The sequence below is a fragment of the Bradyrhizobium sp. AUGA SZCCT0105 genome (assembly GCF_018129565.1).
Taxonomy (GTDB): Bacteria; Pseudomonadota; Alphaproteobacteria; order Rhizobiales; family Xanthobacteraceae; genus Bradyrhizobium.
The window spans coordinates 1,537,342-1,594,426 of sequence record NZ_JAFCMK010000001.1; the positions used below are offsets into that span (position 1 = coordinate 1,537,342).

General features: G+C 64.7%; 49 protein-coding genes (2 of these 49 running past the window's edge). 21 read left to right on the forward strand and 28 right to left on the reverse strand.

The features are described from left to right. Positions 1-580: the 3' portion of a class II aldolase/adducin family protein gene (locus tag JQ573_RS06970; RefSeq protein WP_212311113.1), read on the forward strand. Its footprint begins 263 nt before the window's first position; only the last 580 of its 843 coding nucleotides appear in the window; the start codon falls outside the window, past its left edge; the stop codon is at positions 578-580. Next, the gene (locus tag JQ573_RS06975; protein ID WP_249131243.1) at positions 526-1,473 is read left to right on the forward strand and encodes a Rossmann-like and DUF2520 domain-containing protein; all 948 of its coding nucleotides are present in this window, start codon (positions 526-528) and stop codon (positions 1,471-1,473) included. Before JQ573_RS06970 ends, JQ573_RS06975 begins: the two co-directional genes overlap by 55 nt. Positions 1,474-1,544: 71 nt before the next feature. Here JQ573_RS06975 and hpnH read toward each other — a convergent pair whose 3' ends face one another. Then, positions 1,545-2,705 (reverse strand): adenosyl-hopene transferase HpnH, encoded by a 1,161-nt coding sequence (gene hpnH / locus JQ573_RS06980; RefSeq protein ID WP_212311112.1) that lies wholly within the window; start codon positions 2,703-2,705, stop codon positions 1,545-1,547. A gap of 45 nt (positions 2,706-2,750) precedes the next feature. Then, positions 2,751-3,677, reverse strand: a complete 927-nt coding sequence (ispH, locus tag JQ573_RS06985) for a 4-hydroxy-3-methylbut-2-enyl diphosphate reductase (RefSeq protein WP_212311111.1) — start codon at positions 3,675-3,677, stop codon at positions 2,751-2,753. 455 nt (positions 3,678-4,132) lie between these two features. Here ispH and JQ573_RS06990 point away from each other — a divergent pair, with 455 nt between their 5' ends. After that, on the forward strand, positions 4,133-6,748 hold the full coding sequence (locus JQ573_RS06990; protein WP_212311110.1) for an MMPL family transporter: 2,616 nt from the start codon (positions 4,133-4,135) through the stop codon (positions 6,746-6,748). 119 nt (positions 6,749-6,867) lie between these two features. Here JQ573_RS06990 and JQ573_RS06995 read toward each other — a convergent pair whose 3' ends face one another. Next, a complete protein-coding gene (locus JQ573_RS06995; RefSeq protein ID WP_212311109.1) occupies positions 6,868-7,524 on the reverse strand; it encodes a DUF2147 domain-containing protein in 657 nt (218 codons plus the stop codon). A 102-nt stretch (positions 7,525-7,626) separates the two neighbouring features. On the opposite strand from JQ573_RS06995, the gene hpnO reads away from it, so the two are divergent. Then, a complete protein-coding gene (hpnO, locus tag JQ573_RS07000) occupies positions 7,627-9,018 on the forward strand; it encodes an aspartate aminotransferase family protein (RefSeq protein ID WP_212311108.1) in 1,392 nt (463 codons plus the stop codon). Positions 9,019-9,119: 101 nt separating this feature from the next. On the opposite strand, the gene JQ573_RS07005 is transcribed toward hpnO, so the two are convergent. From JQ573_RS07005 to JQ573_RS07020, 4 genes are all read right to left on the reverse strand, one after another. Next, on the reverse strand, positions 9,120-9,884 hold the full coding sequence (locus JQ573_RS07005) for an anti-sigma factor (protein ID WP_212311107.1): 765 nt from the start codon (positions 9,882-9,884) through the stop codon (positions 9,120-9,122). Then, positions 9,881-10,438 (reverse strand): sigma-70 family RNA polymerase sigma factor, encoded by a 558-nt coding sequence (locus tag JQ573_RS07010; protein ID WP_212311681.1) that lies wholly within the window; start codon positions 10,436-10,438, stop codon positions 9,881-9,883. The genes JQ573_RS07005 and JQ573_RS07010 overlap by 4 nt, the downstream gene beginning before the upstream one ends. A 94-nt stretch (positions 10,439-10,532) precedes the next feature. Next, on the reverse strand, positions 10,533-10,856 hold the full coding sequence (locus tag JQ573_RS07015; RefSeq protein ID WP_024579453.1) for a cupredoxin family copper-binding protein: 324 nt from the start codon (positions 10,854-10,856) through the stop codon (positions 10,533-10,535). A gap of 12 nt (positions 10,857-10,868) precedes the next feature. Next, entirely contained in the window at positions 10,869-11,822 is a 954-nt protein-coding gene (locus tag JQ573_RS07020) for a metallophosphoesterase (protein ID WP_176532574.1), read from the reverse strand. Positions 11,823-12,072: 250 nt separating this feature from the next. Between JQ573_RS07020 and JQ573_RS07025 the strand changes: the two genes are divergently transcribed. Further along, positions 12,073-12,480 (forward strand): GFA family protein, encoded by a 408-nt coding sequence (locus tag JQ573_RS07025; RefSeq protein ID WP_212311106.1) that lies wholly within the window; start codon positions 12,073-12,075, stop codon positions 12,478-12,480. A gap of 108 nt (positions 12,481-12,588) precedes the next feature. Here JQ573_RS07025 and JQ573_RS07030 read toward each other — a convergent pair whose 3' ends face one another. The 3 genes from JQ573_RS07030 to JQ573_RS07040 form a co-directional block, all read right to left on the reverse strand. After that, positions 12,589-12,846 carry a hypothetical protein gene (locus JQ573_RS07030; protein ID WP_212311105.1) on the reverse strand — a complete coding sequence of 86 codons (258 nt, stop codon included), beginning with the start codon at positions 12,844-12,846 and terminating at the stop codon, positions 12,589-12,591. Between the two features lie 122 nt (positions 12,847-12,968). Further along, complete coding sequence (locus JQ573_RS07035; protein ID WP_212311104.1) at positions 12,969-13,397, reverse strand: universal stress protein; 429 nt, start codon at positions 13,395-13,397, stop codon at positions 12,969-12,971. Positions 13,398-13,582: 185 nt separating this feature from the next. Next, complete coding sequence (locus JQ573_RS07040) at positions 13,583-13,957, reverse strand: Spy/CpxP family protein refolding chaperone (protein ID WP_249131244.1); 375 nt, start codon at positions 13,955-13,957, stop codon at positions 13,583-13,585. Between the two features lie 397 nt (positions 13,958-14,354). Between JQ573_RS07040 and cax the strand changes: the two genes are divergently transcribed. Further along, the gene (gene cax, locus JQ573_RS07045; protein ID WP_212311103.1) at positions 14,355-15,458 is read left to right on the forward strand and encodes a calcium/proton exchanger; all 1,104 of its coding nucleotides are present in this window, start codon (positions 14,355-14,357) and stop codon (positions 15,456-15,458) included. Positions 15,459-15,486: 28 nt separating this feature from the next. On the opposite strand, the gene JQ573_RS07050 is transcribed toward cax, so the two are convergent. Continuing rightward, on the reverse strand, positions 15,487-15,990 hold the full coding sequence (locus tag JQ573_RS07050; protein ID WP_212311102.1) for a hypothetical protein: 504 nt from the start codon (positions 15,988-15,990) through the stop codon (positions 15,487-15,489). Positions 15,991-16,401: 411 nt separating this feature from the next. Here JQ573_RS07050 and JQ573_RS07055 point away from each other — a divergent pair, with 411 nt between their 5' ends. After that, positions 16,402-16,707 carry a hypothetical protein gene (locus JQ573_RS07055; RefSeq protein WP_249131245.1) on the forward strand — a complete coding sequence of 102 codons (306 nt, stop codon included), beginning with the start codon at positions 16,402-16,404 and terminating at the stop codon, positions 16,705-16,707. A 68-nt stretch (positions 16,708-16,775) separates the two neighbouring features. Here JQ573_RS07055 and JQ573_RS07060 read toward each other — a convergent pair whose 3' ends face one another. From JQ573_RS07060 to JQ573_RS07080, 5 genes are all read right to left on the reverse strand, one after another. Next, positions 16,776-17,696 (reverse strand): alpha/beta fold hydrolase, encoded by a 921-nt coding sequence (locus JQ573_RS07060; RefSeq protein WP_249131246.1) that lies wholly within the window; start codon positions 17,694-17,696, stop codon positions 16,776-16,778. Next, positions 17,686-19,305: a GMC family oxidoreductase gene (locus JQ573_RS07065; RefSeq protein WP_212311101.1), complete on the reverse strand. Its 1,620-nt coding sequence runs from the start codon at positions 19,303-19,305 to the stop codon at positions 17,686-17,688. The genes JQ573_RS07060 and JQ573_RS07065 overlap by 11 nt, the downstream gene beginning before the upstream one ends. 197 nt (positions 19,306-19,502) lie before the next feature. Continuing rightward, the gene (locus tag JQ573_RS07070; protein WP_212311100.1) at positions 19,503-20,810 is read right to left on the reverse strand and encodes an MFS transporter; all 1,308 of its coding nucleotides are present in this window, start codon (positions 20,808-20,810) and stop codon (positions 19,503-19,505) included. A gap of 254 nt (positions 20,811-21,064) precedes the next feature. Further along, the gene (locus JQ573_RS07075; RefSeq protein ID WP_212311099.1) at positions 21,065-21,514 is read right to left on the reverse strand and encodes a MaoC family dehydratase; all 450 of its coding nucleotides are present in this window, start codon (positions 21,512-21,514) and stop codon (positions 21,065-21,067) included. Positions 21,515-21,525: 11 nt separating this feature from the next. Continuing rightward, a complete protein-coding gene (locus tag JQ573_RS07080) occupies positions 21,526-22,017 on the reverse strand; it encodes a MaoC family dehydratase (protein WP_212311098.1) in 492 nt (163 codons plus the stop codon). 169 nt (positions 22,018-22,186) lie between these two features. On the opposite strand from JQ573_RS07080, the gene JQ573_RS07085 reads away from it, so the two are divergent. The 3 genes from JQ573_RS07085 to JQ573_RS07095 all read left to right on the forward strand — a co-directional run bounded on the left by JQ573_RS07085 (position 22,187) and on the right by JQ573_RS07095 (position 25,145). Further along, positions 22,187-22,957, forward strand: a complete 771-nt coding sequence (locus JQ573_RS07085) for an IclR family transcriptional regulator C-terminal domain-containing protein (protein ID WP_212311097.1) — start codon at positions 22,187-22,189, stop codon at positions 22,955-22,957. A 118-nt stretch (positions 22,958-23,075) separates the two neighbouring features. Then, complete coding sequence (locus JQ573_RS07090; protein ID WP_212311096.1) at positions 23,076-24,413, forward strand: amidohydrolase; 1,338 nt, start codon at positions 23,076-23,078, stop codon at positions 24,411-24,413. A 105-nt stretch (positions 24,414-24,518) separates the two neighbouring features. Continuing rightward, on the forward strand, positions 24,519-25,145 hold the full coding sequence (locus JQ573_RS07095) for a pyridoxamine 5'-phosphate oxidase family protein (RefSeq protein WP_212311095.1): 627 nt from the start codon (positions 24,519-24,521) through the stop codon (positions 25,143-25,145). Positions 25,146-25,266: 121 nt separating this feature from the next. Here the strand turns inward: JQ573_RS07095 and JQ573_RS07100 are convergent, their stop codons facing one another. Further along, positions 25,267-25,692, reverse strand: coding sequence for a hypothetical protein (locus tag JQ573_RS07100; protein ID WP_212311094.1), 426 nt, complete (start codon positions 25,690-25,692; stop codon positions 25,267-25,269). Between the two features lie 280 nt (positions 25,693-25,972). On the opposite strand from JQ573_RS07100, the gene JQ573_RS07105 reads away from it, so the two are divergent. Beyond that, positions 25,973-27,145 carry a M20 aminoacylase family protein gene (locus JQ573_RS07105; RefSeq protein WP_092125137.1) on the forward strand — a complete coding sequence of 391 codons (1,173 nt, stop codon included), beginning with the start codon at positions 25,973-25,975 and terminating at the stop codon, positions 27,143-27,145. 327 nt (positions 27,146-27,472) lie between these two features. Here JQ573_RS07105 and dapD read toward each other — a convergent pair whose 3' ends face one another. Both dapD and JQ573_RS07115 read right to left on the reverse strand, forming a co-directional pair. Continuing rightward, positions 27,473-28,480, reverse strand: coding sequence for a 2,3,4,5-tetrahydropyridine-2,6-dicarboxylate N-succinyltransferase (dapD, locus tag JQ573_RS07110; protein WP_249778723.1), 1,008 nt, complete (start codon positions 28,478-28,480; stop codon positions 27,473-27,475). A gap of 171 nt (positions 28,481-28,651) precedes the next feature. Continuing rightward, positions 28,652-29,833 (reverse strand): cytochrome P450, encoded by a 1,182-nt coding sequence (locus JQ573_RS07115; protein WP_212311093.1) that lies wholly within the window; start codon positions 29,831-29,833, stop codon positions 28,652-28,654. 138 nt (positions 29,834-29,971) lie between these two features. On the opposite strand from JQ573_RS07115, the gene JQ573_RS07120 reads away from it, so the two are divergent. Beyond that, positions 29,972-30,880 (forward strand): LysR family transcriptional regulator, encoded by a 909-nt coding sequence (locus JQ573_RS07120; protein ID WP_212311092.1) that lies wholly within the window; start codon positions 29,972-29,974, stop codon positions 30,878-30,880. A gap of 87 nt (positions 30,881-30,967) precedes the next feature. Here JQ573_RS07120 and JQ573_RS07125 read toward each other — a convergent pair whose 3' ends face one another. Both JQ573_RS07125 and JQ573_RS07130 read right to left on the reverse strand, forming a co-directional pair. Next, a complete protein-coding gene (locus JQ573_RS07125) occupies positions 30,968-32,590 on the reverse strand; it encodes an inorganic phosphate transporter (protein WP_212311091.1) in 1,623 nt (540 codons plus the stop codon). Between the two features lie 593 nt (positions 32,591-33,183). Continuing rightward, complete coding sequence (locus JQ573_RS07130) at positions 33,184-34,617, reverse strand: UdgX family uracil-DNA binding protein (protein ID WP_212311090.1); 1,434 nt, start codon at positions 34,615-34,617, stop codon at positions 33,184-33,186. A 255-nt stretch (positions 34,618-34,872) separates the two neighbouring features. On the opposite strand from JQ573_RS07130, the gene JQ573_RS07135 reads away from it, so the two are divergent. From JQ573_RS07135 to JQ573_RS07145, 3 genes are all read left to right on the forward strand, one after another. Beyond that, entirely contained in the window at positions 34,873-35,667 is a 795-nt protein-coding gene (locus JQ573_RS07135) for an ImuA family protein (protein WP_212311089.1), read from the forward strand. Further along, positions 35,558-37,345 (forward strand): Y-family DNA polymerase, encoded by a 1,788-nt coding sequence (locus JQ573_RS07140; protein WP_409334637.1) that lies wholly within the window; start codon positions 35,558-35,560, stop codon positions 37,343-37,345. The genes JQ573_RS07135 and JQ573_RS07140 overlap by 110 nt, the downstream gene beginning before the upstream one ends. A 70-nt stretch (positions 37,346-37,415) precedes the next feature. Beyond that, positions 37,416-40,898: an error-prone DNA polymerase gene (locus tag JQ573_RS07145; RefSeq protein WP_212311675.1), complete on the forward strand. Its 3,483-nt coding sequence runs from the start codon at positions 37,416-37,418 to the stop codon at positions 40,896-40,898. A gap of 181 nt (positions 40,899-41,079) precedes the next feature. Here JQ573_RS07145 and JQ573_RS07150 read toward each other — a convergent pair whose 3' ends face one another. Then, on the reverse strand, positions 41,080-41,850 hold the full coding sequence (locus tag JQ573_RS07150; protein WP_212311088.1) for an SDR family NAD(P)-dependent oxidoreductase: 771 nt from the start codon (positions 41,848-41,850) through the stop codon (positions 41,080-41,082). Positions 41,851-42,802: 952 nt separating this feature from the next. Further along, positions 42,803-43,090, reverse strand: a complete 288-nt coding sequence (locus JQ573_RS07160) for a hypothetical protein (RefSeq protein ID WP_050626238.1) — start codon at positions 43,088-43,090, stop codon at positions 42,803-42,805. 143 nt (positions 43,091-43,233) lie between these two features. Here JQ573_RS07160 and JQ573_RS07165 point away from each other — a divergent pair, with 143 nt between their 5' ends. The 3 genes from JQ573_RS07165 (at position 43,234) to JQ573_RS07175 (ending at position 49,303) form a co-directional block, all read left to right on the forward strand. Beyond that, complete coding sequence (locus JQ573_RS07165) at positions 43,234-44,655, forward strand: CoA transferase (protein WP_212311087.1); 1,422 nt, start codon at positions 43,234-43,236, stop codon at positions 44,653-44,655. A 151-nt stretch (positions 44,656-44,806) separates the two neighbouring features. Beyond that, the gene (locus tag JQ573_RS07170) at positions 44,807-46,054 is read left to right on the forward strand and encodes an efflux RND transporter periplasmic adaptor subunit (RefSeq protein WP_212311086.1); all 1,248 of its coding nucleotides are present in this window, start codon (positions 44,807-44,809) and stop codon (positions 46,052-46,054) included. Positions 46,055-46,168: 114 nt separating this feature from the next. Further along, a complete protein-coding gene (locus tag JQ573_RS07175; RefSeq protein ID WP_212311085.1) occupies positions 46,169-49,303 on the forward strand; it encodes an efflux RND transporter permease subunit in 3,135 nt (1,044 codons plus the stop codon). On the opposite strand, the gene JQ573_RS07180 is transcribed toward JQ573_RS07175, so the two are convergent. Then, positions 49,296-50,264, reverse strand: a complete 969-nt coding sequence (locus tag JQ573_RS07180) for an amidohydrolase family protein (RefSeq protein ID WP_212311084.1) — start codon at positions 50,262-50,264, stop codon at positions 49,296-49,298. The two genes, JQ573_RS07175 and JQ573_RS07180, sit on opposite strands and share 8 nt — an antisense overlap. Positions 50,265-50,401: 137 nt before the next feature. Further along, complete coding sequence (locus JQ573_RS07185; RefSeq protein WP_212311083.1) at positions 50,402-51,820, reverse strand: TolC family outer membrane protein; 1,419 nt, start codon at positions 51,818-51,820, stop codon at positions 50,402-50,404. 241 nt (positions 51,821-52,061) lie between these two features. Between JQ573_RS07185 and JQ573_RS07190 the strand changes: the two genes are divergently transcribed. Beyond that, positions 52,062-53,924: an acetyl-CoA hydrolase/transferase C-terminal domain-containing protein gene (locus tag JQ573_RS07190; RefSeq protein WP_212311082.1), complete on the forward strand. Its 1,863-nt coding sequence runs from the start codon at positions 52,062-52,064 to the stop codon at positions 53,922-53,924. On the opposite strand, the gene JQ573_RS07195 is transcribed toward JQ573_RS07190, so the two are convergent. Together JQ573_RS07195 and JQ573_RS07200 are read right to left on the reverse strand one after the other, a co-directional pair. After that, positions 53,921-54,700, reverse strand: a complete 780-nt coding sequence (locus tag JQ573_RS07195; RefSeq protein WP_212311081.1) for an enoyl-CoA hydratase — start codon at positions 54,698-54,700, stop codon at positions 53,921-53,923. The genes JQ573_RS07190 and JQ573_RS07195 overlap by 4 nt on opposite strands. Positions 54,701-54,824: 124 nt before the next feature. Then, complete coding sequence (locus tag JQ573_RS07200) at positions 54,825-55,505, reverse strand: hypothetical protein (RefSeq protein WP_249131247.1); 681 nt, start codon at positions 55,503-55,505, stop codon at positions 54,825-54,827. Between the two features lie 327 nt (positions 55,506-55,832). Here JQ573_RS07200 and JQ573_RS07205 point away from each other — a divergent pair, with 327 nt between their 5' ends. After that, the gene (locus JQ573_RS07205) at positions 55,833-56,378 is read left to right on the forward strand and encodes a sigma-70 family RNA polymerase sigma factor (protein WP_212311080.1); all 546 of its coding nucleotides are present in this window, start codon (positions 55,833-55,835) and stop codon (positions 56,376-56,378) included. Positions 56,379-56,380: 2 nt separating this feature from the next. Continuing rightward, positions 56,381-57,019, forward strand: coding sequence for an NrsF family protein (locus JQ573_RS07210; protein ID WP_212311079.1), 639 nt, complete (start codon positions 56,381-56,383; stop codon positions 57,017-57,019). On the opposite strand, the gene JQ573_RS07215 is transcribed toward JQ573_RS07210, so the two are convergent. Beyond that, positions 57,016-57,085, reverse strand: the 3' end of a protein-coding gene (locus tag JQ573_RS07215; protein WP_092125155.1) for a DUF2336 domain-containing protein. Its footprint extends 1,037 nt past the window's final position; 70 of the gene's 1,107 nt are visible here — the last part of the coding sequence; the start codon falls outside the window, past its right edge; its stop codon occupies positions 57,016-57,018. The genes JQ573_RS07210 and JQ573_RS07215 overlap by 4 nt on opposite strands.

The following is a 57,085-nucleotide window of genomic DNA, read 5'->3' on the forward strand; positions in this document are numbered from 1 at the left end:
CGACCACGGCTACAACGTCAACGTGGCCGGCTTCTATCTGCATGCCCCGATCCATCGCGCACGGCCCGACGTGAAATGCGTTCTGCATACCCACACCCGGGCCGGCACCGCGGTCAGCACGCTTGCCGAAGGGCTGCTGCCGCTGTCGCAGACGGCAATGCGGTTTCACGGGCGGATCGGCTATCACGACTTCGAGGGACCGGCGATCGATCGCGACGAATGCGACCGGGTCGTCGCCGATCTCGGCCGCAACAACGTGCTGGTGTTGCGCAATCATGGCCTTCTGGTCTGCGGCAACACCATTCCGCAGGCGTTCAATGCGATCTACTGGCTGGAGCAGGCTTGCCGGATCCAGGTCGATGCGCTCGGCTGCGGCCGGCCGCTGCATGCGCCGAGCGAACTGGCGATCGGCAACACGGTGACCTGCTTTGCCGGCACCGAGATCACGCTGGACAATGAGCGCGACACCAATCCGGTGCTGAATGAAGCGGCGCAAAATCTGCAAGCCGGCTACGGGCTGCTGGAATGGCCGGCGCTGCGGCGCAGGCTCGACCGCATCGACAGGAGCTATGCGCAATGAGCGCGTCGCGGGCGTTACGGATCGGCTTCATCGGCGCCGGCCGCGTGGCGCAGACGCTCGCGCCGGCGTTCGCCCGCGCGGGTCTGAACGTCGCAGCCTTCTACAACCGCGGTCCCGATGCCGCGCAGCGTCTCGGATCCCGCATCCCGTCGGCACGGCCGATGATCGACGCGCAGCAGGTCGTTGACTTCTGCGACATGGTTTTCCTCACCGTGAGCGACGACGCGATTCTGCCGGTCTGCAGCGATCTGCACTGGGAGCCGCGTCACCGCGTCGTCCATTGTAGCGGCGCGACCGAACTGGCCGCGCTCGACCATGCGCGGTCGGCGGGCGCCGCAACCGGCGGATTTCACCCGATGCAGATGTTTGCAAATCCTGACGTCGCGCTCGAGGGGCTGCGCGGATGCACTGTCGGCATCGAAGCTGAAGGCGACTTCCGGCGCGACCTCGAGCGGCTCGCCACCAGCATCGGCTGCGAGCCGCTGGCGCTGCCGGCCGGTGTGCGGGCGATCTATCATGCCTCGGCCTACTACGTCGGCCCGTTCCTGATCTCGCTGCTCAAGGAAGGCGTCGAGCTCTGGAAGAGCTTTGGCGCCAGCGAGGCCGACGCGCTGCGCGCCATGATGCCGCTGCTGCGGGGCACCGTCGCGGCCGTTCTCGACGGTGGCCTCGCCAACGGCATGGGTGGCTGCGTGGCGCGCGGCGACGTCGGAACGATCGTCAAGCACCTGCGGGCCCTGGACGAGCGCTTTCCCGCCTCGGGCGCGTTGTATCGCGAACTGGCGCTGCGCAATGTCCCGCTCGGGATCGAGCGTGGCACACTCAGCGCTCCGCGCGCAGCCGAGATCGAACAGCTGCTGTTGCGAGCCCGGCGAGAGCAGGCGGCATCCTGATCCAGGAAAAAAGGGCCCCGGTTCGCTGAACCGAGGCCCTTGTTCGTTCTGCAGTCCGCTCACATGGACCTTTACGCGGCGCTGGAAGCCTTCTGCTGCTGCTTGGCGGCGGCAGCCGCAGCCTCGTCGCGGCGGATATCCGAGAGCTTCTTCTCGACCTGCTCGGCGAAGATGTACTGTGCCGGACGCTGCTTCGACATGTCGATCTCCGGCGCCATCGGGCCAGTGGTCTTGATGCCGCGCAGCGCGACCCACATCGCCTTCAGCGGATTGTTGATCGCAGCGGTCGCCGCGGTGGGCTCGTAACCGCAATGGGCCATACAGTCGGCGCACTTCTCGTACTTGCCGGTGCCGTAGGTCTCCCAATCGGTGGTGTCCATCAGCTCCTTGAAGGTCTTGGCGTAGCCTTCACCGAGCAGATAGCAGGGCTTCTGCCAGCCGAAGATGTTGCGCGCCGGCATGCCCCAGGGCGTGCACTCGTATTCCTGGTTGCCGGCCAGGAAGTCGAGGAACAGGCCGGAATGCATGAAATTCCATTTCTTGCCCTTGCCGAGCGCAAAGACGTCGCGGAACAGCTTCTTGGTCTTGGTGCGGTTGAGGAAGTGCTCCTGGTCCGGCGCACGCTCATAGGCGTAACCCGGCGACATCGAGACGCCGACGCCGAGCTCGGTGGTGAAGTCGAGGAATTTGGCGATCTCCTCGGCCGGATGGCCGTCGAAGATCGTGGCGTTGACGTTGACCGTGAAGCCGCGCGCCTTCGCCGCCTTGATCGCGGAGACGGCGCGATCGAACACGCCCTTCTGCGACACCGCCTTGTCGTGATGGTCCTTCAGGCCGTCGAGATGCACCGAGAAGAACAAATAGGGCGACGGCTCGAACAGATCGAGCTTCTTCTCGAGCAACAGCGCATTGGTACACAGCGAGACGAACTTCTTGCGCGCCACGAGGCCGCGCACGATCTCGCCGATCTCCTTGTGGATCAGCGGCTCGCCGCCCGGGATCGCCACCATCGGTGCGCCGCATTCATCGGCCGCGTCCCAGCATTCCTGTGCGGTCATGCGGCGATTGAGGATCGCATCGGGATAATCGATCTTGCCGCAGCCAACGCAGGCAAGGTTGCAACGGAACAGGGGTTCCAGCATCAGCACGAGCGGATAGCGTTTGCGGCCAAGCAGCTTCTGCTTGATCAGATAACCGCCGATACGCATTTCCTTGAAGAACGGTATAGCCATTAGAGGATTTTCTTTCTGCACTTATCAAAGGGAAGTGGGTTCAGATCAGCCCGCAGTCAGTTCGGCCGGCAGCCGGAATTCGATATTCTCTTCGCGGCCCGGAACGACCGAGACCGACACCGGTCCGATGCGCCGCAGGGCCTCGATGACATCGTCGACCAAAACCTCAGGTGCCGATGCACCCGCCGTAATGCCGACGGCCTTCGCATCCTTCAGCCAATCCGGGTTGAGCTCGCTCCCATCGGCAATGAGATAACTCGCGACACCAACCTCGGTGCCGATCTCACGAAGCCTGTTCGAGTTGGAACTATTGGCGGCCCCCACCACCAAAATGACGTCCACCAGCTTACTCAGGTCCCTTACCGCAGATTGGCGGTTCTGTGTCGCATAGCAGATATCCCTGATGTCCGGGCCTTGAATATCTGTAAATTTTGCCTGAAGGGCCGCGATGATGTCCCTGGTGTCGTCCACCGACAGGGTGGTCTGGGTGATATAGGCGACCGGGGCGTCGGTCGGCAGCCGCAATTCCGACACATCCTGAACGCTCTGGACCAGCAGGACCGGCCCCGGAACCTGCCCCATGGTTCCCTCGACCTCGGGATGGCCGGCATGCCCGATCAGGATCAGGGCGCGGCCCCTCGAGATATAGCGCTTACCCTGGTTGTGGACCTTCGTGACGAGCGGGCAGGTGGCATTGAGCACGGGCAGGTCGCGGGCCTCCGCCTCCTCCTCGACGCTCCTGGCGACGCCATGGGCACTGAAGACGGTCACCGCCTTGGCCGGCACTTCCGACAGGTCCTCGACGAAGATCGCGCCCTTCTTCTTCAGGCTTTCGACCACGTATTTGTTGTGAACGATCTCGTGGCGGACATAGACCGGCGGGCCATACTTCTGCAGCGCGCGTTCGACGATTTCGATCGCGCGCACAACGCCCGCGCAAAAGCCGCGCGGCTGAGCAAGAAACACTTCCATAGGTCGTCCGTTACGCAAATTGCACCAATCTCATTCCATGCCCTGCGGCCATTTCGACAACGCACTCCGCCCGGTCGGACGCCGCAACTTCAGTTGCAATGTCCGCACCATCTCAGGTCCTGCACGCGTGATCCGCGCCCTCAAGGGCATGGAAATACAGGGATTTGTGGCAAAAAGGTAGCGCTTCGAGCGGATGAGTAGCCAGCCAAGTGGAAGGCTTGAGGTAATATAGTGTGGATTTTGGGTCCTGCGACCGTCCGTCTCCCTCACTTGTTCGTCACTTTATCGCCCACTCCTGCGGTCTATACCGGCGACTCGTGGCCGTTCCTGTGGTTTGGAACCTCCTCGCCATCTCGTCGGGGAAGATAACCAAAACAACATTAGATCGGTCCCGGGAACTCCGCTACAGAGCGGGCGTTTTCGGCCATGCTTCCCCGAGCTTAGAAAGAAACGAAGTGCTGACAAATATTGTCGTCTCCGTTGTTAGGACCTGTACGCGTTTTGCCCTTCCGGTTGTCATTCTCTCGGTGCTGCTGTCGATCGGCGCCGGCTTCTATACGGCTCGCAACTTCTCGATCAACACCGACATCAACAAGCTGATCTCGCCGGATCTGGATTGGCGCAAGCGCGACAACCAGTTCGAGGAAGCCTTTGACCGCGAGCGGCTGATCCTGGCTGTCGTCGAGGCCGCGACGCCCGAGCTGACCAGCTCGGCCGCGAAGGCGCTCACCGCGAAGCTGCAAGCCGACAAGAAGAACTTCGAGGCGATCACCGCGCTCGGCTCCGGCGAATTCTTCGAGAAGAACGGCTTGCTGTTCCTGCCGACCGAAGAGGTCGGCAAGGTCACGGGCCAGCTCGAATCGGCGGCGCCGCTGATCGAGATCATGGCCGGCGATCCTTCAATTCGCGGACTGACCGGTGCGCTCGAGACCGGCCTTGCCGGCGTCAAGCGCGGACAGGTCAAGCTCGACAACGCCGCTCCGCCCTTCAACCTGATCTCCGAGACCGTCGAGACCGTCCTCGCCAAGGGCAATGCGACCTTCTCCTGGCGTGAGCTCACCAGCGACAAGCCGCTGACCGATTCGGACAAGCGTGCCTTCATCGAGATCAAGCCGATCATCGACTATTCGGCGCTGGAGCCGGGCAAGGACGCAACCGATGCGATCCGGCAGGCGGCGGCCGACCTGAAATTCCCGACCGAGTATCACGCGCGCGTCCGCCTGACCGGACCCGTGCCGATCGCCAACGAGGAATACGCCACCGTGCAGGACGGCGCGATCCGCAACGGCATCGGCACCGTGGTGATCGTGCTGATCATCCTCTGGCTGGCGCTGCATTCCGGCAAGATCATCTTCGCGGTGTTCGTGAACCTGTTCATCGGTCTTGCCCTCACCACGGCGGTCGGTCTGATGATGGTCGGATCGCTGAACCTGCTTTCGATCGCCTTCGCGGTGCTGTTCGTTGGTCTCGGCGTCGACTTCGGCATCCAGTTCAGCGTCCGCTACCGCTCCGAGCGCTACAAGAACGACAATCTGACGCTGGCGCTGGAAAACGCCGCGCGCCGCTCGGCGGTGCCGCTGTCGCTCGCGGCGATGGCGACCGCCGCCGGCTTCCTGTGCTTCCTGCCGACCGACTACAAGGGCATCTCCGAACTCGGCAAGATCGCCGGCGCCGGCATGCTGGTGGCCTTCATCACCAGCATCACGGTGCTGCCGGCGCTGCTCGACCTGCTCAATCCGCCTGGAGAGAAGGAGCCGGTCGGCTACGCCTTCCTGGCGCCGCTCGATCACTTCCTCGAAAAGCATCGCGTCCCGATCATCGTCGGCACGATCCTGGTCACGGTCGCGGGCCTGCCGCTGCTGCACTACATGAAGTTCGATTTCAACCCGATCAATCTGCGCAACAAGCACGCGGAATCGATCGCGACCTTCCTCGACCTGAGAAACGATCCGAACACCGGCGCCAACGCCATCAACGTGATGACGCGCTCGGAGGCCGACGCCAAGAAGATCGAGGCCAAGCTCGAGAAGCTGCCGCAGGTGTCGCGCGTGATGTCGCTCGACAGCTTCGTGCCTGATGATCAGCCGGCCAAGCTGAAGCTGATCGCACAGGCCGCCAAGACGCTCGGCCCCGCGCTCAACCCCGACTCGGTCGATCCGGCGCCGTCGGATCAGGAGAATGTCGAGTCGCTGAAGAGCTCGGTCGACAACCTGCGCAGGACCGCGGGCGACGGCAAGGGGGCGGGCGCGGTTGCCGCGCGCCGGCTCGCCGACGCCCTGCAGAAGCTGGCCGATTCGAACCAGTCGATCCGCGACAAGGCACAGGACGTCTTCGTCGCGCCGATGAAGATCGTGTTCGATCAGCTCCGCAACACGCTGCAGGCCCAGACCGTCACGCTGCAGAACCTGCCGCCGGAACTGGTCGAGAGCTGGAGGACCAAGGACGGCCTGATGCGTGTCGAGGTCGAGCCGAAGGGCGATCCGAACGACAACGACAATCTGCGCCGCTTTGCCGACGCCGTGCTCGCCGCCGAGCCGACCGCGATCGGCGGGCCGGTCTCGATCCTGAAGTCGGGCGATGTCATCGTGAATGCGTTCATCCACGCCGGCATTCTGGCGCTGGTCACGATCGGCCTGTTGCTGTGGCTGACGCTGCGCCGCGTCGTCGACGTGCTGATGACGCTGGTGCCGCTCCTGGTCGCCGGCATCGTCACGCTGGAGATTTGCGTGCTGATCGGGCTGCCGCTCAACTTCGCCAACATCGTCGCGCTGCCGCTGCTGCTCGGCGTCGGCGTCGCGTTCAAGATCTACTATGTCACGGCATGGCGGCAGGGCAGGACGAACCTGCTGCAGTCGAGCCTGACGCGTGCGATCTTTTTCAGCGCGCTGACCACGGCGACCGCGTTCGGCAGCCTGTGGCTGTCCAGCCATCCCGGCACTGCGAGCATGGGCAAGCTGCTTGCGCTCTCGCTCGTCACCACGCTCGCGGCGGTGTTGCTGTTCCAGCCGGCGCTGATGGGCAAGCCGCGCGAGGCCCTCAAGGAAGAGGATATCGCCAACGACGTCACCTGACGCGTGGGCGATCAGGCTTGGCGGCGAGGTGCCGCCGAGCCCTAAATTCAGGCACGCATCAATGTCACGAACCAGCCGGCATGCGCGCGACCGCGTGCGGCGTCGCCAGCTGGCCTTTGTCAATGCGTCGGTCGCGCGATGTCTGGCAGCAGGCAAATATCACCCACGACGTCAGCAGACGCATTGGCGTTGCCTGGGGCAGTGGTTGCCTGCTTTTGCCCCGGCTTGGTGGCAGGCGCCACGACGCCGGTGGTCTTCTGCGGCGCTGCCGATTTGGGCAGGGCACCCTTCGCTGCCGGGCTGCCCGCGGCAGGCGGGTTGCCGGCGGCGCTGACGGGGATCGGCGGACCGACGCGGGTCCAGGTCTCGCCGCCACAGAGGAAGCCGAGCACGCAGCCCTGGATCTCGAGCTGATCGGTGCCGACGGGCTTGATGGTCGAGCTGTAGAGCTGGCCGTCCTTCGCGTTGTAGACTTGGCCTTCCCACGCGTCGGCGCCGGCCTTCTTCTTCATGTCGATCAGGATCGGCATGCCGAGCGTCGGCCTGCTTTGCTTCGCCGGATCAGGATTGTTCTTATCCTTGCCGCCGGGGGTTTTTTCCCAGGACACCGCACCCCACATGTTGCCATTACACTGGGCGACGCGGATGGTGGCGACACCATCTGCGACCTTCCAGTCGCCGGTCGGGTCCGCTGCAAGTGCCGGTGATAATACGGTGGCCAAAAATAAACCTGAAAAGGCTATTGTACGCGCGAAAGTTCTTGGGCAGTGCAACATGGTCCAAACCTGTGCTTAACTAGACGATCCGAGCGGGGGTCAAAACGCCGCTAGCGAGCGTTTTAAGTTGACGAGATGGCCATCAACCGACGTATGTAACGAATGGTAAGTTCCAATTTAGACGTTTCCGAGATTTTTGTGGAGCGCGAGGGGCAGCGCGGTGCCATGCACACGCGTCACCTCAACGAGCAGCTCGTTCGCGTCCTCAAGACCATCGGCTATGACGTCGGCTTCCAGAAGGGGCAAGGCCAATACCTCTTCGATCGTCAGGGGGCTCGTTACCTCGATCTATTGAGTGGATTTGGCGTTTTTGCGATTGGTCGCAATCATCCGGACCTGCGCAAGGCGCTGAAGAGCGTGCTCGACGCCGATCTGCCCAATCTGGTGCAGCTCGACGTCTCGACGCTCGCCGGCGTGCTCGCGGAACGGCTTCTGGAATATGTCCCATATCTGGACAAGGTGTTTTTCGCCAATTCCGGTGCCGAAACCGTCGAAGCGGCGATCAAGTTCGCGCGCGGCGCGACCGGTCGCCCCGGCATCGTCTATTGCGGGCATTCGTTCCACGGCCTGTCCTACGGCGCGCTGTCGCTGACCGATGATACGAATTTCCGCAGCGGCTTCGAGCCGCTGCTGCCGGGTTGCACCGCGATCCCCTTCAACGACCTCGAGGCGCTCGAAAAAGCGCTGTCGTCGCGCCAGGTCGGCGCCTTCATCGTCGAGCCGATCCAGGGCAAGGGCGTCAATATGCCCACCGACGAGTTCCTGCCCGGCGCGCTGGCGCTGTGCCGCAAATACGGCACGCTGTTCATCGCCGACGAGATCCAGACCGGCATCGGCCGCACCGGCAAGTTCCTCGCGATCGAGCACTGGGGCATCGAGCCCGACATGGTGCTGCTGGCGAAGGCGCTGTCCGGCGGCCACGTGCCGATCGGCGCGCTGCTGACGCGCAAGAGCATCTTCGACAAGATCTTCAACCAGATGGATCGCGCCGTCGTGCATGGCTCGACCTTCGCCAAGAACGATCTGGCGATGGCCGCCGGCATCGCCACGCTCGATGTCATCAAGGCAGAGAAGCTCGTCGAGAACGCCGCCAAGCGCGGCGCCGAGCTCCGCCTTGCGCTGACGCGCATGGTGCCCGGCTATGAGCTGATGAAGGAAGTCCGCGGCAAGGGCTTGATGATCGGCGTCGAGTTCGGTCCGCCGAAATCGCTGCGGCTCAAGGCGTCGTGGAATCTACTGGAGACCGCCAATAAGGGCCTGTTCTGTCAGCTGATCACGGTGCCGCTGTTCAAGGATCACAAGATCCTGACCCAGGTCGCCGGCCACGGCCTCCACACCATCAAGCTGTTGCCGCCGCTCGTGATCACCGAAGAGGATTGCAGCTGGATCGAGAAGTCGTTTGACGAGGTGATCGCCGGCAGCCACAAGGTGCCCGGCGCGATCTGGTCGCTCGGCAAGACGCTGGTCGACAATGCGGTGCGCAAGTCGGCGTAGGCCCGAACCTGTAGCCCGGATGCAGCGAAGCGAAATCCGGGGTTCTCGACACTTGCAAGACTGACCCGGATTGCGCTTCGCTGCATCCGGGCTACGAGTCCTCACCCCTCCTTGTTCGCACGCATCGCGCCCTCGAATTTGTCGCCGAACTCCGTCAGCTCATCGGCGCCGAGATCGCTGACCGCCCAGTAATTCAGGCCGCGGTCGCTCCAGCGCCGGATGTTGAAGCCCTGCAAGGTCGAGATCTGCGCCGACTTCCGTTCGGTGCTCGCGGTCTGCGCCACGAACAGGTTGATGACGTGCTGGCGGCGCTTGTAGACCACGGCGCCGATCTCGCGGGCGTTGACGTAGTCGAGCCGGCCGCCGATCAGGGTAAAGCCCTGCGCGGTGAGATCGATCACCGGCGGCGAGACGTCGAGCTTGCCGTTGAACCAGGGCTTGACCGTATGCTGATCGGTCGAGACCACGTCGATGAGGTGGCCGGCCTGCAGCGAGCGCAGATGCGCCGACACCACCTCGTTCTCGATGCGCTGCTCGTCGTCATTGCGCAGCACGATCGCGACGAGGCCGGTCGCGGCCATCGCCGACACCGCAGAGCCCATCGCGAAGCCGCGCAGCACCGAGCGCCGGGTCGGCGCCGCCTGCGGTTGCGGCAACGCCTTCTCGATCTTGCGGCGCAGCTCGAGTGGTGCCTTGTAGCGCACGTCGCTCTCGGCGATCGCCTGGCGGATCTCCTGATACTCCTTCATCAGGGCGGCGCAATGCGCGCAACCCTCGATATGGGCTTCCACTTCGCGCGCATGGCCGGCATCGAGTTCGCCGTCGATCAGCGCGTGGACCAGCACTTCGGCTTCCTCGCAATTCATTTCACTTGCTCCTGTTCCGCGAGCCAGGCCGATCGCAGCATGGCGCGGGCGCGTGCGAGGCGGGACATCACGGTGCCGACAGGCACGGCGGCGACATCGGCGATCTCGCGGTAAGAAAGATTCTGGATTTCCCTGAGCACAAAGGTCTCGCGGAACGGCTCGGCGAGCGCCGCGACCAGCTTGCGCACGGTGTCGCCGTCGAAGCGACGCAGCAGCTGCTTTTCCGGTGTCTCCGGGGCCTCGTTCCACAGCGGGGTCTGATCGCCGCCTTCGGGCAGCTCCTCGACCGCGGTGGGGGCGGTCTTGCGGCGTGCATATTCGGCGCGGCAGACATTGCGCAGGATCGCAAACAGCCACGGCTTCATCGCAGGTCCACGGTAGCTGTCGAAATGCTTGTAGGCGCGCAGATAGCATTCCTGCACCGCATCCTCGGCGTCGGCGGCATCGCGCAGCAGGTAGCGTGCCAGGGTAAAGGCGTCGTCAAGGTATGGCAGCGCGGCTTCGCGGAAGCGCCGCGCCTTTTCGGGATCGTCTTGCGACGCTTTGACAACCATCGTGTCCTGCCCGGCATCTCGAGAGACGGCTTGTGCCCGGCCGGGGGCGGAGGGCCACCGGCCGGGCATCGCTGTGATTGTATGGGTGGTCACGTTACCCAACCTTGATACTGCCTGTCATGTGCGGATGCAGCGAGCAGAAATACTTGTACTCGCCGGGCTCCGTGAAGGTGAACGAGAAGGTGCCGTCGGTATCCATGGTCTTGGAGCGGAATTTTCCCGCACACACCACGGTGTGCGGGATGTCGTCGCGGTTGGTCCAGGTCACGGTGGTGCCGACCTTCACGTCGAGCGGGTTCGGCGCGAACGAGAAGTTGTCGATGTGGACCGCGACGTCTTCGGCGCGGGCCGCCGTGACAGGAAGCAGCATGGTCGCGACCACGGCTATACCGAAGTCGCGTCGATTGATCGAACTCATCGGTCTCGTCCCTCAGCCCTGCAGCGGCGTGTCGATGATCGCCAGCGGCTGGCTGTTCTGCTTGAAGTTGATGCTGGCGACGCCGAGCATGCTGCGCAGCTTGGCATCCTCAACCTTCATCGGGCCGGGGGAGGGGGCGGCACCGGGCGCCGGCTGCGGGAAGGCCGTCGAACGCGCGGTGTGGAAGGTGACGTTGCCCTCGACCTTCTGCATCACCTGGTGGATGTGGCCGTTGAGCACGGTGACCGAGCCGAAGCCCTTGACGTATTCCAGCGCGCGGGCGCCGTCCTCGGTGCCCCAGCCCCATTGCGGATAGACCGTCCACAGCGGGATGTGGGCGAACAGCACGATCGGCGTCGACTTCGAGCGGCCCTTGAGGTCGTTCTCGAGCCATTCCAGCTGCTCGTTGCCGAGATTGCCGAGGCCGCCGCCCTTGAGGTCGACGACGTTGACGAGGCCGACGAAATGCACGCCGCCGGCGTCGAAGGAGTAGTAGCCTGGACCCTTGGTGCCCTTGCCGTAGCGTTCCTTGTAGAGCTTGACCTCCTCGTCGATGAAGTCGTGCTCGCCCGGCACGTAATGCACGTCGAGCTTGGCCTGCGAGATGATGCGATCGGCGTCATCGAATTCGGACGCCTTCGACAGATGCGTGATGTCGCCGGTGTGGATCATGAACGACGGCTTGACCTGCATCGCCCGGACCTTGTTGATGGCCTCCTCAAGTGTGCCGATGGCGTTCGGGTTGGCCGGCTTGTCGAAGCCGACATGGCTGTCGCTGATCTGCATGAAGGTCATGCCGGTGGTCGCTTCGGCTGCGGCCGCCGAGCCGACGATGCCGAGCGAATGCGGCACGCCGCCGGTAACCGTCCAGAGTACGCCGGTGCCGGCCCAGGTCATGCATTCCAGCACCTTGCGTCGGCTGACGCCCTTCTCTTCATCGTGGTGGTCGTGATCGTGTCCGCTCATAGCAAGTCTCCCGTTGGGCCCAGGGATTGGGTTTCCGGGAAGGTGATCGGCGGGCCTAAGGGTTTATTCCCGGGGCTTTGGAGGGGTTGAGGGCCGGGATGACGATTTCGTGAGAGCCGGAAAGCCGGCCGCGACATCAGCAGGCATACGGCCGGCGCGACAGGTGGACGCAAGGGCAAGATGCGCCATTGAAAGTTTGAGGTCTGCAACGCTATCGACCCGGCAAACCACTGATCGGTCGGAGGAAAACATGGCTGGCGTCACCGGCGGCTGTCACTGCGGCGAGATTCGTTACGAGGTAACCGGGGAACCGGTCGTCCATGCGCTGTGTCACTGCACCGATTGCCGGCGCCATGCCGGCGCGCCGATGGTCGGCTGGGTGATGGTCGCTGAAGGCATGGTCAAGGTGACCAAGGGGCAGCCCAGCATCTACCGGTCCTCCGAGCATGGCCGGCGGCACTTTTGCGCGAACTGCGGCACCGGGCTTTTCTACACCAATGGCAACATGTTGCCCGGCTTGATCGACATTCAGAGCGGCACCTATGACGATCCCGATGCGGTGCCGGCCACGATGCATATCCAGGTCGCGGAGCGGTTGCGCTGGATGGAAGCGGCGCATGAGCTGCCGACCGTCGAGCGCTTTCCATCGCCGGAATGACGGGCGGCCGACTGATGCAGCGGCGCTGATGCGCGCCGCAACATGGCGATGCCCCGCAACATAGATGAACAACCGCAACAAAGCTGTCTTGCAGCCGTCAGCAGAATGTCAGCGCTCCTGCATAAGAATGGCGGACTTCACTCGCCACACCGGGAGATCTTCATGAGCGACCACGCAGGCGTTGAGCATCACCACAAGGCCGCCGAGCATCACGAACACGCGGCGCGTCATCACCGCGAAGCCGCCAAGCACCACGAAGCCGGCGATCATCACAAGGCGGCGCATCACGCGCACAGCGCCCATGGTCACGCCAGCCATGCCCAGCATCACCACACCGAGGCGAGCCGGCATCACGCCGAGCACCACGGCAACAACTAATAATAGCTTCAGTACTGCGTGAGTGGCTTCCGCCGTCCCCGCAAGGGGACGGCGTTTTCTTTTGGCTGGCGCTGCGCGCTGACGCTCTCATTCGTCGAGCGTCCGATCATTCACGGACAAACCAGCACGGGGGTTTTCGCCTGCGCCAGCACCTTGTTTGTCACACTGCCGATCAGAAGCACGGAGAGTCCACTGCGTCCATGCGACGACATGACGATGAGATCGCAACCCCTGTCCGCGGTCGCCGCGATGATCGCTTGATGGGGTTGCCCGTTCTCCGCCAGCAGGGTCTCGCAGGGAACGCCGGCTTGCCTGGCCGCCTTCGCCGCCTCGTTCAACGTGTTGGTGGCCTGCTCTTTCCGCATCTCAGCATAGTTGGCGACCGTATCGCGGAAATGGCCCGTCAGTTCTGAAAAAGGCTCCACGACGAAAATCACGGATACCTTCGCTCCGAGGGATTTCGCGAGCGCCATCCCTTGGGCGATACCATGCTTCGCTAGTTCCGACCCATCCGTCGGAATGAGAATATGCCGGTACATGCTTCAACTCCCGTGGTGCTTCAGGAATTCGCAAGCGAAGAGCGACACAGGACGGAGGACGGATTTTGAAGGTCGTCTGAACGAGGCAGCAAGAACGTCACGTCGTGGCCGGAACGCTTGAGAAACCTCGGCAAGGCAGACCCGGGCTGCAGAATGTCGTCCGGATAGCGCCGCACCATCCAGCCCTATTCGTCCTCGTCTTCCGGTTCGCCGTGATGCTCGATCGCATTTCGCATGCCGCGCATGACGGCGAACGACACGAAGGCCATCCTTCGTTTCTGATCATCACTCAATGTCTTGTACAGCGGCTCCCAGGCATCGGAGAGCTTCTTGAGGTCGGTCCCACGCTGAATCAGCCGGTCCGCTCTGCGTTGCATCATCTCGACCGGATTGCCGTCATGAAGGCCGTCCATCGGGCCGTTCTCGTGCATTTCGGCAAGCCGCGCCAACCGAGCCTGCCGGTTCTGCGCTCTCGTGCGGATCGCCTCCTCGATGGCCGGCCAGTATTTCTCCTGATCGGGCGTTAGCTGCAAGGCGGCCTTGACGATGCCGACACGCATGTCGGTCAGGCTCTTGAGGTCGGCGGCGCTGGGGGACGCGGCGCCGACAGTCGGGGATGTCTCCGCTGCGAAGGCAAGAGACGAGGTTGTCATCAAAAGTGCAATCGCTACGGCGGCTGCGTTCCTCGTCATTGCGAACTCCTGAGCTGCTGTCGTGGATGTCCGCGAGAAGAAACACACGGACTGATCTGGCGCGAGTTGATCTAGGTCAAAGCGGCGAGGAGCCGGAGATAGGGACGCGATTCTGACCGTTCCGAAGACAGCCCGGGGACTTCGGGCAGGCCGCCATGGTGCAAGCAGGCCTGCGAGACGGTGGAGAGGGATTGAGCTAGATCAAGATCGAGCAGCCCATGGTGATCAGAAATTGCTGCCCAACTCGTTTCGGCCGGGCGGTACCATGCACCTTCTGCTCAAGGAAATTCGACATAATCCGCTGCTTTGGATGCTGATCTTCGTGCCGATCGTGCTCGTGGTCGAGACGGCAGCTCCGTCCGCCCACACAGCCCTGTTCGTGCTCGCTGTCCTGGCCATCGTGCCATTGGCTGCCCTTCTCAGTCACGCGACGGAGAGCGTCGCGGAGAAAACGGGCGATGCGGTCGGAGGCTTGCTCAACGCAACCTTGGGAAATCTGACCGAGCTGATCATCGCGATCGCAGCGTTACATGCCGGAGAATACATGCTGGTCAAGGCATCGATCGCTGGTGCCATTGTCACCAACTCGCTCTTCATGCTTGGCGCATCATTCCTGCTCGGTGGGCTCCGCCATCACGTTCAGGAGTACAATCGGGCCGGCGGGAGGATGTACGCGGCGTTGCTGCTGATGGCCACGATTGCGCTGCTTGCCCCCTCTGCCGTCGCCGATCTTGATCCAGCACGTGGCGAAGCCATGGCGCTGACACTCAGCACGGGCCTCGCTGTGCTGCTGATCTGCGCCTATGGCCTCGGCTTGCTGTTCTCGCTCAAGACACACAAGGAGTTGTTCGCAAGCGAGGAGCATGGCGAGGCCGGTGGCGCCGGCTGGCCGATCGGGCTTGCGTTGGGCACACTTCTCGCCGTCACCGTGCTGGTTGCGTTGGTCAGCGAAATATTCGTGAGTTCGGTGCAGAAAGCAGGCGAGACGCTGGGACTGAGCCCGGCGTTCGTCGGTTTCATCATCGTCGCGCTGGTCGGTGCCGCAGCGGAAATGGCGGTGGCATTCTCCGCTGCGCGCAAGAACCGGCTCGACATGAGCGTCAGCATCGCGCTCGGAAGCGCTTCGCAGATCGCCCTGTTCGTCGCGCCGGCGCTGGTTCTTCTAAGTTACGTCATCGGTCCGAAGCCGATGGACTTGCAGTTCTGGCCTGGCGCCGTGACGATGGTCATGATCGCTTCCGTGACGTCCTGCTTCATCACCAACAGCGGACGGTCGGCATGGTTCATTGGCGCCTTGCTCGTCCTGATCTATGCGATTTTTGCCATGACGCTGTACATGGTGCCGCCGGGATCGCACGCCCCGGTTTGACCATCCGTCCAACGACTGCCCAGCCGGATCAGTATTGATACTGCTGTTGGGGGCAGATCATTTGACCGTATTGATTGTAATAGCAGCCTTGGTTGCCGTAGTAGCCATAGCTGCCATAGTACGCGCCAGCCGCGGCCGCGGCGCCGGCCGCCGCAGCGCCATAGCCCCAACCGGGTCGATAGTAGCCTCCGCCATAACCGGGATAGCCGGCGACCGGACGGCCAGGCCGTCCTGCAATCGGTCGGCCGGGATAGCCCGGGCGCCCGGCGATCGGACGGCCCGGACGACCCGCGATCGGGTGTGAGGGACGCGGGCGGCCGGCAGCGCGATATCCTCCGCCATGAATCCTTCCGGCATGCATCCTTCCGGCGCCGGCATGCATGCCGCCGCCACGCATCCCGCCGCCATGAAAGCCGCCACCGCCGCCGCGGAAGCCGCCGCCTCCTCCGCGGCGGGCATAGGCGTCATCAGGAACCAGGCAGACAGCACCGAGAAGCAAAACTGCCACAGCGGTGAGGATACAACGAAGCATGGCGTGTCCCTCCCTAGCGGACGATGTTGCGAACCCTGAAACTGCGTCGCTCGGGGGGCGCAGGGTTGATGTAGATCAACGGAACGCAATCGCGTTCAAGATGCCGGGTTCCGCGGGCGCTTTCGCGTAAGTGCGACAGGCGCCTGCTTTCAAATCTCCTCAGGCACAATCTGCACTTTGCTGTCGAAGCGGCCCTGCCTAGAATGCGGGACGTGGGAGGTTCCGCGACTTGTCGTGTCACCTCTCAGTCAGGCGACAGCCCCATCCATTGCCGAGCTTCACCAACGTTTTTTCGCCTGCTGCCGTGCGCAGCCGGAATTATTGAACCAACCTTGATCCGAGGGGTTCTGCAGCGGCAGAACCCTGCAATTGGCAGCGGCGATGATGAGGACGGGTTCGGAGACATCAGCCTTGCAGGCGACATTCTGCCGGGCTCTCTCCAATCTCCATCGCCTTGGCCGTGTTCATGCACAGTTGGCATCGCGTCAGGGAGAGAAAGACGTGCGGAAAGCGGATGTAACGTGCGCGTGCTGTGGCGCGGGTTTCCGGCGGTTGGAGCTATGGTCCGAACCCGGCGCCAAGGGTGAGTATCACTGTCCGGTCTGCGACTATTTGCTTGAAGCATTTGATGGCACCAACCTGATCGTCTATCGGCTGACGATCCAGCCGGTGCGCGCACCGGTTTACTCGGTGAGGCAATTCGACGACCGACGATGACGTGACGATCGGTTGCCATCGGCGCGCTCGAGGCAAAGCGGACCCAAACTTGCCGATGAGCAGGCGTTCTAAGCCGCGCGCTTGGCGAACGTTCGGAGCGCCGCGACCATCAACTCCGGCGCCTCCTGCGCGACGCAGTGCCCGACATTGTCGAACGTCCACCGGCTGGCGTGCGGGATCAGGGCCGCGGCGCGGCCGGCCATCTCCTTGTAGATCGGCCATGACTGTTCGGCCGTGGCGATGCAGACCGGGCAGGCGATCTCGGAGAACCACGGGAATGGATTGCCGCGGGCATCGCCGGTATAGATCTGCTCCATGGCCTGGAAGATCGGCCCAAGCAGCGCCGACTCGATCTCGGGCGTGCAGCGCAGCAGCATGCGGCCGTCGTCGAGCCGCGCAAAGCCGTGATGGACGTAGGCCCACAGCGACGGCTCGGTCCACGGCGCGAACGCCGGAGCCTCGCGCAGCCGCCGGAACAGATCGTCGGCATTGTCGAATTCGGCGCGGCGGCGCAGCACGCCCTGCACCGATCCGCGCGCGATGTCGCTCAGGCCGCCGGTTCGCGGCGCGTGCGGATCCATCGCGGTCGGCTCCGTCACGAACAGCCGCGCGAAACGATCCGGCATCAGTTTCGTGGCGAGCATCAGGTCGGTCGCGCCGGCGCTGTGGCCGATGCCGTAGATATCATGGAGATCGAGGCGTTCGACCACCATGCAGATATCGTCGGCGAAATCCAGGAACTGATAGCGATCGGCCGCCGGCTTGTGGCTCAGGCCATGGCCGCGGCGGTCGAGCGCATAGACGGTGTAGTCGGCGGCGAGCGCTTCGGCGACCTCAGTCCACACTTCGGCGACAAAGCCGGTGCCGTGCAGCAGCAGCGCCGGCGGCTTGCCGGAGGCCGGCTCGCCCCATCGTGCCAGCGCGATCTGCGCGCCGGCATCGCCAACGAGAATGCGCTTGCCGGAGTTCATCGTCGCTCTATCGCGCATCCTGCAGGATCATCGCCGCGGCCTTCTCGGCGATCATCGCGGTCGGCGTGTTGGTGTTGCCCGACGTGATGGTCGGCATCACGGAGGCATCCGCGATCCGCAGGCCGTGGAGGCCGTAGAAGCGCAGGCGTTCGTCGACGACAGCCATCGGATCGTTGGCCGTTCCCATCTTCGCGGTGCCGACGGGGTGGAAGATCGTGGTGCCGATGTCGCCGGCGGCCTTGGCGAGCGGGGCGTCGTCATCGCCGACCGAGGGGCCGGGCAGGAACTCCTCGGGACGATATTTCTCCAGCGCCTTCTGCTTCATCAGTCTGCGCGTGGTGCGGATCGCGTCGGCCGCGACCTGGCGGTCGTCCTCGGTCGACAGGTAATTCGGCGCGATCGACGGCTTGTCGTCGGGCGCGGTCGAGCGGATCCGCACCGTGCCACGCGAGGTCGGCTGCAGATTGCAGGCGCTCACCGTGATCGCGGGGAAGCGATGCAGCGGGTCGCCGAACTTGTCGAGCGACAGCGGCTGCACATGGAACTGGATGTTGGCGCGCGAGCGCGTCGCATCCGAGCGCGTGAAGATGCCGAGCTGCGACGGCGCCATGGTCAGCGGCCCGCGGCGGCGGAACGCGTAGTCGAGGCCCATCAGGCCGCGGCGCACCAGGTTGTAGTAGGTCTCGTTCAGCGTGCGGACGCCCGATACCTTGTAGATCGCGCGCTGCTGCAAATGGTCCTGCAGATTGTGGCCGATGCCCTGCACGTCAGCCACGATGTCGATGCCGAGCGGCGACAGCCATTCGGACGGGCCGATGCCGGAACGATGCAGCACCTGCGTGGTGCCGATCGAGCCGGCGCAGAGAATCACCTCGCCCTTGGCGCGGGCCTCCACGGTCTCACTGCCCTGACGGAACTCAACGCCGGCGGCGCGGCCGCTCTCGATGATCAGGCGGTCGACCAGCACGTCGGTCTCGAGCCGCAAGTTGCTGCGGTTCAGCACCGGCTTGAGGAAGCCGCGCGCCGACGACCAGCGCCGCCCGCGCTTCTGGTTGACGTGGAAGTAGCTGGTGCCCTCATTGTCGCCGGTGTTGAAGTCGGGGATGCGCTTGATGCCCATCTCCTCGGCGGCATCGCCGACTGCATCGAGGACCTGCCACGACAGCCGCGGCGCCTCGATGCGCCAGCCGCCGCCGACGCCGTGATGCTCGCTTTCGCCGAGAAAGTGATCTTCCAGCCGCTTGAACGCCGGCAGCACGTCGCTGTAGCTCCACCCGGTGAGGCCGAGCTGGCGCCAGTGATCGTAGTCCGCGGCCTGGCCGCGCATCGAGATCATGGCGTTGATCGCCGACGAGCCCCCGATCACCTTGCCGCGCGGATAGGCGAGCGCGCGGCCGTTCAGGCCGGGCTCGGCCTCCGTCTTGAACATCCAGTCCGAGCGCGGATTGCCGATCGCGAAGAGGTAGCCGACCGGGATGTGAAACCAGATCCAGTTGTCCTTGCCGCCGGCTTCGAGCAGCAACACGCGCTTCTTCGGATCGGCCGACAGGCGGTTGGCCATGATGCAGCCCGCCGTGCCTGCGCCGACGATAATGTAGTCGTAATCACCCTCGAGCCTTCGCGGCATGTCCTCGTTCCCGGCAAGCGTCTTTTGTTGACGTCCTTCTATAGCGTTTTCGAGCGAAGTGGAGCCCGGTTCGCGTGAAGAAAACGCGTCAATACAAGAAAATAGAACTCGGTTCTGACAGAGTCAGAATCGAGTTCTATCCAGACGCAGCCGGTCGAGACAAGCCCGCGCGACGGTACCGGGCGTGCGCTGGATGATCAGGGACGGCTGGGTTCGGCGAGTGTGACCTCGGGTCCGGGCCGCGGCACACAGAGGATCAGCGTCAGCATACCGATCGCGAGCAGCGCGCCGACGAGGGCGAGCGGTGCGTAGATGCTCCCGGTTGCGACATTCATCCAGCCGATCAGGGCAGGGCAGACCGCGCCGCCGAACGAGCCGATCGCGCTGATCAGCGCGATACCGCCCGCCGCGGCGCTGCCTTCCAGCATCGCGTTGGGAATGGTCCAAAACAGGGAGAGAATCGCGAAGATGCCGACCGATGCGATGGCGAGCAGCGTCACGGTCAAGAGGATGCTGCCCTGCGCGGCCTGCAAGGCGATGAAGCACGCCGCCGCGACGAGGCCACAAGCGACCACGTGCCAGCGCCGTTCCCGTGTGCGATCGGAACTGTAGCCGATCGCGACCATGCCGAGCGCCGACGCCACGGAGATTGCGCCGCTCAGCCAGCCGATCTCGGTGGTGGTTGCCACGCCGACGCGCTTGAGCAGCGTCGGCGTCCACAACAGGATGGTGTTGAGCGAGCAGAAGAACGCGAAATAGATGAAGGACAACAGATAGACGCGCGGCTCGCGCAGCGCCGCCGCGAAGCTGCTTGTCGTGTTCGGGGCGGCGGCGCGATCGCGGGCGAGATCGCTTGCCACCTGCCGTCGCTCGTCGGCGCTGAGCCAGTTCGCGGCATGTGGCCCGTCGGCGAGATAAAGATACGCGGCGATGCCGAGTAGCAGGGCTGGAACGCCTTCGAGGATGAACAGCCACTGCCAGCCGTGCAGGCCATGGACGCCCTGCATGTGATCCATGATCAGGCCCGACAGCGGCCCCGCGATGACGCCGCCGAGCGGCACCGCCATCACGAACAGGCTGGTCATGCGGCCGCGCACGCGATCCGGAAACCAAAGCGTCAGGTAGTACAGGATGCCGGGGAAGAAGCCGCCCTCGGCGGCGCCGAGCAGGAAGCGCAGCAGATAGAGGTGATACTGGTTCTGCACCAGCGCGAGCAGCACGGTCACAGCGCCCCACAGCACCATGATGCGCAGCAGGGTCTTGCGGACGCCGATCCTGACCAGCAGCAGATTGCTCGGCACTTCGAGCGCGACATAGCCGACCGAGAAGATGCCGGCGGCAAGCCCGAACACCGCATCGTCGATGTTGAGGTCGTGCAGGAACTGCAGCTTGGCAAAGCCGATATTGAAGCGATCGATGATCGCCACCGTGTAGCACGCCAGCAGGAACGGGATCAGGCGCCAGGCGATCCGTCCATAGAGCCGCGATTGGGCCGCATCCTGCATGAAAGTCTCCTCAGTGATTATTTTGATTGTTCGTTAGTGCTGCGACGGCAGTGCGCTCCCTCGCCCCGTTCTTACGGGGGCGAGACGAGCGAAGCTCGCTCTTAGAGGGTTGGGGTGAGGGGCTGTCTCCGCGTAATGCGGCGTTAGCTGGGGCCGCGGAGGCTCCCCCTCACCCGGAACGCATCTGATGCGTTCCGGCCTCTCCCCGTGCGGGGCGAGGTGAAGCGGAGCCCGCCGCGCGCCCGATCGTCCCGCTAGCCCGCCTTCGCGCTGGGAAACTCCAGCATCGCTTCGCCGGCGGCGACCGTCTCGCCGCGCTGGTTCTGCACGGCGACGTCGATCAGCACCCAGCGCGATTTGGCGGTCGTCTGCTTGGCCTTGATGGTGCCGGCGGGGCGGATCGTGTCGCCGGGTTTCACCGGCTTCAGCCAACGCGTCTCGAGCCTTCGATGGATCGCGCCGGCGGGCAGGGCCCAGTCGGTCAGCATGCGCGAGATCAGGCCGAAATTGTTCATGCCATGCATGATGATGCCGCCGAAATTGGTCTTGCCGAAATCGCCCTTCATGTAGTTGTCGTCGAGATGCAGCGGGTTGTAGTCGAGCGATGCATCGCAGAACAGGCGGATCGATTCGCGCGAGACCGCGAAGGCGGGGCCGTCGATGGTGTCGCCGGCCTTGAGAGCATCGAAATTCGCTGTGGTCATCGTGATCCTCCTTAGATCGGACGGATGGTCTGGCCGCGACCCGAGCAGATCACGTCGCCATGCTGGTTGAAGAAGACGTTGTCGTGCACCACGAATAGCCGCTCGCGCTTGATGAACTTGTCGAGCGCGCGGGCCTGCAGGGTGATGGTGTCGCCGGGGCGGGCAGGGATGTTGTAGCTCCACGACTGTCCGGCATTGACGGTGCCCGGCGAGCGCATCCAGTCGTCGGCCGGCGTGCAGGCGAACATCAAGAGGATATGGATCGCGGGCGGGGCGATCAGTCCGCCATAGGGCCCGGCCTTCGCGACCGCCTCATCCAGATAGAGCGGATTGGTCTCGCCGACCGCACGGCAGTACAGCGCGATCGCTTCCTGCGTGAGCAGGTAGGGCAGCGTCTTGCGCGGCTCGCCGGGGACGATGTCGTCCCACACCTTGCGCAGCTTCGCGTCCTTCCAGAAATCGGTTTCGAACGGGGTGGCCGCAGAACTTTCTGCTTGCGCCATCGAGGATCCTCCTGCTATTCAGTTCGCCAGGCGAACAGTTCATTCGCTGTGTGAATTGACGCTAGCGCGGTCGGGAGCCCCTGACAAGCGGGCAGCGCCGCGTCATGTGCAGGCAGCCATGCGGGCTGCGATGTGATGAGCAGAACGACAGCCCGAACCAGATGACGCCATGAGCAAGGAGAGTGACGGCTTCGTGCGTGCGATCGCGCGCGGCTTCTCGATCATCGAGGCGCTCGGCAAGCCGCCGGGCCGGCACACGCTGGCGGAGGCCGCCGACACCGCAGGTCTCAACCGCGCCACCGCACGCCGCATCCTCGCGACCCTGGTGGCGCTGAAATATTGCGCCTCGGATGGACGCTATTTCAGCTTGCGGCCGCGCGCGCTCGGGCTCGGCCTGTCCTATCTCAATGCATTGCCTTATTGGGCGCATGCGCAGCGCGCGCTGGAGAATTTGCGCAACGAGATCGGCGAGTCCTGCGCGATGGCGGTGCTCGATGAGGATGAGATCGTCTATGCGCTGCGTCTGCCGGCGCGGCGGATTCTGTCGGCCAATCTCGGCGTCGGCAGCCGGCTGCCCGCGCATCTGGTGTCGCTCGGCCGCGTCATGCTCGCGGCGCTCCCGCCAGGCACCCGCGAGGCTTATCTTGCGACCGGCGGCTTCAGGCAGGTCACGCCGCGCACCGTGACCGATCCGGAGCGTCTCGGCGAATTGCTCGCACGGGCCGAGAGCGACGGCTACGCCTGGGTCGATGGCGAGCTCGATCCCGCGATCTGCGGCATCGCCGTGCCGCTGCGCGACCCGGCCGGCGCGGTGGTCGCGGCGCTCAGCGTCAACACGATTTCGGGCACGGTCAGCGAGGCCGGCGCGCGCAAGAAATTTCTGCTGCCGCTGCGCCGCACCGCACAGGAGATCCGCAGCCAGATGCTCACCTCAGGCTAGGTGCGCACACGCTCTGGATCAGTCATTGTTTCCGATCACCTTGCCTGCTTAGATCGCGGAGCCGAGCCCGGCCTGGCGCTCGGGGTGCAGTATCCGGGTTTCGGCTGGAGCGATTGCCATGAACAAGATTGTTCTCACGCTGCTTGTGTCCGCCGCGCTCTGCGCGTCATTGCCGCTGCGGGCCAATGCTGAACTCGATGTCGCCGCGCTGAAGGGCGCCATCGAGAAGTCGGTCGAGGCGGACTATCCGAAACTCGACGCGCTCTACAAGGACCTTCACGCCCACCCCGAGATCGCGTTTCAGGAGGAGAAGACCGCGGCCAAACTGGCTGCCGAGATGCGGGCGCTGGGCTTCGACGTGACGGAGCACGTCGGCAAGACCGGGCTGGTCGCGATCTACAGGAACGGCGAGGGCCCCACCATCATGGTGCGCACCGAACTCGATGCGCTGCCGATGGAAGAGAAGACCGGCCTTCCCTATGCCAGCCACGACAAGACCACATGGCAGGGACGGGAAACCTTCGTGGCTCACAGCTGCGGCCACGACATCCACATGGCGAGCTGGGTGGGTGCGGCCAAGACGCTGGTCGGCCTGAAAGACCAATGGCACGGCACGCTGATGTTCATCGCCCAGCCGGCTGAAGAGATCGTGGCGGGCGCCAAGGCGATGCTGGCGGATGGTCTGTTCACGAAATTTCCAAAGCCGAATTTCGGCTTCGCCTTGCACGATGGCCCGTTCGCCTATGGAACGGTGCGCTACCGCGTCGGGATCGGCTCATCCGCCGCCGATGGCCTCTACATCAAATTCCGCGGCCGCGGCGGGCACGGTGCGGTACCGCAGGCGACGATCGATCCCGTGATGATGGCCGCGCGCTTTGTCGTCGATGTTCAGAGCGTGATCAGCCGCGAAAAGGACCCGACCGAATTCGGCGTGGTCAGCATCGGCGCAATTCACGGCGGCACTGCGTCAAATATCATTCCTGATGATGTAGTGCTGCTCGGCACCATTCGCACCTTCAAGCCCGAGGTGCGCGCCAAAATGCTTGCAGGCATCGAGCGGACGGCGAAGGCGGTCGCCGCCATGTCGAATGCGCCGGAGCCTGAGATCAACCTCGCCGAAGGGACCAAGGCCGTGATCAATGATCCCGACGTGGTCGGAACGGCGGAAAAGGTGCTGAAGGCGGCGTTTGGCGACAAGTTCGCAACCTCGCCGCCCGGCACGCCCAGCGAGGATTATTCGGAATTCGTCAGCGCCGGTGTGCCGTCGATGTTCTTCAATATCGGTGTCTACGAGCCGGAGCGCGTCGCCGCGGCCCGAGCGGGCAACGGCCCGCCGTTGCCGACCAACCACTCGCCGCTGTTCGCGCCGGTACCGGAGCCGACCATCAAGACCGGTGTCGAGGCCATGACGCTTGCCGTGTTGAGCGCGTTCGACCGGCACGCGCGAGGAAATTAGCCGTCTGCGGCCGGGTGCGCCCAGGAGATTCTGCTGCCGCTGCGCCGCATGTTCTCGCCGTGCCAAAACTTGCAGACCGGTTGCTCAACTTGCTGGAGGATTCTTGTGGCAGACCCAATCCGCGCCCCTTTCTACCACGACGGAATGCGTGAGTTGCAGGACCGCTTCGACGGTCGTCGCGTCGCCGACGGCCTCGAGAAGCATCGTCTCCACTTCGAATTCTGGGAACAGGAGCGCAAGCTCATCGAGGAGACGCGATTCTTTTTCATCGCGACGAGCTATCAGGATAACGTCGATTGTTCGATGCGTTGTGGCGATCCCGGCTTCGTGAAGATCACGGGGCCCGACACGCTTGAATACCCCGAGTATGACGGCAACAACATGTACCGCACACTCGGCAATATTCACCGCAACCCGAACGTCGGGTTGCTGTTTGTGCGCCTCGACGGCAAGACGTTTCGCGCGCGCATCCGAGGCAAGGCAACGATCCACGACGGCGCGGACACGCTTGCCCGGCATCATGGTGCGAAGCTTGTCGTCAGCGTCAAATGCGAAATCTTTCCGAATTGCCCGCGCTACATTCCGGACATGATGGGCGCGTCAGCGGATGTGGCGGCGAATCCGTTCGTTCCTCGGCCCGGCTACGAGCCGCCCGCACCGGAATGGAAGAGCCGGGATTACCTCAAAGACGTACTTTCGAAATACGATCCGCATCGGAAACGCGACGCATAGCGGGCGGGCTCCTCGTGGCAAGAGCGGATATTGCTCTGCGCCGCGCTTCGAGGGCAAAGCGGACGCGGCTTCCAATCTTGCGCGCCCCAAGCGGATATGGGATCGGCGGAGCAACACTTGGTCAAGGCAGCGGCGCCATGTAGGGAATGCTGCCGACCAATACGAACACCTGAACCGCATTGCACAGCATGCCGCCCCAATGCAGCCGGCGCAGCCGCCGCACCGCGGTGGGATCGCCAAGGTCTCTCGCGTTTGCCTCGGCATCGAGCCGCCGCAGAAACCATCGGCGCGCCAGCACCGCGAAGGCTGCGATCAACGCAATGCAAAGCGCGACAGCCGGCCGGCCCGCCGCGGCAAAGGCGAGCGTCCCGATCACACCCGAGACAGTCAGCACCAGGAAGTAGGCATTGAACATGCCGCGCAGCAGGCGGGTGACGGGCGGGACGTCGAGCTTCACGAGCAGGAACGCGGGAGCCGCGAGCAGGAAGTAGCCCATCGGCACCAGCAGGATGATGGTGGAGAACAAGACCGCTTGATCCGGCGTCATGCAGCCGCGCCCTTCTTTGAAGGCTAGGGGATTTCGGTGCGGAAACCTGAAGGAGTATCCGCATGAGAAATCCGCGGCACTATTGGGCTTTGGTCGGATGTGATCCGTCCGGCCAGACGTTGGCGAATGGACGAGGCCACCCGGCCCCCATGTCCTGGGCACATTCGGCATCCCATTTGCGAATGCAGGGCCCAGGCCAGAGGCATGCCACATCTGTTGGGTGGACCGGCTCTTGCATGCTAGACAGGACTTACGTCCAACCTCTGAGGCCAGAATTCTCATGCCCATCGTGAACCGCGTCGCCGATCTGCAACCCGATATCCAGGCCTGGCGCCGCAACATCCATGAAAACCCCGAACTGCTCTACGACGTGCACCGCACTGCATCATTCGTGGCCGACCGGCTGCGTGAATTCGGCTGCGACGAGGTCGTGACCGGGCTCGGCAAGACCGGCGTGGTCGGGGTCATCAAGGGCAAGAAGGGGGCGGCCAAGGGCGACGTCAAGGTGATCGGCCTGCGCGCCGACATGGACGCGCTGCCGATCCACGAGGAAACCAACCTGCCTTACGCTTCGAAGACGCCGGGCAAGATGCACGCCTGCGGCCATGACGGCCACACCGCGATGCTGCTCGGCGCAGCACGCTATCTCGCCGAGACGCGCAATTTCGCCGGCGATGCGGTCGTGATCTTCCAGCCGGCCGAGGAGGGTGGGGCCGGCGCGGCCGCCATGATCAAGGACGGCTTGATGGACCGCTTCGGCGTCCAGCAGGTTTACGGCATGCACAACGGTCCGGGGATTCCGATCGGCTCGTTCGCGATCCGCTCCGGCCCGATCATGGCGTCCACCGACGAGGTCAATATCAACATTGAGGGGCTCGGCGGCCACGCCGCGCGGCCGCACAAATGCATCGATTCGGTGATGGTCGGCGCGCAACTGATCACCGCGCTGCAGTCGATCGTGTCGCGCAGCGTCGATCCGCTCGATTCCGCCGTGATCTCGATTTGCGAATTCCACGCCGGCAATGCCCGCAACGTGATTCCGCAGACCGCGGTCTTGCGCGGCACCGTCCGCACCCTGACCCCGGAGGTCCGGCAATTGATCGAGAAGCGCATCGGCGAAGTGGTCAAGGGCGTGGCGCAATTGACCGGCGCGCGGATTGATCTCGACTACAAGCGCGGCTATCCCGTCACCGTCAACCACGCCTCGCAGACCGAATTCGCGACCCGCATCGCCAAGGAAGTGGCCGGGGACGGCAATGTGCATCCGATGCCGCCGCTGATGGGTGGCGAGGATTTTTCGTACATGCTGGAAGCGCGGCCCGGCGCCTTCATCTTCTGCGGCAACGGCGACAGCGCCGGCCTGCATCACCCCGCCTATAATTTCAACGACGAGGCGATCGTTTACGGCACCTCGTATTTCGTGAAGATCGTGGAGGACGCGCTGGCGGCGTGATCCTTGCCGTTGGTCGCTGCGCTACCTCTCAATCGGCATTGCCTGCGACAAACGTGAAGCGTTTGCGCAAGGGAGCGTGGCGACGAAGCAATCCATGCTTCAGCGAGCGAAGAGATGGATTGCTTCGCGGAGCCGCTCATCGGGCGCGCGTTCGCGCGACCCGTTGGCTCGCAATGACGAGCCAGTGCGCGTACTCATGAGTTCTCATGATGTCCGCTTCGCTCCGCTAACGGCCGCTTTGTGCAGCAGCAGCAAATGACGCGAGGGGCCAGAAGGCGACGTCGCTGACGCGCCACATGTCGCCGGCGACGTCTTCGAGTGAGCTGCCTAGCCGTGAAGTTGCGAGTTGAGGCCGTCCCAATTTGCTGTGCGTCTGGTTGCCTCGAGAGCGCCGCTCTGGGAGTTGCGACGAAACAGAAGGCCCTTCTGGCCTGAGAGTTCTTTGGCTTTCAGCACTCGGCCATCTTCCAAAAGGATGCGCGCGCCTGCCGTGACATAACAGCCCGCCTCGACGATACAATCGTCACCCAATGAAATGCCGATACCGGCGTTGGCGCCGATCAGGCAGCGCTCACCAACTGTAATCCGCTCTTTCCCGCCCCCGGACAGAGTGCCCATGATCGACGCTCCGCCACCAACGTCGCTGCCGCTTCCCACAACCACACCGGCGCTTATCCGGCCTTCGACCATGCAGGGACCGAGCGTACCTGCATTAAAATTGCAAAAGCCTTCATGCATGACGGTCGTGCCCGGCGCCAAATACGCTCCGAGCCTTACGCGATCCGCATCTGCAATTCTCACGTCCGCAGGCGTCACATAGTCAGTCATGCGCGGAAACTTATCCACGCCTGTCACCTCAAACGCGAGGGCGCGCTTTCGTGCTATCAGTCGTGCGTCCGGTACACGAGAGCATTCACAGGGACCGAGGGTCGTCCAGGCAACGTTAGGTAACTGACTGAAAATTCCATCAAGGTTCAGGCAATTCGGCTGAACGAGCCGGTGGCTCAGTAGATGGAGTCGAAGATATGCGTCGTGCACATCAGTTGGCGCAGATGCAAGGGAGCCAATTTCCGTACGGATTGGAACGATGTCGACATTGCGGACGTCGTCGTGTCGCGCATATCCGTCTGCCGACTCACCCAACGATCTGTTGAGCTCGTCCTTCGTCAGCCGTACCGTTGCCGCCTTGTCGGCCTCCGCGACCAGGCGCAGCTGAAGGAACCAGGAATCCAACACGCGACCGTCAGCGGCAATCGTCGCAAATCCCTCGCCGCTCGCGCCCCTCAGCTCTATCGCCATTTGCATGCTCTCATTACGACCCTGCACATAGTGCATACGCGAGTTCTCCTGGAATTGGCAACTTCTGCACGCTCAGACACGTCCGCTTTGGGCCATTTTCGACGGATTGAGCGCCGACAGGTGGTGTCCGCTTCTGGCCGTAGGCCTGGGCCGGGCCGAGGGCGTTGCGTCTGGCTGCGGCCTAATGAGTCCGCGTCCCGGACGACCTCACGCATCCCATCGCACCGGCAGCGTCACCGGTCCGCGGAACGCCCAGCCGCGGACGACCGGCGGCGCCTCCGCGCGGAGGCGCAAGTTGGGCAAGCGCGCGAACAGCATCGGCACCACGATCTTGCCGACGGTGAGCCGCGACACCCAGGTGCCGGCGCAGAAATGCGGTCCGGCGCCGAACGCCAGATGCGATTGCTTCGGTCGCGTCACGTCAAAACGATCGGGCTCGGCGAAGCGATTGCCGTCGCGGTTCGCGGCGCCGACGCAGAGCCCGATCTGAAGGCCCTCGGGCAGCGTGGTGCCGGAAAGATCGACATCGCGCGTGACGCGGCGCGGATACATGCCGATCGGCGAGATCCAGCGCACCGCTTCCTCGAGCGCAGCGGGCCATAGTTCCGGCTTCGCCAGCACGCTGTCCTTCTGCGCCGGGTTTTGCAGAAGACCGAGCACGAGGGTCAGGATCGCATCGCGCGGCTCGTTCAGCCCGCCGCCGATGATCACCTTGATGTTGGCGCGGATTCCCTCGATCGGCATCGGCGGATCGGCGTTGACCATCGAGGACAGGATCGAGGGGGTGGGATGGCTGCGGTGATCATCGAGCACCGCGTCGATCGCGGCGTCGACATCGGCGCTGGCCTGCATCGCCTTGCGCTCGATCCCGGCATCGGCAGCGTAATTGCCCGCGCCGTCGATCAGCGCCTGTGACCAGTCGGCCAGGGTCTGCCACGGCATCGCGCGAAAGCCGATCATCGCCATCAGGCTGCGCGAAGCCATCGGCGCGGCCAGCGCTGAGAACAGATCGGCCTCATCGGCCGCGGATAGGGCATCGATCAGCTCTTGCGCGATCGCGGTGAATTTCGGCGCCCAATACTCCTTGATCGTGGCCGGGCGGAACGAGGGCTCGATCGCCTTGCGGCCGATCGCGTGCTCGGCGCCGTCCTTGCGCATGAAGGTCGGCCCCATCACCTTGTTGACCAGCGAGGTCGGATTATCGGCCGAGTAGGTCGCGGGGTCGCGCTCGATCCGTACGATGTCGTCGAAGCGCGTCACCAGTGTCAGCCTCGCGGGCTCGACGAACACCGCCGGCGCCAGCTCGCGCAGGCGGCGGAAGATCGGATAGGGGTCGTCGAGCAGATCCGGATACGCGATGTCGGTGACGACGGGCACGGTGCTGGTCATTGGTCCTCCCGGAGCGCTTTTTCGCGAAGCCTAGCGCCAGCTCCAGCAATCGTTCAATTCGATGGGATCGATATAGGCCATCGAAATATTCCATGACATCGTGCTAGGTTGGGCCGCCAGCAAGGCGGGAGGTGCAGCGTGGCAGCCAATTCCTCGATCGATCCGATCGACATCGGGACCTTGCGGACGCTTGTACTGGTCTACGATTTGCAGTCGTTCTCTGCGGCGGCCAAGCGGCTCGACGTCAACCAGTCCACCATCAGCTACGCGGTCGAGCGGCTGCGCGGCGCGCTCGGTGATCCCTTGTTCGTCCGCAACGGCAATGGCGTGACCGCCACCGAACGCTGCGCGGCGCTGGTCGCCTGGGCGCGGGACATGATCGGCGAGATCGATGGGCTCGCCTCACCGGCTGAATTCGATCCGGCGACGGCGCAGGGCAGCGTGACGATCTCCTGCAACTATCACGAACGCCAGACCCTGATGCCGCAGTTCACTGCGCGGCTGCGTTCCGGCGCACCACGGGTCCGTCTCGTCCTGCTCGATGCCGCGGGCCATGGCGACATCCATCTCAAGCAGAACCAGTGCGACATCGTGCTCGGTCCGGTCGGGGTGGTCGGCGAAAGCTTCTTTCGGCGCCATATCCTCACCGATCACTATGTCTGCGTGATGGATCCGGCCAATCCGCTGGCACGCGGCCGGATCGCATTGTCGGCCTACGGCAAGGCCGAACACGTCTTTATCACCCATAGCGGCGAGTGGCAGCCGCTCTATCTCGAGGCCCTCGAGGCGAGGGAGATCGAGATTGAGCCCGCGGTCAGCCTTCCGAACCACGACAGTCTGGAGCGCATCGTCGCCGGCACAAGGCTGGTCGCGACGATCCCGCATCACCTGGCGCGGGCGATGGGCGGCGGCCTGCACGTCGCTTCGCTGCCGTTCCGCGTGCCGATCTCGATCGACATGTACTGGAGCGCCCGGACGGCCAAATCCGGCCTGCACAAATGGGCGCGCGGACTGCTGGCGGAGGTCGCGAAAGTGTACGCCGCCTGAGCGCGCCGCGACCGTCAAAAAGCAAAAGGCCCGCACCTGACGTGCGGGCCTTCGTCCGGTGCGATGCCGCGCCGAAAGCGTGTCGCATCAGAACACGTGGTAGAACACGTAGTACAGACAGCCCGAGATGATCATCGCGGCCGGCAGGGTCAGCACCCAGGCCATCGCGATGTTGCGGATCGTCGCCCATTGCAGACCGGAGCCGTTGGCGGCCATGGTGCCGGCGATGCCTGACGACAGCACGTGCGTGGTCGAGACCGGCAGGCCGTAGCCGTCGGCCGCCGCGATCGTCGCGGCTGCCGTGATCTCGGCGCAGGCGCCCTGCGCGTAGGTCAGGTGGGTCTTGCCGATCTTCTCGCCGACGGTGACGACGATCCGCTTCCAGCCGACCATGGTGCCGAGGCCGAGTGCGATGGCGACGGCGAACTTCACCCAGCTCGGGATGAACTTGGTCGCGGCATCGAGCGAGCCCTTGTACTCGTTCAGCGTGGCGACGTCGGCGGCTGTCAGCTCGGCTTCCTTGTCCTTCATCAGGAAGCGGATCGCCTCGGACGCCAGGTACATGTCGTTACGGGTGTTGCCGACCGCATCAGCCGGGAACTTGGCCAGCGAGCCATACTGGGCGACTTGCTGTCCAATGTCGCGCACCAGCACCGCGAGCGACGGATAGGTGCCTTCGTTGATCTGGTGCTGCGCGACGTAGTTGGTCACGGCCGGGCGCGGATTGCCGATCACGTTGTAACCGGCGGCCTTGCCTTCGATGACCTTGCTGGCCGAGGTGGAATGCGCGGCGAACTGCTCGATCTGGCTCGCGGGCAGGGCGCGGTTCAGCGCGTAGGCGGTCGGCACGGTGCCGATCAGGATCAGCATGATCAGGCCCATGCCCTTCTGGCCGTCGTTCGAGCCGTGGAAGAAGCTGACCAGCGTGCAGGTAAGGATCAGGATGCCGCGGATCCACCACGGCGGCGGCTGGTTGCCGACCGGCTCGCCGAACAGCGCCGGTGTCGCACGCGCCAGCACGATCTTGAGGATGTAGAGCAGGCCGGCGGCGAGCGCGAAACCGAACAGCGGCGACAGCAGCAGCGCCTTGGCGATGTTGGTCGCCTGCGACCAGTCAACACCGGAGGTGCCGTCGCGGCCGCGCAGCAGCGCGTTGGTGATGCCGACGCCCATGATCGAACCGATCAGGGTGTGCGAGCTCGAGGCCGGCAGGCCGAGCCACCAGGTGCCGAGATTCCAGATGATGGCGGCGATCAAGAGCGCGAACACCATCGCAAAGCCGGCGCTGGAGCCGACCTGCAGGATCAGTTCGACCGGCAGCAGCGACACGATGCCGAACGCGACGGCGCCGCTCGAGAGCAGCACGCCGAACAGGTTGAACATGCCCGACCAGACCACGGCGATATGCGCCGGCAGCGAGCGGGTGTAGATCACGGTGGCGACCGCGTTTGCGGTGTCGTGGAAGCCGTTGACGAATTCGAAGCCGAGCGCGATCAGCAGCGCGACGAACAGCATGATGTAGGGCAGGAACGACGTGACGCGCGTGCCGGTGGCGTCGACGTCGGCATAGATGCTGTAGGCAACGAACAGCAGCGCGGCTGCGACCACGCCCAAATAAATGATCCCCGTCATGGGGTGGAAGCCCTTGTCGAGGTCCGGACCCTTTTTCAGGGCGGGCTCGATCGAGCCGGGTAACGCCATATCGCTCATGGTAAACTCCTGTCCCAATGCCTCCGATTTTGATCGATGCATATGACAGGCAATTGAAATCCGCCCCGCGAAATGAACCGGCCACCCATAACGGTGGACATCCCGCCGAATTGTTGTGCAACGCATTGAAGGTCCACGGGCCTTCGTGGCCTCGTGGCAATCTTCAGCAACAGACGATCACCGATCGCGCAATGATCGTGACTGAAGTCACTGTCCGGGTTTCGCGGAGCGAGACATGCGGAAGGCGAGGGCGCCGGCAGCGAGACGTCGGGCCCGCGAAGCCACGCCACCGGGAATCAAGGTCACTGGAAATCCCGGCAACCAGGAATTCAAATAACCAGAAATCCGGCGCGTGCCGCGAGCAGGTGACTGAGGAGGGGAGGATTGCGAGATGAGGTGGCGCGCCGCACGATTGGGGCTAGCAAACCGCGCAGCGCGCCCGCCTCAGGTACGTCATGGCGTGAACATGACGCCCGATACCTATGGAACATGTCACAGTATCACGGATCAATTAAAGGTTGTAGGTATTTGTCGGCGTCCAGAGACAATTTCACGTTGAAGTGTGGTCCCTGGTTCCGCCGGATTGGCGCAACTCAGGCCGCGCGGGTCGCATTGCGCAACTGATCTGCGGCAATTTTCAGGTCGTCAATAAAGCGCTGATATTCCAGCGCTTTGGCTTTCTCGTCTGGCAGCCGCAACAGGTAGGACGGATGTACGGTGACGAGCACCTTGGTTCCGTCGTGATCGATCAGGCGGCCGCGGTTCTTGTTGATCGGGGTGATTTTGCCGAGCACGCTCTGCGCTGCGGTGGCGCCGAGCGCCACCACGAGTTCCGGCCTGATGGCGTCAAGCTCGCGCGCGTACCACTGACGGCAGGCGCGGATCTCCTGTGTGCCCGGCTTCTGGTGCAGCCGAATCTTGCCGCGCGGCACGAATTTGAAGTGCTTCACCGCGTTGGTGATGTAGACCTTGGCGCGCGCGATGCCGGCGTCCTCAAGCGCGCGATCGAGCATCTGCCCGGCCGGTCCGACAAAGGGATGGCCTGCGAGATCTTCCTTGTCGCCGGGCTGCTCGCCGACCAGCATCAGCGTGGCGCTTTGCGGCCCTTCGCCGAACACGGTCTGGGTTGCGTCCTTCCACAGCGGACAGGCGCGACAATCGGCGGCCTCTTTGCGCAAGGCAGCGATCGTGTCGTGAACTTGCATGTCGTGAGTTTGCTTGCGGGCCATCGGCTCATCCTGCGGCTTCCGCGGCTCGGCCGCCTTGCGTGCGATGAAGGGGCCGCTGGTCATGCGCATGGCGTCTTCGATCAGCGGCTTAATGATCGAGTCCTCGGGCAGGTTCCTCCAATAGGCCTGCGGCATCTCCATCACTTTCAGCCGCGCGGGATTGAAGAGGCCGTTGTCGTGACGCCGCCAGACCTCCTCGAGCCGATCCTCGCTCGGCACCTCGGATTTGGCGACGCCCGGCGAGATCGAGATCGCGTGCCCGTCCCAATGCGCGCAGACGTCGGGGGTCAGGATCGACCACGGCATGTCGGCGAAGCGGCCGGCGAAGAAAGGTGCGGCGAACTCGACGATGCGATGCTCCGGCTCGAACCAAGCGACGTAATGCGCCGTCCGTTCGCGGCCGATCTCGCGGAAGCGGAGCTGCGCGTGCATCCTGTCGATGTCGCCATAGACCGCGCGCGCCATCGCGTGGACCTCGGCTACCTCGGGATCATCAGTCGCGCTGAGCAGATCGTGATGGCTGCGCAGCCGCCACAGCAGGCGATAGAGCAGGGCGAAGCGCTCGTCATTGCGATGCAGGATCGCGGTCTTTGCGAGCTCGACAAAAATGGCGGGGACATTGAACTGCGCCTGTGGTGCATCGGGCAAGTCATTCACGCAGGAGGCTGACGAGGGTTCGTCGTCCTTGCGTACGGTCCACGTGACCTCCGCAGGATTCACGCCATTCAGCGCCAATCGCCGCGCGGCCTTGCGCCAGCCCTCGAAGTCGGTGTCGTTGTCGAGCACGATGATACGCATGCGATTGCTCCGTTTCCGTCACGCCGCCATTTTCGGGGCCTGCCGCGCCTGACTTGCGGAAGATCAGGTCCATCCGGTTCGGCTGCTGCTGAATCCCATTGATTCCACTCATGAATCGATGAGCTCACCAATCCGATTGACTCCGCGGGCCCTGTTAGCTTTATATTAGAACGTATCATGAACAAATGAGCCAGTCCCTGGTTCTCTGTTCAGATCAGTGACGGCCTCAAATTTTGGTTGAGAAGGAGCGGCGCAATGAACGGCGCACGCACGGGTACGCTTGCGTCTCTGCGCGGCAGCATCGCGCGCATCGAGGCGCCATCGGAGGCGGCGATGCCGAACCGCATCGCGCTCGGACACACGAGCGCGGACGCGATGCTGCGCGGCGGGCTTGCGCCGGCCGCGCTGCACGAGGTGTTCGCGGCCGGCCATCAAGGCGGCGCGGCGACCGGCTTCATCGCCGGGCTCGCCGGACGGGTGTCAGCGCGCAAGCCGCTGGTCTGGGTGCGGCAGGATTTTTCCGATCGCGAAAACGGCGCGCTGTCGATGCGCGGGCTGGCCGAGCTCGGCCTCGATCCGCGCCTCTTGGTCACCGTGCGTGCCGCCGATGTCGACAGCGGCCTGCGCACCGCGGCCGACGCGCTCGCCTGCGATGCGCTCGGCGCGGTTGTCCTCGAGATCTGGGGCCATGCGCGCCAGCTCGATCTCGTCGCCAGCCGCAAACTGACCCTGGCCGCGCAAGCCTCCGGCGTCACCGCGCTGGTGCTGCGGATCGCGGCGACTCCGATCCCCTCGACCGCGGAGACGCGCTGGATCGTGCGCGCGGCGCATTCGCCGCCCGGCAATGCTGCCTGCGCCTGGGGCGCGCCGCGCTTCGATGCCGAACTCGTGCGCAACCGTCATGGCCCGGTCGGGCGATGGATCATGGAATGGAAATGTGATGAGTGCCAATTCAGTGAACCGTCGGCGTATCCTCAGCCTGTGGCTGCCACGCCTGCCCATCGACCGCATCAAGCGCAAGCTCGCGCAGGACATCGCCTCGCAAGCTGACGCGCATGCCGTTGTGCCAACCGACACACGGGCGGTGGTCGGGCTCCCTCTCCCGCTTGCGGGGGAGGGTTGGGGTGGGGGTCTCGCCACGAGTCCCGCTGAGGGGAGAGCCCCCACCCGGATCGCATCTCGCGATGCGATCCGGCCTCCCCCGCAAGCGGGAGAGGCGAAGAAAGAACTTCGGTTCTCACGAGAACTCCCCAGTGTCGTGGTCGCAAAGGACCACAACGCGATCCTGCTGCACGCGATCGACGAGGCGGCGGTGCGGGCCGGGTTGTCGATCGGGCTGCCGCTCGCCAATGCGCGGGCGATCTGCCCGGAGCTTACGGTCTACGACGCCGATCCCACCGCCGATCTGAAGACGCTGAACGACATCGCCGACTGGTGCGACCGCTTCACGCCGCTGGTCGCGCTCGATCCGCCTTATGGCCTGTTCCTCGACATCACCGGCTGCGCGCATCTGTTCGGCGGCGAGCGCGCGCTGCTGCAGATCGTCATCAATGCGCTGAGCCGGCGCGGCTTTGCCGTCAGCGCGGCGATTGCCGGCACCTCGATCGCGGCGCGCACGCTGACGCGCTATGCCTCGGGGCAGGTCATCGCCGATGGCGCGGAGGCGGAAGCGGTCGGCCCGCTGCCGGTGTCGGCGCTCGGCGCCGATGCCACTGTCACCACCGGCCTGCGCCGCGCCGGCCTGAAGACCATCGGCGATGTCGCCTCGCGCGCGCCGCATGAGATCTCGGCGCGGTTCGGCGCTGATTTCACGACCCTGCTCGGCCACGCGCTCGGGCGGGGCGATGCCCCGATCAGCCCGCGCAAGCCGCTGCCCGATTACATCGTCGAGAAACGTTTCCCCGAGCCGATCGCGACCGACACCGTGATCGCGCTGACGCTCTCAAGCCTCGCCAAGACGCTGGTTGCTGCGATGGACAAGCAGGGCAAGGGCGCGCGGCAGCTGGAAGCGAGCTTCTTCCGTACCGACGGCGCGGTGCGCGCGATCATGGTCGAGACCGGGCGGCCGGTGACGCGGCCCGAGATGATCGACCGCCTGTTCCGCGAGCGGCTCGATGCGCTCAATGATCCGCTCGACCCCGGCTTCGGCTTCGATCTCATCCGCCTCGCAGCCGGGCGTACCGAGATCGTGGTGCAGCAGCAGCGCGATCTCGACACGTCAGTGCACGACAATGACGAGATCTCGGCGCTGATCGACCGCATCGCCGCCCGTATCGGGGGCAAGCGCGTCGTCGTGCATCTGCCGCTCGAGAGCCATATCCCCGAACGATCAGCGCTCGCGCTGCCGGCGCAGCATCATCTGGCCGCGGCGAGCGCGGCCGCCTGGCCGGAGCGCGTCGTCGGCGAGCCGCCGCTGCGGCCGCTCAGGCTGTTCGAGCGGCCCGAGCCGATCAAGGTGCCGTTCGCGAGTGTGCCGGACGGTCCGCCGCACCAGTTCACCTGGCGGCGCGCCTTGCATGCGGTGGTGCGGGTCGAGGGCCCCGAGCGCATCGCGATGGAATGGTGGAAGCAGGACGGCGCGGCGCTGACGCGCGATTACTTCCGCGTCGAGGATGCCGAGGGCCAGCGCTTCTGGATCTTTCGCGACGGCCTCTACGAGAGCGAGCTGCGCGACGAGGAAGGCAAGCCGGTCCCGGCCAACTGGTATGTGCACGGGCTGTTCGCATGAATATGCAGAGCGTTTTCGAGCGAAGTGGGAGCCGGTTCGCGTGAAGAAAACGCGTCAAAACAAGAATCTGATGCCCGACTATGCCGAGATCGGCATCACCAGCAATTTCTCCTTCCTGCGCGGCGGCTCCGATCCGCGCGCCTATGTGCATCAGGCGAGCGAACTCGGGATTCCCGTGATCGGGCTCGCCGATCACAACACGCTGGCCGGCGTGGTGCGCGCCTGGAAGGAGCTCGACAGCGACAAGGTCGCCCATCCGCCCAAGCTTCTGATCGGCGCCCGCATCGTCTTCGTCGACGGCACGCCCGACATCCTGGTCTATCCGCGCGACCGCGCCGCCTACGGCCGGCTGTGCCAGCTCTTGACCCGCGGCAAGCGCGGCGGCGGCATCGAACGGATCGAGAAGGGCGACTGCCGTCTCGCCCTGTCCGATCTCGTCGACTTCGCCGAAGGCCAGCTCTTGGTGCTGGCGCTGCCGCACCGTTTCGAGGCGGAAAAAGCGCTTGATCTGCTCGCGCAGCTCAAGGCCAGCGCGGCCGACGGTGTCTGGCTGGCGGCAAGCCTGCTCTATCGCGGCGACGACAGGCGCCGCCTCGCGCGGCTGCATGGCCTCGCCACTGACGCCGGCGTGCCGCTGCTCGCCACCAACGAGGTGCTCTACCACCATCCCGCGCGCCGTCCGCTGCAGGATGTGCTGACCTGCATCCGCGAAAAGACCACGATCGAGGCTGTCGGCCGCAGGCTCGAGGCCAATGCCGAGCGGCATCTCAAGCCGGCGCATGAGATGATCAGGCTGTTCCGCGACTGGCCTGCCGCGATCGCGGAGACCATGCGCTTTGCGAAACGCATCTCGTTCTCGCTCGACCAGCTCAAATACCAGTATCCCGACGAGCCGGTGCCGCCGGGCAAGACCGCGCAGCAGCATCTGGAAGACCTGACCTGGGCCGGCGTCGACAAATATTTCGGCGGCGAGATCGACGGAAAACTTCGCGCCACCCTGAACAAGGAGCTCGCGCTGATCGCCGAGCTGAAATACGCGCATTACTTCCTCACCGTGCATGACATCGTGCACTATGCGCGCAGCCAGAACATCCTGTGCCAGGGGCGGGGCTCGGCGGCGAATTCGGCGGTCTGTTACGTGCTCGGTGTCACCTCGGTCGATCCGACCAAGGTCGATCTGCTGTTCGAGCGCTTCATCTCCAAGGAGCGGCTGGAGCCGCCCGACATCGATGTCGATTTCGAGCATTCGCGGCGCGAGGAGGTGATGCAATATGTCTATCGCCGCTACGGTCGCCACCGCGCCGCGATCATCGCCACCATCATCCATTATCGACCGCGCAGCGCGATCCGCGACGTCGGCAAGGCGCTCGGGCTGACCGAGGACGTCACCGCGGCGCTCGCCGACACCGTGTGGGGCAGCTGGGGCAAGGGCCTCAACGACATGCAGGTGCGCCAGGCCGGGCTGGACCCGAAGAACGCGATGATCAACCTCGCGGTCGAGCTCGCCACCGAGCTGATCGAATTTCCGCGCCATCTCTCGCAGCATGTCGGCGGCTATGTGCTGACCCAGGACCGGCTCGACACCTATGTGCCGATCGGCAATGCCGCGATGGACGACCGCACCTTCATCGAATGGGACAAGGACGACGTCGACGCGCTTCATATGATGAAGGTCGACGTGCTGGCGCTGGGCATGCTGACCTGCATCCGCAAATGCTTCGACCTGATCGATGACCACAAGGGCGAGCGCTGGGAGCTCGCCAGCGTCCCGCAGGACGAAAAAGAAGTCTACGACATGCTGTGCCGCGGCGAGTCGCTCGGCGTGTTCCAGGTCGAGAGCCGCGCCCAGATGAACATGCTGCCGCGCTTGAGGCCGCGGACGTTCTACGATCTCGTCATCGAGGTCGCGATCGTGCGCCCCGGTCCGATCCAGGGCGACATGGTGCATCCTTATCTGAGGCGGCGAAACGGCCAGGAAAAGGTCAGCTATCCAGCGCCGGCGCCGGACCAGGGTAACAAGGACGAACTCTACAACGTGCTGCACAAGACGCTCGGCGTGCCGCTGTTCCAGGAGCAGGCGATGCGGATCGCGATCGAGGCGGCACATTTCACCTCGGAAGAGGCGAATGGTCTGCGCCGCTCGATGGCGACCTTCCGCAACCTCGGAACCATCGGCAGCTATGAGGAGAAGCTGGTCGGCAACATGGTCGCGCGCGGCTACGATCCGGATTTCGCCCGCAGCTGCTTCGACCAGATCAAGGGCTTTGGCAGTTACGGCTTCCCGGAAAGCCATGCCGCGAGCTTCGCGCAGCTCGTCTACATCTCCTCATGGCTGAAGCATCATCATCCCGATGCGTTCTGCTGCGGCCTGCTCAACTCGCAGCCGATGGGCTTCTATGCCCCGGCGCAGATCGTCGGCGACGCCCGCAAGAACGGCGTCACGGTGCGCGAGGTCGATGTCTCCTTCAGCTTTGCGCAGAACACGCTGGAGGAGCGCGACGGGAAGCATTGCGCAGTGCGGCTCGGCTTCCGCCAGATCGACGGATTTCACTGGCTGGATGAGGACGAGGAGAGGCTGAAGCAGTTACAATCGTCATTCCGGGATGCGCCGTCAGGTGCAGGCCCGGAATCCATTTCTCAGCATAGACGTGGCCCGATGGATTCCGGGCTCTCGCGGAGTCTGTCATCGGGCCGCGCTTTGCGCGGACCCGTTGGCGAGCCCCGGAATTACGGGGAGAAAGACTGGGCCGACCGCATCGTCGCCGCGCGCAACCGCCGGCCGTTCACCTCGCTGGAGGACTTCGCCCGCGACACCGCTCTCCCCAAGCGCGCGCTGATCCTGCTCGCCGACGCCGATGCGTTCCGCTCGCTCGGGCTCGACCGCCGCGAGGCGCTGTGGGCGGTGCGGCGGCTGCCCGACGATGTGCCGCTGCCGCTGTTCGAGGCCGCTACCGCGCGCGAGCAGCCGGATGAGGGCGCAAAACCGCTGCCGGAGATGCCGCGTCCCGAGCAGGTGGTCGCCGACTACCAGACCATCCGCCTGTCGCTGAAGGGCCATCCGATGGAATTCTTGCGCGAGATGTTCACCAGAGAGCGCGTCGTCGCCTGCCACACCATCAACCGCAGCAACGACCGCCGCCGGGTCAGTTGTGCCGGCGTCGTGCTGGTGCGGCAGCGGCCGGGCAGCGCCAAGGGCGTCGTGTTCATGACGCTGGAGGACGAGACCGGCATCGCCAACATCGTGGTGTGGCCGAAGGTAATGGAGCAGTATCGGAAAGAGGTGATGGGTGCGCGCCTGATCCTGGTCGAGGGCTACATCCAGAGCAGCCCCGAGGGCGTGACGCATCTGGTGGCGCAACGCATGACCGACCGCTCCCACGATCTGATCGGCCTCGCCAACGAATCCCTCAGCAGCAAGCATCCGGTGCCGGCGGGCCCGGCGCTGATCGAGCCGCTCAACGACATCAGCCGCGATCACGGCGACAACCCGCCGCAAAGGATCCGCCACCCCCGCAACGTCCGCATCCTGCCGCCGTCACGGGATTTCCATTAGTCATCGCGCGATGACGGTGGCTGTTGAGCCCGCTATCTCCCCAACGTCGTCCTGGCGAAAGCCAGGACCCATAACCACCGAACTTTGTTGTTGCAGGGATTGTAGCCCCAGCGTCGCCCAACAACGACAGTTGGGGTAATGGGTCCTGGCTTTCGCCAGGACGACGGTGAAGTTGTGCCTCTTAAAAATTCACCCGGTTCGAGATCGCGCCGTCGACGACGAGGTTCGAGCCGGTCGTGAACGAGGAGGCCGGGCTCGCCAAAAACACCGCGGCGTTGGCGATCTCCTGCGGCGTCGCCATGCGGCCGGTCGGGTTGCGGGCCAGCGCGTCCTGATAAATCTTCGGCGTGTTCTGCTCCACCATGTTCCAGATGCCGCCCTTGAAATACACGGTGCCCGGCGACACCACGTTGACGCGGATTTTCTTCGCCGCGTACTGCCGCGCCAGTCCCTTCGCCATGTGCACCAGCGCCGCCTTGATCGGACCGTAGGAGCCGGCGCGATCCGCTTGCGCTGCCGAGATCGACGAGATGATGATGAAGGCCGCGTCGCCGGTTGTCTCGCCGCTCGTTTCGAGGAACGGACGCGCCGCCTCGAACGCGTTCACCGCGCCGAGCACGTCGAGCCGGAAATTCTGCTCCCACGACGCCGGATCGCCGCCTTGCGCCATCGCGCCCGCATTGGAGAACATCATGTCGATGCTGCCCAATTCGGTTGCGACACCGGCAATCCACGATGTCAGCGCCGCGGCGTCGGTGATATCGACGGCCGCGCCGGTGACACGCACGCCGGCAGCCTTCAACTCGGCAACGCTGGAAGCAACCTGCTCGGCATTGCGCGCACAGACCGCGACGCCGACGCCCTCACCGGCCAGCGTCGCCGCAATGGCCCGCCCGATGCCGCGCGTGCCGCCGAGCACGATGGCGTTTCGTCCCTTCAAACCCAGATCCATTCGGATGTCCTTTCTGATGCGCGCGGACTGTAGCGACCCACGCAGCATTGCGCGACCTCGATATTCCCTCGCGTCACGCGATTTTCATTGTAGCCAAGCGCATACGGCAAGGTCGTCGGCGCCATCGGCGTCAGCGGCGGTTCGGGCTCGCAGGACTATGTGATCTCGCTCGCCGGCCTGGCCGCGTTGAAGTAGGGCGCATGACGCGATGCTTCTGCCGGGCTTCGGTCCGGCGGAAGCTCTCGCGGAATTTTGTTCGGCTTTTCAGAATTTAACTTGACGCCGCACCCAACTCAGATGTTCAATGTGCCCGTCTCACCCGACACGAGGGGCGCTTCGCGGTCGTCACGAACGTGGGTCGAGATGCGGTGGACGCCGATTGCGCAACTGACGAGTGCGGATGAAGCGGACGGTGAAGTCGTGTGGTCCTGACGCCCTAGTGGTAGGTGTCTTTTCACATTGCGCGATGCGCGTTGTGAAGACGGTGACAAACAAGCCCAGTCTCGCCGGGGAGAGCACGAAATAAGCCGTAAGCCATCGCGCAGGGAAAGCCGGATTGCTCCGGTTACACCTGTGGTCCTACCCCCGTGCTTTCTACTTTTGCACGGGGCCCATGGGTGCGATCGGCACCCGGCTTTCCCTGCGCCCTCTTCTCAAGGAGAGGGCGGCACACGAAGCAAACCTCGGGCGGATCGCGCCGCGAGAGTGCTCATCCGCGACTTACGTGCGAATGCTTACACGAAGCTTACAACCGGCTCAAATTCGGTGTCGTCCCGGGCAAGCGAAGCGCGACCCGGGACCCATAACCACAAATGTTGATTGTCTCGAGACGCTGGGGCCACAGCGTCGTGTAACGATGATCACCTGTGGTTATGGGTCCCTGCTTTCGCAGGGACGACGGTTGAACGTGGTCCTGCATTCGCAAGCGGATGATTTCTTCGGCAGCTGCCTGCTATTCCACCGCGGCCCCCACCGGCGGGCCGCCCGGTGGGCGGTGCAGGAAGGTGATCGACGCATAGGCGCCGACCCACGAGCCGGCCGCTGCGAAGGCGACGTAGAGCCAGTTCTCGGTGTAGCTGATCACCGCATAGGAGGAGAGCACGTACCAGACGCTGCTCCAGGTCGCGGCCGGCACGCGCTTGCGCGCGACGACTGCCGAGGTGAACATGACGTAGACCGCGTCGGTCGCCGCGGTCGCGAGGAAGACGCCGCCGGCGGTGAGGGGATCAATGGCAGCCATTGCAACTCCTGTTCGGGTCGGGCAGAGCTAAGGCCTGGTCCGGGAAAGTGTGATCTGTCCAAATAGGGTATGACGGTTGGGGACCGGGCATTGCCATTTTGTCATCATGCTCGGGCATAGAATAATCGCAAACAGGAATGCGCATGCAGGACATCCGTGAAATCCTTTCCGATGTCTGGACCGGCACCGGTGGCGCGCCGTCCGCGCTCGACGCGGTCGCCCTGACCGGCAGCGAGCCGCAATTGCCGTCGTCGTTTCGGGTCGCCGCGGCGGCGCAGGTACCGATTGCCGCGGCGGGCCTTGCGGCGGCCGAGATCTGGAAAACGCGCAGCGGCGAGCCGCAGGGCGTCGCGGTCGACATGCGCCATGCCGTCGTCGAATGTCGCAGCGAGCGATATCTGCGGGTCGACGACAAGCCGCCGCCGCCGGCCTGGGACAAGATCGCGGGCGTCTACCGTGTCCGCGACAACCGCTTCGTCCGCCTGCACACCAATTTCCCGCATCACCGCGACGCCGTCTGCAAGGTGCTCGGCTGCAGCGCCGAGCGCGACGATGTCCAGGCCGCGCTGCTGCAATGGGACGGCGAGGCGTTCGAGACCGCGGCCTATGCGGCCGGCGGCGTCGTCGCCTTGATGCGCTCATATGACGAGTGGTCAGCGACGCCGCACGCAAGAGAACTTGCAAGACTGCCGCTGATCTCGATCGAGAAGATCGGCGAGGCCGCGCCAAAGCCGTGGCCCGCGGGGAAGCGGCCGCTGGCCGGCATCCGGGTGCTCGATCTGTCGCGCGTGATCGCCGGCCCCGTCGCCGGCCGCACGCTCGCCGCGCACGGCGCCGACGTGCTGCTGATCTCCGGTCCCGATCTGCCTGATATCCCCTGGCTCACCATCGACACCGGCCGCGGCAAGCTGACGAGCTTTCTCGAACTGCGCAGTGAGGAGGGGCGGGCCGTGATGCGCGGTCTCGTCGCGCAGGCCGATATTGTCTCGCAGGGCTATCGTCCGCAGGCGATTGCGCGGCTCGGCTTCTCGCCGGAGGAGGCGGCCCGCATCAATCCCGGGATCGTCTATGTGACGCTCTCGGCCTATGGCCATGCCGGTCCATGGGCGGAGCGGCGTGGCTTCGACTCGCTGGTGCAGACCACGACCGGCTTCAATCACGCCGAGGGGCAGGCCGCCGGCGTCGACGGACCGAAGGAATTGCCGGCCCAGATGCTCGACCACGCCACCGGATACTTCATGGCGTTCGGCGCCATGATGGCCAGGGCACGCCAGGCGCGCGAGGGCGGCAGCTGGCACGTCCGCCTGTCGCTGGCGCAAACCGGGCGCTGGCTGTGGAATCTCGGCCGGCTCGAAGGAGGTCTTGCCACCGAGGACCTGAAGGCGGATGCGGTGCAGCCCTTCATCGAGCGGCTTCCGTCCGGCTTTGGCACGCTGAGTTCGGTCCGGCACGCCGCGATCCTGTCGCGCACCCCGGCCCATTGGTCCCGCCCGGCGATGCCGCTCGGCAGCCATCCTGCTGAGTTTCCCGCCCCAGGGTTTGCTGCCCCGGAGTTTCCCGGATGAGACATTCAGTCGCCATTCAGGCAATCCGAACTTTAACCACGCGCACCGCCGAAGAGCGATTTTTAGGTTGTTTGAAACGCCAATTCGGCACTATTAGCGCACCGCTGGGGTTGTCCCGCCGGAAGCTGCAACGATCGACCCCGCGGACCGCATGCTGAAAGAGTTTATCAAGCGAATGCAGAGCTTTAGCCGCCCGCGCCTGCTCGTGGCCACGGCGGTGCTGGTGGTCGCCTGCGCGGGCGCCTATGGCTACACGCGGTTCGGCTCGGACAAGCAGGCACCGTCGGAAGTCTCCAGCCAGTCCCGCAAGGGCGGCACGCGCTATGCGCCATCGCCGGCCGAGTGGGCCAGCCTGACCTTCCAGACCGTGGCCGAGCACACCTTCCGCTCCGAACTGGTGACCGAGGGCAAGATCGGGATCGACGAGGACCGCTCCACCCCGGTCTACTCGCCCTATACCGGGCGGGTCACCCGCCTCCTGGTGCGGCCGGGCGATACCGTGGTGAAGGGGCAGCCGCTGTTCGTGATCGAAGCGGCCGACACCGTGCAGGCGCAGAACGACTACGTCGCCGCGACGACCGGCCTCAACAAGGCCCAGTCGGCGCTCGACCTGGCGCAGATCCAGGAGAAGCGCGCCAAGGACCTGTCCGAGGGCAAGGCAATCCCGCTGAAGGATTATCAGACCGCGCAGGCGGCGCTGGTGCAGGCGCAGAATGATGCGCGCTCGGCGCAGACGCTGCTGGAAGCCGCGCAGAACAAGCTGCACATCCTCGGTTTCGGCGACGAAGCCATCACGACATTGCAGCAGAAGGGCCGCCTCAATCCGGAGACGACGGTGTTCGCGCCGATCGGCGGCACCGTGGTCCAGCGCAAGGCCGGTCCCGGCCAGTATGTCTCGACCGGCGCCAGCGACCCGGTCTATGTGATCGGCGATCTCTCGACGGTCTGGCTGATCGCCTTTGTCCGCGAATCCGACGCCGACAATGTCGCAGTCGGGCAGGACCTCAGCTTCAGCGTGATGGCGCTGCCCGGCAAGGTGCTGAACGCCCGGGTCAACTATGTCGCCGCGGCGATCGACGCGACCTCGCGCCGGCTCCTGGTACGCGCCACCATCGACAACGCCGACAATCGGCTGAAGCCCGAGATGTTCGCCAATGTGACGCTGTATTCGAAGGGCGACCACCCGGCGGTCGGCGTGCCGAAACAGGCGCTGATCTACGAGGGCGATCAGGTTCGCGTCTGGATCGCGAAGGCCGACGACAAGACCATCGAGCTGCGCCAGATCAAGCCCGGCCTCATCAATGGCGACCTCGTCGAGGTCGCCGGCAATCTCAAGCCGGGCGAGCAGATCGTGACGAAGGGAAGCCTCTTCATCGACCGCGCCGCATCAGGTACCTAGCAGCATGATCCGGAAAAGTGGGAACCGGCTTTCCCTCGCGACAAACGCGGAACACGTTTGCGCGGAGACCATGCTCACCAAGAAAAATCCTCTCCGTTGAAAGTGCCGATCTGAATGGATCGCCTCGTCGCCCTTGCCGTCAATCGCCGCTACTTGATGGTGGCCATGTTCGTCGTCGTCATCATCGGCGGCCTGTTTGCGTTCAAGCAGCTCAACATCGAGGCCTATCCCGATCCGACCCCGCCGATGGTCGACATCGTGACGCAGAGCCCGGGCCTCTCGGCCGAGGAGATCGAGCGCTATATCACGATCCCGATCGAGACCCAGGTCGCCGGCATCAAGAACCTCAAGACCATCCGCACTATCTCGCTGTACGGCCTCTCCGACGTCAAGCTGCAGTTCTCCTTCGACTACACCTATGACGAGGCGCTGCAGCAGGTGCTCAATCGGCTGTCGCAGCTCGCGCCGCTGCCCGGCAACGTGCAGCCCGGCATCTCCCCGACCAGCCCGATCGGCGAAATCTTCCGCTACCGGCTGAAGGGACCGCCGAACTACAGCGTGCTCGACCTCAAGACGCTGCAGGACTGGGTGCTGCAACGCCGCTTCCGCGCGGTGCCCGGCGTGATCGACGTCACCGGCTGGGGCGGCAAGACCAAGACCTACGAGATCCAGGTCGACTTCAACAAGCTGGTCGCCAACGGCCTGACGTTGCCGCAGGTGCTGCAGGCGGTTTCCAACGCCAACATCAATGTCGGCGGCAACACCGTGAACATCGGCTCGCAATCGGCCGTGGTGCGCGGCGTCGGCCTGATCCGCTCGATCGACGATCTCGCCAACACCATGATCTCGCAATCAGGCGGCAATCCGGTGCTGGTCAGGGACGTCGGCACTGTGACGATCGGCGAGAAGCCGCGGCTCGGCATCGCCGGCATCGACAATGACGACGACATCGTGCAGGGCATCGTGCTGATGCGCCGCGGCGAGCAGAGCTCGCCGACCATTGCCCGCGTCGAGCAACTGGTCAACCAGATCAACAATTCCTCGATCCTGCCGCCGGGCGTCAAGATCGAGCGCATCTACGACCGCAAGGATCTGATCGAGCTCACCACCCACACCGTGCTGCACAACATGGTGGTCGGCATCCTGCTGATCGTGCTGTTGCAGTGGATCTTCCTCGGCGATCTCCGCAGCGCGCTGATCGTCGGCGCGACGATCCCGTTCGCGTTGTTCTTCGCCGTGATCATCCTGGTGTTGCGCGGCGAATCCGCCAATTTGCTCTCGGTCGGCGCGATCGATTTCGGCCTGATCGTCGACGCCACCGTGATCATGGTGGAGGCGATCTTCCGTCGGCTGTCGCAGACCACGGCACTGTCGGAAGCCGAGCGCGAGCACATCTCCGACGACACGGTGATGGGCATGAAGAGCCATGCGATCCTGTCGGCGGCGGCCGACGTCTCGCGCTCGATCTTCTTCGCCGCGACCATCATCGTCGCCGCGTTCCTGCCGCTGTTCACGCTGGGCGGCGTGGAGGGCAACATCTTCGGGCCGATGGCGCGAACCTATGCCTATGCGTTGGCGGGCGGATTGCTGGCGACGTTTACGATCACGCCGGCGCTGAGCGCGCTCATCCTGCCGGCGCATATCCACGAGACCGAAACCTGGATCGTCAAGAAGCTCGATGCGATCTACCTGCCGGCGCTGAACTGGGCGATCGCCAACCGCAAGATCGTGATGGCCGGTGCGGCCGGCCTCGTGGTCATGACGATCATCTTCGTGCGGTTCCTCGGCCTCGAATTCCTGCCCAAGCTGGAAGAGGGCAATCTGTGGATCCGCGCCACGCTGCCGCCGACGATCTCGCTGCAGGAAGGCAACGCCTATGTCAACGAGATGCGGAAGCTGATCAGCAGCCGTCCCGAGGTGGTGTCGGTGGTGTCGCAGCACGGCCGCCCCGACGATGGCACCGACGCCGCCGGATTCTTCAATGCCGAATTCTTCGCGCCGTTGAAGCCGGCCGGCGAATGGCCGGGCACGCATGACAAGGACGTCCTCACCGCGCAATTGCTCGCGCAGTTGCAGGACAAGTTCCCCGGCGTCGAATTCAACTTCTCGCAATACCTGCAGGACAACGTGTCGGAGGCGGTGTCCGGCGTGAAGGGCGAGAACTCGATCAAGCTCTATGGCAACGATTTGCAGGCGCTGACCGACACCGCCAACAAGATCAAATCGGTGCTGTCGACCGTGCAGGGCGTCACCGACCTCGCAGTGTTCACCTCGCTCGGCCAGCCGACCGTCCAGATCGACGTCGACCGGGTGCGGGCGGCGCGCTACGGCCTGTCGCCTGGCGACATCAACGCCACGATCAAGGTCGCCGTCGGCGGCGACACCGCGGGCGATCTCTATGAACCCGGCAGCGACCGGCACTTCCCGATCATTGTCCGCCTTGCGCCGGAATATCGCAAGAGCGCGGAGGCGATCCAGAACCTGCGGATCGGTGCAACGAATCCGAATGGCGGGGTCACGCAGATCCCCCTGAGCGAGGTCGCCTCGATCAAGCTGATTTCGGGTGCGGCCTACATCTATCGCGAGCAGCAGGAGCGCTATCTGCCGATCAAGTTCTCGGTGCGTGACCGCGACCTCGGCAGCGCGATTCTGGAGGCGCAGCAGAAGGTCAACGAGCAGGTCCAGTTGCCGCCCGGCTCGCGTATCGAATGGGTGGGCGAGTTCGGCAATTTGCAGGACGCGATCAAGCGGCTGTCGATCGTGGTGCCGATCAGCCTCGTGCTGATCGCGGTGCTGCTGTTCCTCAATTTCGGCTCGATGGTCGACACCATGCTCGCGATGAGCGTGATCCCGATGGCGATCTTCGGCGGTGTGCTCGGGCTGCTGATCTCGGGCATTCCGTTCAGCGTGTCGGCGGCGATCGGCTTCATCGCGCTGTTCGGCATCGCCGTGATGGACGGCATCATCATCCTGTCGCAGTTCAACCAGCTGATCGACGAGGGCTATGATCGGATGCGCGCGGTGATCCGTACCGGCGAACTGCAGCTTCGTCCGGTGTTGATGACCTGCGTCGTCGCCGGCATTGGCCTGTTGCCGGCGGCGGTGTCGGAGGGCATCGGCTCGCAGGTGCAGAAGCCGCTCGCCATCGTCGTCGTCACCGGCATGATGCTGGCGCCGCTGGTGATCCTGATCACGCTGCCGGTCCTGATCTCCTACTTCTCGCGCCGGCCGAAGGACAACGTCAGGTAAAGCCGTAGAGCCGCGCCGGATTGTCGACCAGAATGGTCTTGCGCACCGCGGCGTCCGGCGCCCAGACCGGAAGCTGGTTGAGGAGGCGGCCGTCGTCGATCTGGTACAGCGGCGTGACGTCGGTGACCTTCTTGCCTTGGGGCGTCACCGAATCCGGGTGCGGCCAGTCGGTGCCCCAGACGATGCGCTCGGCATTGGCCGCGATCAGCGCTTTCGCCAGCGGCGCGGCGTCAGCATAGTCGGGCGCGAGCTTGGAGGCGCGGTAGGCGCCGGAAATCTTGACATACGCCTTGCCGGATTTGACCAGCGCGAGCAGGTCGTCAAACCCCGGCTGGCCCGTGCCGAGCGCGGCCTCGGCGCCGCCGAAATGGTCGAACACCACGGGCACAGGCGCTGCCGCGACCAGGTCCTTGATCGCCGAGATCATGGCGAGGCTGGTGAACAGCTGCACGTGCCAGCCGCGCGCCTTCATCCGCTCCACCGCGGCCGAGAAGCGCTGCCGGCCGACATTGGGATCGTTGACGCCGCCGGTCGCGAGGTTGAGGCGGATGCCGCGGAAGCCGGCCTTCTGCATGGCGTCGAGATCGCTCTCGCTGGTCTTGTCGTCGATCACGGCGACGCCGCGCGCCGTGGGACCGCGCGCCGTCATGCCGAACAGGGTCGACGAATTGTCGGGGCCGTAGACGCTCGGCGTCACGATCACCACGCGCTCGACATGCAGCGCCTTGTGCAGCGCGCTCATCTCCTCCGGCGAGGCCGGTTCCGGCGTGTAGACGCGGCCGGCGAAGAACGGGAATTTCGCAGGATCGCCATGGATGTGGGTGTGGCAGTCGCAGGCACCGGCAGGCACGTCGAAGTTCACTGGCGTGGATGGTTGCGATGCCTTGGAAAATGCGTTGCTGCTGGTCATGGTCACTCCCGTTGCGATGGAAGCCAGCATCATACTGCGTCGCGTCAGCATTGGACGTCTCCCTGCGTGCTCGGCTGTTATGCGCGCACTCCGCGCACCGGCATTGTTGATGGCCGGCAGGGCGGAGGTTATCGGCGGAGAGAGCGGGCGGAAAGGGCCGGTTCGCAGTGCGAACGGTTCCCCAAAGCCTATTGTCCCGACGGCGTGCGCAGGCCGTGCCAGGCGTCGCGCACCTGATGGTAGTGCACCTCGGGCAGATAGTCGGGCGTCTTGAGATTGAGCGTCTTGACGTCGAGGCGTCCTGTCGCGCTGAGCAGCGTATAGCAGGCGATCACGCGGTCGCGCTGCGCGCCGATCAGCCGGGCCCGCGCCGTGATCAGATCCTGCTGGGCGTTGAGCACGTCGACCGTGGTGCGCTGGCCGCCGGCGGCTTCCTTCTGCACGCCGGCGAGCGCAACCTCCGCGGCCTTCACCTCGGACTCAGAGGCCGACACCGCGATCTTGGCGCCCTCATTGGCGACCCAGGCGCTGACCACGGCGGTCTTGGCCTGGTTGCGGACCTGGTCCAGCACGAGGCGGCTCTGCGCCGCCACTTCCTTGGCCTGCCGGGTCTGCGAGGCCGCGGTGCCGCCGTCATAGATCGGCTGCGTGACCTGGCCGATCACTGAGGCCTGGTCGGTCCCGAAAGTACCCAGCGTGGGGTCGCTGTCGCGGCTGCGGCTGACGCTGCCTTGCAGGGTGACGTTCGGCATCAGGCTGCTCTCAGCGACGCGGATCGAAGTCGAGGCGACGTCGACGTCGAAGCCCGCGGCCATCACGGCCGGATGCTCGCGCACCGCAAGCGCGATCGAATCCTCGCGGCTGCGCGGCAGCAGCCGGTCGATGGTCTCGGCCGGACGCAATTGCGACGGCGCGCTGCCGACCACCTGCGCATAGGTCGCCTGGCTGATCGCAAAGTTGACCTCGGCGGCGTTGAGATCGGACAGGCCGCGGTTGAGCCGGGCCTCGGCCTGCGCGGTATCGGTCGGCGTGACGTCGCCGGCATTGAGACGGCGCTGGGTGATCGCCTGGGTCTCCTTCAGGAAGGCGACGTTGGCGCGCTGCGCCTCGACCAGGGTCTGGTTGGCCAGCACGTTGGTATAGGCGGTGACGGCGTCGAGCAGCACGCCCTGACCGACATTGCGCAGGGCCTCGCGGCCGGACTGCACTTGCAATTCGGCGACGCGGACGCTGTTGGCGGTCTTGAAGCCGTTGAACAGGGTCTGGGTCACGGTGACCCCGATCTGCCAGGGCTTCAGCGTCGCGCCCTGGATCACGTTGCCGGGCAACTGGTCGCGCACCGCCTGCAGGCCGAGCGAGAGGCCGGCGGTGATCTGGGGGCGGTAACCGGCCAGCGCCTGCGGGACATTCTCGTCGGTCGCGCGCTGACGTGCCCGCTCGGCATTGAGCTGCGGATTGGTCTGATATGCCTTGGCCATGGCTTCGGGCAGGCTCTCGGCGCGGGCCGCGGCGTCCGTCAGCAGCGCGCAGGCCAGCGCGCCAAGGCCGATGCCCGACAAAAGCACGCGCCTCGCTACGTCGCCAACCCTCGCGGCACGCCCAACCATGTGATCCCGCAAACCAAAACCCGGCAGTCCGCTCTCGCCGATGCCGTCGACACATCTACCTGTTTACGGGCCGGCGCCGCCACAGGCAAACCGCCACACGACATCTGCACATCATTTCGGTTGTTGTCTGTTGCCGGTTCGTCACAGGCGAACGCAACTGTCATATGAAGTATAAGTTCAAACCGCCGGGCCGCCGATTCAGCGATGCCGGTCATCCCCTGCCTGCCCGAGTTCATCGCAGATGCCGAAATTCTTCTCTGATCCCGAGGCGATCGCGGAGCACATCGTTCGTGACGTCGGAACCGAACTTGTGGTGGGGCTGCCGCTCGGCCTCGGCAAGGCCAACCACATCGTCAACGCGCTGTACGCGCGGGCGGTCGCCGACCGCTCGATCAATCTGACGCTGTTCTCGGCGCTGACTCTGGAAAGGCCGAAGCCGAAGAGCCTGCTCGAGCAGCGCTTCATCGGCCCCGTGATCGATCGCCTGTTCGGCGGTTATCCGGATCTCGCCTATGCGGAGGCGCTGCATCGCGGCGCGCTTCCGCCCAACATCAAGGTGATCGAGTTCTTCTTCCTCGCCGGGCAATGGTTGCATCAGCCCTTCGCCCAGCAGCACTACATTTCCGCTAATTATACTCACGCAGCGTCATACCTGCTGTCGCGCGGACTGAATGTCGTGCCCCAACTCGTCGCCAAGCGCGTGGTCGACGGCGTGCCGCGCTACAGCTTGAGCTGCAACACCGACACGACCCTCGACGTGCTGCGCGCCCGCGCGCAGGGGCGGGCGTCATTCAAGCTGATCGGCCAGGTCAATTCCGAGCTGCCGTTCATGCCGGGGCCCGGCGATCTGCCGGCGGATGAATTCGATGCGGTGCTCGACAGTCCCGACACCGATTTCCCGCTGTTCGCGCCGCCGTCGGAGCCGATCAGCGACACCAAATATGCGATCGGATTGCATGCCGCGGGATTGGTCCGTGACGGCGGCACGCTGCAGATCGGGATCGGGCAGGTCGGCGATGCGCTGGCGCAGGGGCTTGTGGTGCGTCACCGCGACAACGCCCAATTCCACGGCATCATGCAGCGCCTAGCGCCCGGTAGCGCACAGCTCGCGGCGACTGAGACCGGGCCGTTCGAGAAGGGCCTCTATGGCGTCAGCGAGATGCTGTTCGAGGCGTTCCTCGGGCTGATCGACGCCGGCATCCTCAAGCGCGACATTGGCGGCGTGATCCTGCACGGCGCATTCTTTCTGGGTCCGCAATCCTTTTATCGGGCGCTGCGCGAGATGACGCCCGAGCAGCTGGCACGAATCCAGATGATGCCGGTGTCCTTCACCAACGAGATCTTCGGCGACGAGGACGGCAAGCGCCGCGCCCGCGTCGATGCGCGCTTCGTCAACAACGCGATGATGGCGACGCTGCTGGGCGCCGCGATCTCCGACGGGCTCGAGAACGGCCAGGTCGTGAGCGGCGTCGGCGGCCAGTACAATTTCGTGGCGCAGGCATTCGCGCTCGAGGGCGCGCGCTCGGTGCTGGCGCTGGAAGCCACCCATCAGTCCGGCAAGCAGACGCAGTCGAACATCCGCTGGTCCTACGGTCACGAGACCATTCCACGGCACCTGCGAGATGTCTTTATCACTGAATACGGCGTCGCCGACGTCCGGGGGAAGTCCGATGCCGATGTGATCGCCGCGATGTTGCAGGTGGCGGACTCGCGCTTCCAGGGCGAGTTGCTGCGGCAGGCCAAGGATGCCGGCAAGCTGCCGCGCAATCACGAAATCCCGGTCGCTCACCGCGAAAATTATCCCGAGCGCATCAGCACGGCGCTGAAGCCCGCGCGTGACGCAGGGCTGTTGCCGTCATTCCCGTTCGGCAGTGACTTCACCGACGTCGAGCAACGGCTGATTCCGGCCTTGCAGATCTTGCAGCAGGCGCAGCAGACCCCGCTGCAACTCGCCGGCCTGCTGTGGCAGGGGATGCGGCATCCGCCTGACGCCGCCGACCGCGAATGCCTCGCGCGGCTCGGTCTCGACAAGCCGACGCATTTCGCCGAGCGCGCCTATCGCGCGCTCGTGGCCGCGGCGTTGCAACGAAGCCGCGTGAACTAGCGGTTCTTGTTGACCGGCTTGCGCTTCTCGATGAAGGCCGCCATGCCCTCGGAGCGATCCTCGAGCGCGAAGGTCGAGTGAAACAGGTTGCGCTCGACATTCATGCCTTCAGAGAGCGGCGTCTCGAACGCGCGGTTGATGGCTTCCTTGGCCATCGCAGCGGCCGGACGCGACATCGAGGCGATCTTCTCGGCCGCGGCGAGCGCTTCTTCCAGCAGCTTGTCGGCCGGAACGATCCGCGACACGAGGCCCGAGCGTTCGGCTTCCGCCGCATCCATCATGCGTCCGGTGAGGCAGAGATCCATCGCCTTCGACTTGCCGATCGCGCGGGTCAGCCGCTGTGTGCCGCCGATGCCCGGGATGGTGCCGAGGGTAATCTCCGGCTGGCCGAACTTGGCGTTGTCGGCGGCGATGATGATGTCGCACATCATCGCAAGCTCGCAGCCGCCGCCGAGCGCATAGCCCGCGACCGCGGCAATGGTCGGCTTGCGGCAACGGGCAACGCGGTCGCCGCCGATCGCGGTGAAGTCGCTGTTGAACATGTCGATGAAGCCCTTCGGCTGCATCTCCTTGATGTCGGCGCCGGCCGCGAAGGCCTTTTCGCTGCCCGTGATCAGGATGCAGCCGATCTTGTCGTCGGTCTCGAGATCGTCCACCGCCGCGGCGATCTCGCGGAATACGCCGAACGACAGCGCATTCAGCATTTTGGGCCGATTCAGCGTGATGACGCCGACCGGTCCCTTGCTTTCGACAATGATGAATTCGAACGTAGCCATGACGCAAACCCCGTGCCTGATTTGCGGCGCAATGTGCCCGCTGGCGGGATGCTCTTCAAGTGGCTGAAGCGAGGCTTTGGGCTGCGGTGCGGCGCACCGCGCCGCAAGCCGCGAGGACCTCCGCCTAGGCCATGAACATACGCGCTGCGGAGGCCACCGTGAGCAGGGCGCCGAAGCCGATGAAGATCTTCCCGATCAGCGAGGTCTGGTCCCAGTTCGCACTGTCGCTGCTCGCCAGAACCGGGGCCGGCTTGGGTGCCGGCACGGCGGCAGGCGGTGGCGTCGCGGGCGCTTCCTGCTGGGCGGTCTGCGGTTGAACCGGCTGCGGTTGTTCCACCGGCTGCTCCTGCTGCAGGGCCCGGTCGAGGTCGTTGAGCTGGTCGGATGCGACCACGCTGCCGTCGGGTTGCGCGTCGCCGGGCTTGTCGGAGGCGGCCATCACCGGATTGACGTTAGCGGGCGCGATGCTCGCATTGCCGTCGCCGGACGTCAGCTCCGCATTGGCATTGGCGACCGTGGCGGGCATGCCCGCCGACGTCACGCTGCCGGCACCGTTCGTGGTCTTCTTGCTCTCGGATTTGTCGGCCGTCTTGTCAGCCGTCTTGGAAGACTGATGGCGCGCATGGCGCCGGCCATGCCGCGAACTCTGGTCCGCGGACTTGTCGGTCGTCGCACTGTCGGATTTCGCCTCTGCGGGATCCGAACCGGCCGCAAGCGCCGGCAACGGTCCGGCGATACACACGAAAAACCCTGTCAGCCCTGTCGCAACCATCAGGGCCAAGCGCCCGCTGGCTTTGATCTTCATTCTGATGATCTCCCCATTTCGCCCGTCCCGAACGCGAAATGAGACCCCGCTGCGTGTCTACACCGGGGCAAAAAAAGGGAATCTTCGGGCCTCAGAGGGCAAAAGCTGGGCAATATCATCCCAGTGGATCGTCGGCAGCAGCTGCACCGATGCGTGTCGGACCGATCGGTGTTATGAGCCCTTCCGTCTGCAAACCCGCCGGAGCGATTCTTTGAGGCTGATCCTCGGTGCGGCGTTGCCTGAGGATGATCATCACGAATTCGTGATGTCCTTGGCGTGCCGCGTAACAAACTGAAAGATCGGCCGAATTGCAATTCAGGAGCCTGCGTGCGCGAACGTGAGGATGAATGGACCGACCTGATGCGGTCGGCCATTTCAGGCGATGACGCGGCGTATCATCGCCTGCTCAAGGCCATCACGCCGGTACTCCGTGCCGCGGCGCGACGTGGCTTGGCGCGCGCGGGACAACCGGTCGATCAGTCCGAGGACATCGTGCAGGACATCTTGTTGGCGGTGCATTTGAAGCGACAGACCTGGGACACGAGCGCGCCGTTCGCGCCGTGGCTGTTCGCGATCGCACGCAACAAGCTGATCGACGCGCTGCGCCGCCGCGGCAGGCGCATCTTCGTCAATATCGATGACTTCGCCGAGACGCTGCCGGGGGAAACACCGGAGCCGACGGCCTCGCCCGGCGAGGTGACCGCCCAGTTGCAGGCGTTGCCGGCGCGGCAGCGCGACGTGCTGCAATCGATCGCGGTCGACAGCACCTCGATCAAGGACACCGCTGCGAAATTCGCGATGACCGAGGGCGCGGTGCGGGTTGCACTGCATCGTGGGCTTGCGAGCCTGACTGCGAAATTACGGGACCGATGAGCATGGACACCGATCAACTCATTCGAACCCTGACCGCCGACAATGCCTATCGGCCTCGTCCGATCGGTCTTGCGCTGATGATGGCGCTGCTGGCGGCGGCGCCGGTCTCGCTGCTGATCTTCTTCGCCGAGCTCGGCGTGCGGCCCGACGTGATGACGGCGATGCATAATCCGTTCTTCGACCTGAAATTCGCGGTGACGCTGGCGCTCGCCGCCTCGGCGATCGCGGTCAGCCTGCATCTGACGCGACCGGAAGCCTCGCTGCGCAGCTTCGGCTGGTGGCTGCTGATTCCCGCCGGCATCCTCGTTGCCGCGATCAGCGGCGAGATGATGATGCCGCAGCGTACGCCGATGATGACGCGGCTGATCGGCAAGAACTCGGTCGCGTGCATGACCGCGATCCCCGCAATGTCGCTGCCGCTGCTGGTCGGCGCGCTGTACGGGCTCCGGCAGGGCGCACCGGCGCGGCCGGCGATCGCGGGCGCGGTGGCAGGCCTGCTCTCGGCAGGGCTCGCGGCCACCGTCTACGCGTCGCACTGCACCGATGACTCGCCGCTGTTCGTTGCCACCTGGTACACGCTGGCGACCGCGATCGTCGCAAGCGTCGGCGCGCTGATGGGGACGCGGGCGTTACGATACTAGGCCGCGGGCGCGGACTGCTGCATGCGATGGAAGCGGAGCACCTGCTGCGCGGTCGATGGCCGCAGC

What these genes read in the sequence shown, in the direction of transcription:
- JQ573_RS07100 (WP_212311094.1), bottom strand. Translation starts at nt 25,692, where the DNA reads ATGACGCCGGATCAAGCGGTCTTGTTCTCCACCATCATCCTGCTGGTG.
- JQ573_RS07125 (WP_212311091.1), bottom strand. Translation starts at nt 32,590, where the DNA reads ATGAGCGATATGGCGTTACCCGGCTCGATCGAGCCCGCCCTGAAAAAG.
- JQ573_RS07170 (WP_212311086.1), top strand. Translation starts at nt 44,807, where the DNA reads ATGCTGAAAGAGTTTATCAAGCGAATGCAGAGCTTTAGCCGCCCGCGC.
- JQ573_RS07080 (WP_212311098.1), bottom strand. Translation starts at nt 22,017, where the DNA reads ATGGCGCAAGCAGAAAGTTCTGCGGCCACCCCGTTCGAAACCGATTTC.
- JQ573_RS07040 (WP_249131244.1), bottom strand. Translation starts at nt 13,957, where the DNA reads ATGCGTGTCGGCATCGTCAAGGCCGCCTTGCAGCTAACGCCCGATCAG.
- JQ573_RS07175 (WP_212311085.1), top strand. Translation starts at nt 46,169, where the DNA reads ATGGATCGCCTCGTCGCCCTTGCCGTCAATCGCCGCTACTTGATGGTG.
- JQ573_RS07075 (WP_212311099.1), bottom strand. Translation starts at nt 21,514, where the DNA reads ATGACCACAGCGAATTTCGATGCTCTCAAGGCCGGCGACACCATCGAC.
- JQ573_RS07160 (WP_050626238.1), bottom strand. Translation starts at nt 43,090, where the DNA reads ATGGCTGCCATTGATCCCCTCACCGCCGGCGGCGTCTTCCTCGCGACC.
- JQ573_RS06995 (WP_212311109.1), bottom strand. Translation starts at nt 7,524, where the DNA reads ATGTTGCACTGCCCAAGAACTTTCGCGCGTACAATAGCCTTTTCAGGT.
- JQ573_RS07070 (WP_212311100.1), bottom strand. Translation starts at nt 20,810, where the DNA reads ATGCAGGATGCGGCCCAATCGCGGCTCTATGGACGGATCGCCTGGCGC.
- JQ573_RS07025 (WP_212311106.1), top strand. Translation starts at nt 12,073, where the DNA reads ATGGCTGGCGTCACCGGCGGCTGTCACTGCGGCGAGATTCGTTACGAG.
- JQ573_RS07140 (WP_409334637.1), top strand. Translation starts at nt 35,558, where the DNA reads ATGAGTGCCAATTCAGTGAACCGTCGGCGTATCCTCAGCCTGTGGCTG.
- cax (WP_212311103.1), top strand. Translation starts at nt 14,355, where the DNA reads ATGCACCTTCTGCTCAAGGAAATTCGACATAATCCGCTGCTTTGGATG.
- JQ573_RS07020 (WP_176532574.1), bottom strand. Translation starts at nt 11,822, where the DNA reads ATGAGCGGACACGATCACGACCACCACGATGAAGAGAAGGGCGTCAGC.
- JQ573_RS07145 (WP_212311675.1), top strand. Translation starts at nt 37,416, where the DNA reads ATGCCCGACTATGCCGAGATCGGCATCACCAGCAATTTCTCCTTCCTG.
- JQ573_RS07065 (WP_212311101.1), bottom strand. Translation starts at nt 19,305, where the DNA reads ATGCCGCGAAGGCTCGAGGGTGATTACGACTACATTATCGTCGGCGCA.
- JQ573_RS07090 (WP_212311096.1), top strand. Translation starts at nt 23,076, where the DNA reads ATGAACAAGATTGTTCTCACGCTGCTTGTGTCCGCCGCGCTCTGCGCG.
- ispH (WP_212311111.1), bottom strand. Translation starts at nt 3,677, where the DNA reads ATGGAAGTGTTTCTTGCTCAGCCGCGCGGCTTTTGCGCGGGCGTTGTG.
- JQ573_RS07050 (WP_212311102.1), bottom strand. Translation starts at nt 15,990, where the DNA reads ATGCTTCGTTGTATCCTCACCGCTGTGGCAGTTTTGCTTCTCGGTGCT.
- JQ573_RS07195 (WP_212311081.1), bottom strand. Translation starts at nt 54,700, where the DNA reads ATGGCTACGTTCGAATTCATCATTGTCGAAAGCAAGGGACCGGTCGGC.
- JQ573_RS07165 (WP_212311087.1), top strand. Translation starts at nt 43,234, where the DNA reads ATGCAGGACATCCGTGAAATCCTTTCCGATGTCTGGACCGGCACCGGT.
- JQ573_RS07135 (WP_212311089.1), top strand. Translation starts at nt 34,873, where the DNA reads ATGAACGGCGCACGCACGGGTACGCTTGCGTCTCTGCGCGGCAGCATC.
- JQ573_RS07060 (WP_249131246.1), bottom strand. Translation starts at nt 17,696, where the DNA reads ATGCGCGATAGAGCGACGATGAACTCCGGCAAGCGCATTCTCGTTGGC.
- JQ573_RS07200 (WP_249131247.1), bottom strand. Translation starts at nt 55,505, where the DNA reads ATGAAGATCAAAGCCAGCGGGCGCTTGGCCCTGATGGTTGCGACAGGG.
- JQ573_RS07085 (WP_212311097.1), top strand. Translation starts at nt 22,187, where the DNA reads ATGAGCAAGGAGAGTGACGGCTTCGTGCGTGCGATCGCGCGCGGCTTC.
- JQ573_RS07150 (WP_212311088.1), bottom strand. Translation starts at nt 41,850, where the DNA reads ATGGATCTGGGTTTGAAGGGACGAAACGCCATCGTGCTCGGCGGCACG.
- JQ573_RS07210 (WP_212311079.1), top strand. Translation starts at nt 56,381, where the DNA reads ATGGACACCGATCAACTCATTCGAACCCTGACCGCCGACAATGCCTAT.
- JQ573_RS07010 (WP_212311681.1), bottom strand. Translation starts at nt 10,438, where the DNA reads ATGGTTGTCAAAGCGTCGCAAGACGATCCCGAAAAGGCGCGGCGCTTC.
- JQ573_RS07005 (WP_212311107.1), bottom strand. Translation starts at nt 9,884, where the DNA reads ATGAATTGCGAGGAAGCCGAAGTGCTGGTCCACGCGCTGATCGACGGC.
- JQ573_RS07035 (WP_212311104.1), bottom strand. Translation starts at nt 13,397, where the DNA reads ATGTACCGGCATATTCTCATTCCGACGGATGGGTCGGAACTAGCGAAG.
- JQ573_RS06975 (WP_249131243.1), top strand. Translation starts at nt 526, where the DNA reads ATGGCCGGCGCTGCGGCGCAGGCTCGACCGCATCGACAGGAGCTATGC.
- hpnH (WP_212311112.1), bottom strand. Translation starts at nt 2,705, where the DNA reads ATGGCTATACCGTTCTTCAAGGAAATGCGTATCGGCGGTTATCTGATC.
- JQ573_RS07115 (WP_212311093.1), bottom strand. Translation starts at nt 29,833, where the DNA reads ATGACCAGCACCGTGCCCGTCGTCACCGACATCGCGTATCCGGATCTG.
- hpnO (WP_212311108.1), top strand. Translation starts at nt 7,627, where the DNA reads ATGGTAAGTTCCAATTTAGACGTTTCCGAGATTTTTGTGGAGCGCGAG.
- JQ573_RS07190 (WP_212311082.1), top strand. Translation starts at nt 52,062, where the DNA reads ATGCCGAAATTCTTCTCTGATCCCGAGGCGATCGCGGAGCACATCGTT.
- JQ573_RS07130 (WP_212311090.1), bottom strand. Translation starts at nt 34,617, where the DNA reads ATGCGTATCATCGTGCTCGACAACGACACCGACTTCGAGGGCTGGCGC.
- JQ573_RS07105 (WP_092125137.1), top strand. Translation starts at nt 25,973, where the DNA reads ATGCCCATCGTGAACCGCGTCGCCGATCTGCAACCCGATATCCAGGCC.
- JQ573_RS07015 (WP_024579453.1), bottom strand. Translation starts at nt 10,856, where the DNA reads ATGAGTTCGATCAATCGACGCGACTTCGGTATAGCCGTGGTCGCGACC.
- JQ573_RS07180 (WP_212311084.1), bottom strand. Translation starts at nt 50,264, where the DNA reads ATGCTGACGCGACGCAGTATGATGCTGGCTTCCATCGCAACGGGAGTG.
- dapD (WP_249778723.1), bottom strand. Translation starts at nt 28,480, where the DNA reads ATGCACTATGTGCAGGGTCGTAATGAGAGCATGCAAATGGCGATAGAG.
- JQ573_RS07185 (WP_212311083.1), bottom strand. Translation starts at nt 51,820, where the DNA reads ATGGTTGGGCGTGCCGCGAGGGTTGGCGACGTAGCGAGGCGCGTGCTT.